Annotated in this window: 47 protein-coding genes and 2 pseudogenes (1 of these 49 running past the window's edge); 26 read left to right on the top strand and 23 right to left on the bottom strand. The window is 69.0% G+C overall.

The genetic code is table 11. The annotated features are described in order from the left end of the window. Both AC1DO7_RS04805 and AC1DO7_RS04800 read right to left on the bottom strand, forming a co-directional pair. A protein-coding gene (locus AC1DO7_RS04805) for a rhodanese-like domain-containing protein (protein ID WP_477115844.1) crosses the window boundary here: on the bottom strand, window positions 1-977 show its 5' portion. The gene continues 637 nt to the left of window position 1, outside the view; the window shows 977 of its 1614 coding nt (coding positions 1-977); its start codon is at window positions 975-977; the stop codon falls past the left edge of the window. 139 nt (window positions 978-1116) lie between these two features. After that, window positions 1117-1701: a cysteine dioxygenase family protein gene (locus tag AC1DO7_RS04800; protein WP_441620312.1), complete on the bottom strand. Its 585-nt coding sequence runs from the start codon at window positions 1699-1701 to the stop codon at window positions 1117-1119. Between the two features lie 137 nt (window positions 1702-1838). Between AC1DO7_RS04800 and AC1DO7_RS04795 the strand changes: the two genes are divergently transcribed. Beyond that, complete coding sequence (locus AC1DO7_RS04795) at window positions 1839-2702, top strand: LysR substrate-binding domain-containing protein (protein WP_441620310.1); 864 nt, start codon at window positions 1839-1841, stop codon at window positions 2700-2702. A gap of 51 nt (window positions 2703-2753) precedes the next feature. On the opposite strand, the gene AC1DO7_RS04790 is transcribed toward AC1DO7_RS04795, so the two are convergent. After that, window positions 2754-4310: a methyl-accepting chemotaxis protein gene (locus AC1DO7_RS04790; protein WP_477115843.1), complete on the bottom strand. Its 1557-nt coding sequence runs from the start codon at window positions 4308-4310 to the stop codon at window positions 2754-2756. A 771-nt stretch (window positions 4311-5081) separates the two neighbouring features. Here AC1DO7_RS04790 and AC1DO7_RS04785 point away from each other — a divergent pair. Continuing rightward, window positions 5082-5630 (top strand): annotated as a pseudogene (locus tag AC1DO7_RS04785) (transglycosylase domain-containing protein); the annotation flags it as partial. Window positions 5631-8224: 2594 nt separating this feature from the next. Here the strand turns inward: AC1DO7_RS04785 and AC1DO7_RS04780 are convergent. Further along, complete coding sequence (locus AC1DO7_RS04780; protein ID WP_441649946.1) at window positions 8225-9352, bottom strand: DUF1275 domain-containing transporter; 1128 nt, start codon at window positions 9350-9352, stop codon at window positions 8225-8227. A 222-nt stretch (window positions 9353-9574) separates the two neighbouring features. On the opposite strand from AC1DO7_RS04780, the gene AC1DO7_RS04775 reads away from it, so the two are divergent. After that, window positions 9575-10942, top strand: a complete 1368-nt coding sequence (locus AC1DO7_RS04775; protein ID WP_441620301.1) for a M20/M25/M40 family metallo-hydrolase — start codon at window positions 9575-9577, stop codon at window positions 10940-10942. Between the two features lie 52 nt (window positions 10943-10994). Here AC1DO7_RS04775 and AC1DO7_RS04770 read toward each other — a convergent pair whose 3' ends face one another. After that, window positions 10995-13583, bottom strand: a complete 2589-nt coding sequence (locus tag AC1DO7_RS04770) for an EAL domain-containing protein (RefSeq protein ID WP_441620299.1) — start codon at window positions 13581-13583, stop codon at window positions 10995-10997. A gap of 318 nt (window positions 13584-13901) precedes the next feature. On the opposite strand from AC1DO7_RS04770, the gene AC1DO7_RS04765 reads away from it, so the two are divergent. The 5 genes from AC1DO7_RS04765 to AC1DO7_RS04745 all read left to right on the top strand — a co-directional run bounded on the left by AC1DO7_RS04765 (window position 13902) and on the right by AC1DO7_RS04745 (window position 18212). Then, window positions 13902-14741 carry a universal stress protein gene (locus AC1DO7_RS04765; RefSeq protein ID WP_441620297.1) on the top strand — a complete coding sequence of 280 codons (840 nt, stop codon included), beginning with the start codon at window positions 13902-13904 and terminating at the stop codon, window positions 14739-14741. A gap of 21 nt (window positions 14742-14762) precedes the next feature. Continuing rightward, entirely contained in the window at window positions 14763-15197 is a 435-nt protein-coding gene (locus AC1DO7_RS04760) for a YeeE/YedE family protein (RefSeq protein WP_441620295.1), read from the top strand. A gap of 1 nt (window position 15198) precedes the next feature. Next, a complete protein-coding gene (locus tag AC1DO7_RS04755) occupies window positions 15199-15696 on the top strand; it encodes a DUF6691 family protein (protein WP_441620293.1) in 498 nt (165 codons plus the stop codon). 13 nt (window positions 15697-15709) lie between these two features. Then, window positions 15710-16630: a cation diffusion facilitator family transporter gene (locus AC1DO7_RS04750; RefSeq protein WP_441620344.1), complete on the top strand. Its 921-nt coding sequence runs from the start codon at window positions 15710-15712 to the stop codon at window positions 16628-16630. A gap of 154 nt (window positions 16631-16784) precedes the next feature. Then, the gene (locus tag AC1DO7_RS04745; RefSeq protein ID WP_441620291.1) at window positions 16785-18212 is read left to right on the top strand and encodes an MFS transporter; all 1428 of its coding nucleotides are present in this window, start codon (window positions 16785-16787) and stop codon (window positions 18210-18212) included. A 111-nt stretch (window positions 18213-18323) separates the two neighbouring features. Here the strand turns inward: AC1DO7_RS04745 and AC1DO7_RS04740 are convergent, their stop codons facing one another. After that, window positions 18324-18881, bottom strand: coding sequence for a hypothetical protein (locus AC1DO7_RS04740; RefSeq protein WP_441620290.1), 558 nt, complete (start codon window positions 18879-18881; stop codon window positions 18324-18326). Between the two features lie 241 nt (window positions 18882-19122). Beyond that, the gene (locus AC1DO7_RS04735) at window positions 19123-20073 is read right to left on the bottom strand and encodes a LysR substrate-binding domain-containing protein (protein ID WP_441620288.1); all 951 of its coding nucleotides are present in this window, start codon (window positions 20071-20073) and stop codon (window positions 19123-19125) included. Window positions 20074-20237: 164 nt separating this feature from the next. On the opposite strand from AC1DO7_RS04735, the gene gtdA reads away from it, so the two are divergent. The 13 genes from gtdA (at window position 20238) to AC1DO7_RS04670 (ending at window position 33998) form a co-directional block, all read left to right on the top strand. Next, complete coding sequence (gtdA, locus tag AC1DO7_RS04730; RefSeq protein WP_441620286.1) at window positions 20238-21284, top strand: gentisate 1,2-dioxygenase; 1047 nt, start codon at window positions 20238-20240, stop codon at window positions 21282-21284. A gap of 97 nt (window positions 21285-21381) precedes the next feature. Beyond that, window positions 21382-22080: a fumarylacetoacetate hydrolase family protein gene (locus AC1DO7_RS04725; protein ID WP_441620284.1), complete on the top strand. Its 699-nt coding sequence runs from the start codon at window positions 21382-21384 to the stop codon at window positions 22078-22080. Between the two features lie 33 nt (window positions 22081-22113). Continuing rightward, window positions 22114-22758: a maleylacetoacetate isomerase gene (gene maiA / locus AC1DO7_RS04720; RefSeq protein WP_441620282.1), complete on the top strand. Its 645-nt coding sequence runs from the start codon at window positions 22114-22116 to the stop codon at window positions 22756-22758. 54 nt (window positions 22759-22812) lie between these two features. Further along, on the top strand, window positions 22813-24021 hold the full coding sequence (locus tag AC1DO7_RS04715) for a 3-hydroxybenzoate 6-monooxygenase (protein ID WP_441620280.1): 1209 nt from the start codon (window positions 22813-22815) through the stop codon (window positions 24019-24021). 119 nt (window positions 24022-24140) lie between these two features. Further along, window positions 24141-25499 (top strand): MFS transporter, encoded by a 1359-nt coding sequence (locus AC1DO7_RS04710; RefSeq protein WP_441620278.1) that lies wholly within the window; start codon window positions 24141-24143, stop codon window positions 25497-25499. A gap of 435 nt (window positions 25500-25934) precedes the next feature. Continuing rightward, window positions 25935-27767, top strand: a complete 1833-nt coding sequence (locus AC1DO7_RS04705) for an OPT/YSL family transporter (protein WP_441620276.1) — start codon at window positions 25935-25937, stop codon at window positions 27765-27767. Window positions 27768-27962: 195 nt separating this feature from the next. Then, the gene (locus AC1DO7_RS04700; protein WP_441620346.1) at window positions 27963-28088 is read left to right on the top strand and encodes a hypothetical protein; all 126 of its coding nucleotides are present in this window, start codon (window positions 27963-27965) and stop codon (window positions 28086-28088) included. Between the two features lie 73 nt (window positions 28089-28161). Beyond that, the gene (locus AC1DO7_RS04695) at window positions 28162-30975 is read left to right on the top strand and encodes a monovalent cation/H+ antiporter subunit A (RefSeq protein WP_441620274.1); all 2814 of its coding nucleotides are present in this window, start codon (window positions 28162-28164) and stop codon (window positions 30973-30975) included. Further along, window positions 30975-31316 (top strand): Na+/H+ antiporter subunit C, encoded by a 342-nt coding sequence (locus AC1DO7_RS04690; protein ID WP_441620272.1) that lies wholly within the window; start codon window positions 30975-30977, stop codon window positions 31314-31316. The genes AC1DO7_RS04695 and AC1DO7_RS04690 overlap by 1 nt, the downstream gene beginning before the upstream one ends. Further along, entirely contained in the window at window positions 31313-32830 is a 1518-nt protein-coding gene (locus tag AC1DO7_RS04685; RefSeq protein ID WP_441620270.1) for a monovalent cation/H+ antiporter subunit D, read from the top strand. Before AC1DO7_RS04690 ends, AC1DO7_RS04685 begins: the two co-directional genes overlap by 4 nt. Before the next feature lie 13 nt (window positions 32831-32843). Continuing rightward, a complete protein-coding gene (locus tag AC1DO7_RS04680; RefSeq protein WP_441620342.1) occupies window positions 32844-33347 on the top strand; it encodes a Na+/H+ antiporter subunit E in 504 nt (167 codons plus the stop codon). Next, window positions 33332-33607, top strand: a complete 276-nt coding sequence (locus AC1DO7_RS04675; protein WP_441620268.1) for a K+/H+ antiporter subunit F — start codon at window positions 33332-33334, stop codon at window positions 33605-33607. Before AC1DO7_RS04680 ends, AC1DO7_RS04675 begins: the two co-directional genes overlap by 16 nt. Window positions 33608-33626: 19 nt before the next feature. Beyond that, entirely contained in the window at window positions 33627-33998 is a 372-nt protein-coding gene (locus AC1DO7_RS04670) for a Na+/H+ antiporter subunit G (RefSeq protein WP_441620266.1), read from the top strand. A 32-nt stretch (window positions 33999-34030) separates the two neighbouring features. Here the strand turns inward: AC1DO7_RS04670 and AC1DO7_RS04665 are convergent, their stop codons facing one another. Continuing rightward, a complete protein-coding gene (locus AC1DO7_RS04665; protein ID WP_441620264.1) occupies window positions 34031-34339 on the bottom strand; it encodes a high-potential iron-sulfur protein in 309 nt (102 codons plus the stop codon). A gap of 201 nt (window positions 34340-34540) precedes the next feature. On the opposite strand from AC1DO7_RS04665, the gene AC1DO7_RS04660 reads away from it, so the two are divergent. Further along, window positions 34541-35251 carry a hypothetical protein gene (locus tag AC1DO7_RS04660; RefSeq protein WP_441620262.1) on the top strand — a complete coding sequence of 237 codons (711 nt, stop codon included), beginning with the start codon at window positions 34541-34543 and terminating at the stop codon, window positions 35249-35251. Between the two features lie 121 nt (window positions 35252-35372). Here AC1DO7_RS04660 and AC1DO7_RS04655 read toward each other — a convergent pair whose 3' ends face one another. Continuing rightward, window positions 35373-36794 (bottom strand): aldehyde dehydrogenase family protein, encoded by a 1422-nt coding sequence (locus tag AC1DO7_RS04655; RefSeq protein ID WP_441620260.1) that lies wholly within the window; start codon window positions 36792-36794, stop codon window positions 35373-35375. A gap of 112 nt (window positions 36795-36906) precedes the next feature. On the opposite strand from AC1DO7_RS04655, the gene AC1DO7_RS04650 reads away from it, so the two are divergent. Then, entirely contained in the window at window positions 36907-37965 is a 1059-nt protein-coding gene (locus AC1DO7_RS04650; RefSeq protein ID WP_441620258.1) for a LysR family transcriptional regulator, read from the top strand. Window positions 37966-37986: 21 nt separating this feature from the next. Here AC1DO7_RS04650 and AC1DO7_RS04645 read toward each other — a convergent pair whose 3' ends face one another. The 10 genes and pseudogenes from AC1DO7_RS04645 to AC1DO7_RS04600 form a co-directional block, all read right to left on the bottom strand. Next, entirely contained in the window at window positions 37987-38211 is a 225-nt protein-coding gene (locus AC1DO7_RS04645) for a DUF2188 domain-containing protein (RefSeq protein WP_441620256.1), read from the bottom strand. A 187-nt stretch (window positions 38212-38398) separates the two neighbouring features. Then, window positions 38399-40426 (bottom strand): methylmalonyl-CoA mutase family protein, encoded by a 2028-nt coding sequence (locus tag AC1DO7_RS04640; RefSeq protein ID WP_477115848.1) that lies wholly within the window; start codon window positions 40424-40426, stop codon window positions 38399-38401. Then, window positions 40314-40910 (bottom strand): annotated as a pseudogene (locus tag AC1DO7_RS04635) (Pnap_2097 family protein); the annotation flags it as partial. The gene AC1DO7_RS04640 and the pseudogene AC1DO7_RS04635, both read right to left, overlap by 113 nt. A 34-nt stretch (window positions 40911-40944) precedes the next feature. Then, window positions 40945-42231, bottom strand: a complete 1287-nt coding sequence (locus AC1DO7_RS04630; RefSeq protein ID WP_441620251.1) for an MSMEG_0569 family flavin-dependent oxidoreductase — start codon at window positions 42229-42231, stop codon at window positions 40945-40947. Window positions 42232-42330: 99 nt separating this feature from the next. Beyond that, complete coding sequence (locus tag AC1DO7_RS04625; RefSeq protein WP_441620249.1) at window positions 42331-42618, bottom strand: MSMEG_0570 family nitrogen starvation response protein; 288 nt, start codon at window positions 42616-42618, stop codon at window positions 42331-42333. A 9-nt stretch (window positions 42619-42627) separates the two neighbouring features. Continuing rightward, window positions 42628-43620, bottom strand: coding sequence for a sll0787 family AIR synthase-like protein (locus AC1DO7_RS04620; protein WP_477115842.1), 993 nt, complete (start codon window positions 43618-43620; stop codon window positions 42628-42630). Further along, window positions 43617-44162, bottom strand: a complete 546-nt coding sequence (locus AC1DO7_RS04615; protein WP_477115841.1) for an MSMEG_0567/Sll0786 family nitrogen starvation N-acetyltransferase — start codon at window positions 44160-44162, stop codon at window positions 43617-43619. The genes AC1DO7_RS04620 and AC1DO7_RS04615 overlap by 4 nt, the downstream gene beginning before the upstream one ends. Next, window positions 44159-45238: an MSMEG_0568 family radical SAM protein gene (locus tag AC1DO7_RS04610; RefSeq protein WP_477115840.1), complete on the bottom strand. Its 1080-nt coding sequence runs from the start codon at window positions 45236-45238 to the stop codon at window positions 44159-44161. The genes AC1DO7_RS04615 and AC1DO7_RS04610 overlap by 4 nt, the downstream gene beginning before the upstream one ends. Further along, window positions 45231-46259, bottom strand: a complete 1029-nt coding sequence (locus tag AC1DO7_RS04605) for a Nit6803 family nitrilase (RefSeq protein WP_441620241.1) — start codon at window positions 46257-46259, stop codon at window positions 45231-45233. The genes AC1DO7_RS04610 and AC1DO7_RS04605 overlap by 8 nt, the downstream gene beginning before the upstream one ends. A gap of 22 nt (window positions 46260-46281) precedes the next feature. Further along, on the bottom strand, window positions 46282-46764 hold the full coding sequence (locus AC1DO7_RS04600; protein ID WP_441620239.1) for an MSMEG_0572/Sll0783 family nitrogen starvation response protein: 483 nt from the start codon (window positions 46762-46764) through the stop codon (window positions 46282-46284). Window positions 46765-47163: 399 nt separating this feature from the next. On the opposite strand from AC1DO7_RS04600, the gene AC1DO7_RS04595 reads away from it, so the two are divergent. Beyond that, entirely contained in the window at window positions 47164-48555 is a 1392-nt protein-coding gene (locus AC1DO7_RS04595) for an aminotransferase-like domain-containing protein (protein ID WP_441620237.1), read from the top strand. Between the two features lie 62 nt (window positions 48556-48617). Beyond that, window positions 48618-50993 carry a DNA polymerase II gene (locus tag AC1DO7_RS04590; protein WP_441620235.1) on the top strand — a complete coding sequence of 792 codons (2376 nt, stop codon included), beginning with the start codon at window positions 48618-48620 and terminating at the stop codon, window positions 50991-50993. Between the two features lie 110 nt (window positions 50994-51103). Here AC1DO7_RS04590 and AC1DO7_RS04585 read toward each other — a convergent pair whose 3' ends face one another. From AC1DO7_RS04585 to AC1DO7_RS04570, 4 genes are all read right to left on the bottom strand, one after another. Then, on the bottom strand, window positions 51104-52666 hold the full coding sequence (locus tag AC1DO7_RS04585; protein ID WP_477115839.1) for a DHA2 family efflux MFS transporter permease subunit: 1563 nt from the start codon (window positions 52664-52666) through the stop codon (window positions 51104-51106). A 145-nt stretch (window positions 52667-52811) separates the two neighbouring features. Further along, window positions 52812-54131 (bottom strand): HlyD family secretion protein, encoded by a 1320-nt coding sequence (locus AC1DO7_RS04580; RefSeq protein WP_441620232.1) that lies wholly within the window; start codon window positions 54129-54131, stop codon window positions 52812-52814. Window positions 54132-54190: 59 nt separating this feature from the next. Beyond that, window positions 54191-55681: an efflux transporter outer membrane subunit gene (locus tag AC1DO7_RS04575; RefSeq protein ID WP_441620230.1), complete on the bottom strand. Its 1491-nt coding sequence runs from the start codon at window positions 55679-55681 to the stop codon at window positions 54191-54193. 38 nt (window positions 55682-55719) lie between these two features. Next, a complete protein-coding gene (locus AC1DO7_RS04570; RefSeq protein WP_441649945.1) occupies window positions 55720-56157 on the bottom strand; it encodes a MarR family winged helix-turn-helix transcriptional regulator in 438 nt (145 codons plus the stop codon). Window positions 56158-56539: 382 nt separating this feature from the next. Between AC1DO7_RS04570 and AC1DO7_RS04565 the strand changes: the two genes are divergently transcribed. Beyond that, the coding region (locus AC1DO7_RS04565; RefSeq protein ID WP_477115838.1) for a TonB-dependent siderophore receptor at window positions 56540-57383 on the top strand (844 nt) is incomplete at its 3' end.

Genomic DNA, 57383 nt, shown 5'->3' with positions numbered 1-57383 from the left:
CGGCGCACGCCGACGTACTGGTCGGTGGCCTGGATCAGCTGGCCGCCGGGCGTGCTTTGCGCGCCGGGCACCGAGCCGGCGGCGAATTCCTCCGGCGTGCGCACATCGCACAGGAAGGTGGTGCGCGAGGCGTCGCGCAGCCAGGCAGCGGCTTCGGCGGCGCCGATGCGCGGCACGGCAAAGCGCGTGGCCATGGCTTGCGCGGCGTCGCGGGCATCGGCCAGCCCCGACGGCACGGCGTTGTCCGGGTAGCGCCGCGTGCCGCCATGCTCCAGCTTGAAATCGTTCAGGTACCAGCCCTGCGTTCCGTTCTCCAGCGCGAACACCGGGTTCGGCACGCCGAAGTTGATCAGCGTCTGCGCGCCGATGATGCTGCGGGTGCGCCCGGCGCAGTTGATCACGACGGGCGTGGCGGGGTCGGGCACGAGGTCGCGCAGGCGGTAGGCCAGTTCGCCGTTCGGGCAACAGATCGCGCCCGGAATATTCATCTTGCGGAATTCCGCCACGGGCCGTCCGTCGAGCACCACCGGCGGGCGCTCCCCGGCCTGCATGGCGGCCAGTTCCGCGGCCGATACGCGCGGCGTGCCGTAGTGATGCTCGGCCAGTTCGCCGAAGGTCTTGGAGGGCACGTTGACGCCGGCGAACAGCGCATGGCCGGCAGCCTGCCAGCCCGGCACGCCGCCCGCGAGCACGAATACCTGCGCATAGCCGAGGCCGGCCAGCGCCCGCGCGGCGCGCGCCGCCACGCCGTCGCCATCGTCGGCCAGCACGATGCGCGCAGCCGTATTCGGCGCCAGGCGGCCGATCTCGAGTTCCAGCCGGCTGTACGGCAGCGGCACCGCATGGAAGGGATGGCCTTCGCCATACTGGCCGTGCTCGCGGATATCGAACAGGGCGATTTCCCCTTCGCCGTGCAGCCAGGTCTTGAGCGTGGCGGGGTCGATGTGGCGGGGCAGGTCGTGAGCGTTGTCCGGCATGTGTGTTTGTCCAGGCAAGAAGGGGGCCTGACCTCCTGGCCGTGCTAAGGGCGGAAGGCAAGCGGTAATGCGTTCGAATGGGGATCCGGGGCGGCCCCGGAGGGTGCGGGGCTGGTGCGGTGCACCAGCCCGGTGCCGCTCAGCGCCGTGTCTTGACGCCCATGCTCATGACCTGGCAGCGCCCGGTCTCGAGGTCGAAGGACAGGCGCTCGGTCAGGGTTTCCAGCGCGCGGCCGTACATATGCAGGTGGCGGATCACGCTGTCGCCGCGGATCTCCACGGAGTGGATGTCGTCGGCCAGCAGCGCGATGCCGCCGCCGGGGCCGACTTCCACCGTGTGCGAGTGCGCGAGCGTGCCGACGCCCGGTTCGCTGCCGTCGTCGGTGCGCAGGTAGACGTCGTTGAACTCGGTGCCCACCACGCCGGCCACGCAGGCCCAGGTGGTGTGATTGTGCGGCGGGATGCGCTTGCCGGGCCGCATCACGTTCAGGTACAGCGCGAAGGTCTGGTCCGGGTCTTCGGCGATCAGGTAGCGGGCCTGGCGCTCGCCTTCCTCGGGCGGGGCGAACTCGCTCTCGGCCCACAACTGCGGGCGCGCCGCGAGCGCCTCGACCTGGCCCAGCACGGCCGCCAGCGAAGCGCGCGTAACGCCGCCGGCTACGATTTCCTTGATGGATCGGATGGTGTCCCCAACGGCTTCCTGGCGTTGTTGTACGATCGACATGTCTTTAGAATCCTTGCTGAATCTTGATGTTTCGGGGTTTGCGGGGCGCTGGCTATCGTTGCTGGGTTTCACTTTAATGAAGACAGCCGCCCGAAACCACTAAATCAGCCATGAAAACACTTAAGCAAGTCTAATGAATGCGTAATCTCGATCTGGACCTGCTGCGCACCCTGGTCGCCATTGCCGACCACGGCACCTTCGCCGCCGCCGCCGAGCGCCTGCACCGCACGCAGTCCGCCGTGACCCAGCAGATGCAGCGGCTCGAAGAACAGGTGGCGCTGGCGCTGTTCGAGCGGCAGGGGCGCGGCAAGCAGCTCACCCGGCACGGCAACAAGCTGGTGGAATATGCGCGGCAGCTGCTCGGCCTGAACGACGAAGCGCTGCGCGTGCTGCGCGAGGGCGACCTGACCGGCTCGCTGCGCATCGGCGCACCGCACGACGTGGCCGACACCATGCTGCCGCCGCTGCTGTCGCATATCGCGAAGGCGTCGCCGGCGCTGCGGCTGGAGATTCACGTGGGGCGCAGCCCCTTCCTGATGGAGTCGCTGCGGCGCGGCGAGATCGACCTGACGGTGTCCACGCGCGAAGACGCCAGCCTGGACGGCCTGGTGCTGCGCACTTCGCCCACCATCTGGGTATGCGCGGCGGATTTTGCCTACGAGCAAGGCAGCACCGTGCCGCTGATCCTGGCCGACGAGCCCAGCCTGTTCCGCAAGCTGGCGCTCGAGGCGCTCAAGGAGGCTGGCGTGCCGTGGCGCGCGGCATACCTGGCGCCCAGCCTGATCGGCATCAAGGCAGCGATCCGCGCGGGGCTGGGCATCACCGCCCGCAGCATCGATCTGCTCGGCGCGGACATGCGGGTGCTGGGCGACAAGGATGGCCTGCCGCGCCTGCCGGACGTGACGTATTACCTGTGGGCCCGGCCCAACGCGGCCAACCCGGTCGCGCGCCAGGTCTTCTCGATGCTCAAGACCACCTTGCAACGCGGGCTGGCGGGATGACGGACCCGGGGGCGGCGGCGTGGCGCCGGCGCCCCGGAGAACTGCCGCCGCTCAGGCCGCCGGCGCCAGCCGGAACGCGCCCACCGCCTCGGCCAGCTGCCGTGCCTGCGTCTCCAGCGAGCCGGCCGCGGCCGCGGCCTGTTCCACCAGCGCCGCGTTCTGCTGGGTGACGTCCTCCATCTGCGTCACCGCGCGGCTGACCTGGACGATGCCCGCGCTCTGCTCGAGCGAGGCCGCCGAGATGTCTTCCACGATCCTCGCCACGCGCTGCACGGCGTCCACGGTCTCGCTCATGGTCTGGCCGGCCTGGGCCACCAGCGCATTGCCGGCGGCGACCTTGCCGGCGGAATCGTCGATCAGGTTCTTGATCTCGCGCGCGGCTTGCGCGCTGCGTTGCGCCAGTGCGCGCACCTCGCCCGCCACCACGGCGAAGCCGCGGCCCGACTCGCCGGCGCGGGCGGCCTCCACGGCGGCGTTGAGCGCCAGGATATTGGTCTGGAAGGCGATGCCGTCGATCACGCCGATGATGTCGGCGATGCGCTGCGAACTGCTGCTGATATCGCCCATGGTCTGCACCACGCCGCGCACGTCGTCGCCGCCGCGCGTGGCCAGGCGGGCCGCTTCGGCGGCCAGCTCGCTGGCCTGGCGTGCGCTTTCGGTGTTGTTGCCGACGGTGGAGGTGAGCTGCTCCATGCTGGCGGCGGTCTGTTCGAGCGACGCGGACTGCTGTTCGGTGCGCGAGGAGAGGTCCGTATTGCCGGCGGCGATCTCGCGCGCGCCGATATTGACGGAGTCCGRGCTGGCGCGCACCTGGCTGACGGTGCGGGTGAGCGCCGCCTGCATGCGCGCCACGGCGCCCAGCACGCGGCCGACCTCGTTGCCGCTGGCGGCTTCGGCGCGCTGGGTCAGGTCGCCCTCGGCCACGCGGTCGAGATGCTCGGCGGCGGCGGCCAGCGGCGCCACCACGAAGGCGCGCAGGCCCAGGTGCACGGCCACGATCAAGGCCAGCGCGGCGGCGATGCCGACCGCCACCAGCTTGACCACCAGGCGGTAGCGCGCGCTGCTGGCCTCGGTTTCGTGCTGGGCGAGTTCGCTCGCCTGTTGCTGGAACCGTTCCACGCCGCCGGAGAAATCGGCGCCGGAGCTCGTGATCTCCTTGTCGTTGATCGCCGCATAGCCGGCAGGGTCGCCCGCGCGCAGCGCCGCGGCGGCGCGTTCGACCGCGCCGGCATGCCGCTGCGCGGCCTCGGCGAGCAGGCGGCGCTGGCCGTCGGCCTCGCCTTCCTGCGCGGGCTGCGCGGCGAAGCGCTGCATCTGCTGTGCCGAGCGGCCCAGCGATTTGGCGGCGGATTCCAGCGCGCTGGCATTCACGTCGCCGCCGCCTTCGCGCGCCGAGGCATAGGCGCGGGTCAGCGCGGAGCGGGCCCGCGTCATGTCCTTGTAGGCATCGTTGAGCAGCAGGGTGCTGGCCGAGAGCTGCTGCACGCGTCCGGTGGCCTGGTTGGCGGCGCCGAGGGCGAACACGCCGACCACCGCGCCGAACACGATCATCAATGCAAAGGTCACCAGAATCGCCAGCAAGGCTGTGCGTACGCTCAGGTTTTTCATGCTCGGGAACAGGCCGGGACAGGCCGGAAATTGGGATCCTTACGCTAACGGACGGCGCGGTCAGGACTTGATGGTCGCCGCGCGCGCGGGTGCCGGATTTTTGCGCCAGATCAAACCGGAGGCACCGTTGCCGGGGTGCGTCGGCGTTCACCCGCGCGGGCGCGGCGCGGCACTGGCCCCCGGCGGCGCCGCGTCGCGCCCGCGGGCGAAGGCGCCCGGTCCGGAGTCCGGTCCGGGCATTCGCCGGCGGTGGCTGCCGCCACGCGAGGCGCTTTCCGGCTTGTCCACGGCACGCCGCAGCTTCCGTGGTCAAGATGCAGCACGCGCACTTTGTGCGTTAGGCCCCATTGGACTAGGGTATACGCTGTGACGAGGGCGCCTGAATGGTGCCATCGTTGCCAGCAGGCGGCCAGCATGCCAGCATTGGCCGAAGCGCCGGGCATTCCCCGGTTTCCTCGCAAACGGACCTGAATCGTGCGACGACGTCTCTGGCCCAGGCTCGTGATACTGGCCCTGCTCGTGGGGGGCATCTACGTTTTGTGCGCGATCGTCGCGGAGGAACTTGCCACCTCGCGCCTGCAGGCACGCTACTTCAGCGGGCGCGTCAAGGGCGTGGCCTACGAAGAAGCGCCGGGGCCGAGCGAGCGCATCCGTTTCCCGGAAGACGGGCCCTATGACGTGCGTTTCGGCTATAGCCGCCTGCCGCAGTTCACCGAGCTGCTGGAAGCGCGCGGCTACAAGCGCGAGCGGCAGGCGCGCTGGTCCGACCGCATGCTGGAGCTGACCGATTCCGGGCTGTTTGCGCCGTACCGCGAGAAGACCTTCGCAGGGCTGGAGCTGCTCGACTGCAATGACGAGCCATTCAATGTCCGCAGCGTGCCGCGCCGCGCCTATGGCAGCTTCCATGACATTCCGGTGGTGCTGGTGAACGCCTTGCTCTATATCGAGAACCGCGACCTGCTCGATCCGGAGTTTCCCACTCGCAACCCCGCGCTGGACGTGCGCCGCTTTACGCGCGCCGCGATGGACCAGGGGCTGCGTTTCTTCAACGAGCGCCACGAGGCGCCCGGCGGCAGCACGCTGGCCACCCAGATCGAGAAATACCGTCATTCGCGCGCCGGGCGCACCGGCTCGCCGCGCGAGAAGCTCAAGCAGATGGCGAGCGCGTCCATGCGGGCCTATCTCGACGGCCCGGACACCATCGGCGCGCGCCAGCGCATCCTGCTGGATTACCTGAACACCGTGCCGCTGTCGGCGCGCCCCGGCCTCGGGGAGGTCAACGGGCTGGGCGACGGGCTGTGGGCCTGGTACGGGCAGGATTTCGACGAGACCAACCGGCTGCTGGCCGGCGCCGCCGGCGCGGGGCCGGGACCGGACAGCGGGCAGGCCGCCGGCGAGCAGGGCGAGAAGCAGGCCCGCGTGTTCAAGGAAGCGCTTTCGCTGATCATCGCGCAGCGCGGCCCGTCGCATTTCCTGCGGCGCGATACCGCCACGCTGTCCACGCTGACCGACAGCTATATCCGGCTGCTCTCGGCCGCCGGCGCCATCCCGCCCTGGCTGCGCGACGCCTCGCTGGCCCAGCCGCTGAAGCTGGCCGCCGGCGCGCAGGATCGCCCGGAGATCTCCTTTGTGTCGCGCAAGGCCATCAGCGGCGTGCGCACGGACCTGCTGCGCTACCTCAACCTGGACAGCAGCTACGAGCTGGACCGGCTCGACCTGACCGCGCACAGCACCATCAACACCACCTTGCAGGGCGTGGTGACCGATGCCCTGCTGAAGGCCGGCACGCGCGACGGCGCGCGCGCCACCGGGCTATACGGGCACAACCTCCTGCGCGAGGGCGACGACCCCGGCCGCCTGGCGATCAGTTTCACCCTGTACGAGCGCATCGGTGGCGCCAACCTGCTGCGCGTACAGGCCGACAACCTCGACCTGCCATTCGACCTCAACCGCGGCGCGCGGCTGAACCTGGGCTCGACCGCCAAGCTGCGCACCCTGGTGGCCTACCTGGAGATCATCTCGGAGCTGCACGAGAAGTTCTCCTCGATAACGCCCGAGCAACTCAAGGAGGTCAAGCCGGCCAAGCTCGACGCGCTCAGCCTGTGGGTGCAGAACTTCATGCTCACCGCGCCGGACAAGAGCCTGCGCGCCATACTGGATGCCGCCATGCTGCGCAAGTATTCCGGCGGCGCGGGCGAAGCCTTCTTCACCGGCGGCGGGCTGCAAACCTTCACCAATTTCGAGCGCTGGGAAAACCTGAAGATCATGCCGGTGCGCGAAGCCTTCGAGCATTCGGTCAACCTGGTCTTTGTCCGCCTGATGCGCGACATCGTGCGCTACGAGACCTACCGGCTGCATCCCGATGCCGACGAATGGCTCAACAACCCGGCCGCGCCGCAGCGCCGTGGCTACCTGGTGCGCTTTGCCGACAAGGAAGGCAGCGACTACCTGCGCGCCTTCTACGGCAAGTACCGCGGCAAGACCTGGCCGGAGCGGGTCCGGCGCGCGCTGGAGAACCGGCGCTTCAGCCAGGTCGGGCTGGCGGTCACGCTGCGCAGCATCGAGCCGGACGCCGACCTCGAGCAGTTCAGCAAGACCATGCGGGCCACGCTGCCGAAGATCGCGGGCGCGCCGCTGACCGACGAAGTCTTGGCCAAGATGTACAACAAGTACGGCCCGCGCAGCTTCAACCTGAACGATCGCGGCTACCTGGCGCGCGTGCATCCGCTCGAGCTATGGCTGCTGGACTACCTGCGCGAGCGCCCCGATGCCAGCCTGGATGAGGTCCTGCGCGACAGCACCGAGCAGCGCCAGGAGGTTTACGCCTGGCTGTTCAAGACCCGCAATCCGGGCGGCCAGACCCGGCGCATCCGCGGGCAGCTCGAGCGCCAGGCCTTCGCCGAGATCGCGCGCCGCTGGCAGCGGCTGGGCTATCCGTTCAGCGCCATCACGCCGTCCTATGCCTCGGCCATCGGCGCCGCCGGCGACCGCCCGGCGGCCCTGGCCGAGTTGGTCGGCATCATCCAGAACAACGGCGTGCGCCAGCAGGCCACCGCGCTGCGCAACCTGGACTTTGCGCAAGGCACGCCGTATGCCACCGATTTCGGACTGGGCATGGAGGGCAAGCGGCTGCTGAGCGAGGAACTGTCCACGGTGGTGCGCGCGGCGCTGGTGGGCGTGGTGCAGTCGGGCACGGCGGGGTCGCTGCGGACCGCGCTGGGCAGCAGCGGCATCGTGGCCGGCGGCAAGACCGGTACCGGCGACCACCGCTACGAGGTCTACGGGCCGGGCGGCAGGCTGATCTCGTCGCGCGTGGTCAGCCGCTCGGCCACCTTCGTGTTTTTCCTTGGCGAGCGCTACTTCGGCAATGTCACCGCCTACGTGCAGGAACCCTATGCGGCACGCTACAACTTCACGAGTGCCTTGTCGGTGGCGCTGCTGAGATCGCTGGCGCCGACCATCCTGCCGCTGGTGCGCGACGGTGGCGTGCGCTCGCCGCTGGCCTGCAAGCACTGRGCGGGGGAGCGGGGGCTGCCGCCTGCGCTGCCCTGTGTTGCCCTGTGTTGTCTGTGCCGCCCGTGCCGCCCGTGTTGCCTGAGCGACCTAGTCCCAGCAATGGCGCAGGGCGCAGTAGCGGTCTTCGGAGCTGCGCGCCTCGCGCTCGTACTCGGCGATGACCTGCAGGGTGGCGCGCTGGAGCAGGGATCCGGTGGTCAGCAGGGCCGCGAGATCGCGCAGGCCCTGCAGGCCGATCACGGTGGGGATATTGGCTTCTTGCTGCATGATGCGTTGCTGGCTCTGGATAGGCGGTTTGTGCCRCTCGATGATTCGAGTGTAGTGAGCCGGGGGCAGGGCAAATGCAAGGGAATGTGTCCGCGCGAACCCTTTGTGGCGCAAGGATTCGAAGCGCCACTTCAGATCCAGCCAAAGTGGCGGGCAAGCAGCCCCGCAGCCAGCAAGGTAGTGCAAATCCACAACACCACGATCACCACCGCCGCGGCCCGGCTGCGGGGGCGTTGCTGTGCAGCAACGGCTGCCGCGCGGTATTCGTGCATCAGCTCGGGCGGGATCATCCGTACGGCCAGCAGCACGCCGAGCGGGACCAGCACCACGTCATCCAGGTAGCCCAGCACGGGGATGAAATCCGGGATCAGGTCGATCGGGGACAGCGCGTAGCCCGCCACCAGCAGGGCCATTGCCTTCGCATACCAGGGCGTGCGCGCGTCGCGCGCGGCCAGCCACAGGGCATGCACATCGCGCAGCGCATCGCGGGCCCAGCCGCGCCAGCACGCGCCCAGGCGCAGCAGGTGGCCGCGCACGTCGTCGGCCACCGGCACCACGGCCAGCGCCAGCAGCAGCGCCGCCAGCCAGAGCGTGGCACTGAAGCCCAGATGCTTGAATCCCAGCGCCCCGGTCACGCCGCCGATGAAGAACAGCGCCACCAGCGTGGCCAGCGTGCGCAGCCTGGCGCGGTTGGCCAGCACCGGCGGCCGGCCGGCGCCGGCCGCGTTCCAGTAGAACAGCTTGCCGAGTTCGATGCCGATATCCGTGACCATGCCGGTGATGTGGGTGGTGCGGATCTCGGCATTGGAGACCTTGGTGATCATGGCGTTCTGCAGGCCCATGATGAAACACAGCAACATCACCGTGGCCGTGCCGAGGATCCATTTGTGGGTCCCGAGGTTGCCGCCGAGCAAGCCGAAGCACAACAGCAGCACGGCCTCCAGCAGCAGGGGCAGGGCATATTCGCTGTGGAGGTCTTCGCGCCGCGCCCAGTTGATCAGGATGGCCGAGGTCGCGGCGCCCGCCACGAACGACAGCAGCGCGCCAAGCCCTTCCAGGATCAGCGCCACCTGGCCGAGCGCGAGGTGGTCGGCCATGGCGGAGACGATGCCGCTCATATGCGAGGTGTACTGCTGGACCGCCAGGAAGCCGCCCGCGTTGGTGGCGCCGGCGACGAAGCTGAGGTAGCAGGCGAGCTGCCGGTTGGCCTGCGGGCTGCGCCGGCGTCCGGCAAGGCTGCGCAGGTAAGGGATCGGCATGATGGCGGGTTCCGTGGGCGGCCGTGGGGCCGTGGGCGTTTGCCTCAGATGGTAATCCACCCCGGGCCTTGCGCCGGCATGCCCGATACGCCACGCCGGAGGCCATCCGCTGGCAGAATGGCGGTTCGCCCGCACGCGGCGGCGCCTCGCCTGGCCCGCGTCGTGCGCGCGCGCCCCCATCTCAGCCCATCGACCCAACGTCACCGGAGCCATTGCCACAACATGCAAGCACGCCCCCAACCCGATGCCATCGCGTCCCGCCCGTTCTCGCTGACCCTCGCGGCGCTGGTGCTGGCCGCCACGCCGGCCTTCGCGCAGACCATTCCGGTGCCGGCGGTGTCGCCCGCGGTGGACCGCGCCTACGCCAGCCTGGAAGCCGATCCATTGTTCAAGAAGGTCCTGGCCGATGTGAAGGCGGACGATGCGCGCTCGCTGGGCGACCTCAAGGCCCTGACCGAGATCCCCGCGCCGCCTTTCAAGGAGCGCGCCCGCGCCGAATATTTCCTGGGCCGCCTCAAGGCGCTGGGGCTGGCCGACGCCCATCTCGACGCCGAAGGCAACGCCATCGGGACCCGCAAGGGCAGCGGCAACGGCCCCGTGCTGCTGATCTCCGCCCACCTCGACACCGTGTTCCCCGAGGGCACCGACGTCACCGTCAAGCCGCGCGGCGGCCGCCTGTACGCGCCCGGCATCTCGGACGACACGCGCGGCCTGACCGTGCTGCTGTCGTGGCTGAAGGTGCTCAACGACAACAATGTCCGCACCGTCGGCGACCTGGTCTTCGTGGGCAATGTGGGCGAGGAAGAGCTGGGCAACCTGCGTGGCATGAAGGCGGTGTTCCGCGATCATCCGGAGATCGACGGCATGGTCGGGATGGAGCCGGGCGAGGGCGACCGCGTGCTGGCGCTGGGCACCGGCAGCCACCGTTACGAAGTGACCTTCCGCGGCCCCGGTGGCCACAGCTTCGGCGCGTTCGGCCTGCCCAGCGCCATCCATGCGATGGGCCGCGCGATCGCCAAGGTGAGCGACGTACGTCCGCCCGAGGATCCCAAGACCACCTTCACCGTGGGCACCGTAGGCGGCGGCACGTCGGTCAACGCGATTGCCGGCGATGCGCGCATGGCCGTGGATATCCGCTCCAACGCCACGCCGTCGCTGCTCGAGACGGAAAAGCAGATCATGGCGGCGATCGATGCCGGCGTGGCCGAGGAAAACCGGCGCTGGCACCCGGCCCACGCCGGCAGCCAGATCACCTACCAGGTGCGCCAGATCGGTGACCGCCCGGCCGGCCGCACGCCGCCCGACGCGGTGATCGTGCAGGCCGCGGTGCGCGCCATCGACGGCTACGGCAAGGGCAAGCCCAGCCTGCGCGGCGGCAGCACCGACGCCAACGTGCCGATGGCGCTCGGCATTCCGGCCATCATCATCGGCAGCGGCGGCAAGACCGGCGGTTTCCACGCGCGCGACGAATGGTATGACCCGGCCAACGCCTGGGAAGGCGCCCAGGTCGGGCTCACCACCGTGCTTGGCCTGGTGGGCGTGCAGGGCGTGAGCCAGCCGCTGCTGGAAAAGCGCCCGGCGGCGAAGTAGGCCCCGCGCGCGCAGGCCCCGGCCCTCGGGCCGCCGCCGCCGGGTGCGGCGCCTATCGCAGCGAATGGCCGGGCGGTGGCGCGGGGCGCTCCAGCGGCCGCGGCGTGTTGATCCATTGCGCTACCGCGCCGGCGTCCAGCGGACGCGAGAACAGGTAGCCCTGGCCCATGTGGCAGCCCTGCGCGAGCAGGAACTGGCGCTGGGCCTCGTTCTCCACGCCTTCGGCGACCACCGCGAGCTTCAGGCTGTCGCCAATGCGGATCACGGCGCTGGCCAGCTCGCGCGCGGCGGCGTCGCTCTCCAGGTCGATCACGAAGCTCTTGTCGAGCTTGAGCTGGTGCACCGGTAGCTGGCGCAGGTAGCCCAGGCTCGAGTAGCCGGTGCCGAAGTCGTCCATCGACAGGCGCACGCCCTGCGCGTGGATGGCGGCCACGGTGGCGGCGATGCCGGCATCGTCTTCCATCAGCAGGCCTTCGGTCATCTCCAGCACCAGCGCTTGGGCGGGCAGGCCGTGCCGCGACAGCGTCTCGGCGACATGGCCGGCCAGCGCCGGGTCGCGGAAGCTGGCCGGGGAGATATTCACGGAGATGGTCGGCACCGGGATGCCGTCGCGGCGCCAGGCGGCCATCTGCGCGCAGGCGCGCTCGAGCACCCAGCGGTCCAGCGTGCCGATCAGGCCGCTGTCTTCGGCCAGCGGCACGAAGCGGTCGGGCGGGACCTTGCCGAAATGCGGGTGGTGCCATCGCACCAGCACTTCGAGCCCATACAGCCGGCCGTCGCTGAGGAATACCTGTGGCTGGAAATTCAGGTGCAGCTCGTTGCCCAGCAGCGCTTCGCGCAGGGCCGACTCCAGGGCCAGGCGCTCCTGCGCGGCCCAGTTCATCTCGATGCTGAAAAAGCGGAACAGATTGCGCCCGGCTGCCTTGGCGTCGTACATGGCCATCTCGGCGCAATGCAGCAGGTAGTCCAGCGTGTCGCCGTCCGACGGGAACAGGCTGATGCCGATGCTGGCCGAGGGGGCGATGCTGGCATGGTCGATGCGCAGCGGCAGGCGCAGCGCGGCCAGCAGGCGCTGGCCCGTGGCGATGGTCTTGGTGCGGTCGGATTCCGGCAGCACCAGGGCAAATTCGTCGCCCGACAGGCGCGCCACCAGCGCGCTCTCGCCGGCATGGGCGGTCAGGCGCTTGGCCACCTCGCGCAGCATCTTGTCGCCGCCGCTGTGGCCGAGCGAGTCGTTGATGTACTTGAAGCGGTCCAGGTCGACGAACAGCACGCTGAGCGCCGCGCCAGCCTGGCGCGTGGCCAGCAGCAGCTTGCCGGCCTGGCGCTGCAGCAGGCTGCGGTTGGGCAGGCCGGTGAGGGAGTCGTACTGGTCAAGCTGCTGGATCCGTTCGGCGGCGTCGTCGCGCTCGAAAGCCAGCTTGCACAGCGAAGCGCACACCTCCACCACCTGCTGGTGGAAGGCGTCGGGCGCGCGCACGCTGCGGAAATAGAAGGCCAGGGTAGCAAGCACGCGGCCGTCGCCGGCCTTGATCGGGTACGACCAGCAGGCCGCCAGGCCGAGCGGCAAGGCCAGGTGGCGATAATCCACCCAGCGCGGATCGGTGGAGATATCGCTGGCCACCACCGCCTCGCCCAGCCAGGCGGCGGTGCCGCAGGAGCCCACCTGCGGGCCGATGCGCAGCCCGTCGAGCACGGCCGCATACTCGGGCGGCAGTGCCGGCGCCGCCAGCGGGCGCAGGCGCCGTTCGCTATCCACGCGCAGCACCGTGGCGATCACCGAAGGCGCCACGCGCTGCACCTCCTGGCAGATCAGCTCCAGCACGGCCGGCAGGGGCTGTTCCATCACCATGGCGTGCAGCACCTTGCGCTGGAGCAGCTCGTAGGTCTTTTTCTGCGTGATGTCGGACAGGATGACGATGCCGTGGTGGTGCTGGCCCGCGGTGCTGACCAGATGCCGCACGGTGGCCGATACCCACAGCGGGCTGCCGCAGCTCGCGTAGATCAGGGCCTCGTGGCGTTCCACGCCCGGCGTGGGACGGTTGGCCTGCAGGCGCTGCATGGCGGCCATATTGGTGAATTCGCCGGCCAGGACCTCGCAGGGCATCCTGCCTACCATGTCGTGCGGCGCGTAGCCGAGCATGCGCGTCAGGCCGGCGTTGACATAGACGATGCGCCAGTCGGCATCCACCACCAGGACCGCGCTGTCGATCTCGTCGGCGATCACGGACAGCACCGGATGGTCTTCGCGGCGTGCGCCGGCGCCGCCGGCCACCTTGACCAGCAGCGTGCGCAGGGTGACATCGCCCAGCGTGGTGCTCGATTCCGCGACGAAGCCAAAGCGCACCTGGCCATCCGCGCGCAGGATCTGCACCGCCGGCAGGGGCTCGCCGTGCTCGCCGGCCGGCCCCGGGTGCGCGCCGGGCGCGGCGCCGGCGGGCAGCCGCTGCACCACCGTCGCGGCATCCATGCCAACGACCTGCTTGCGGCTCGCGCCATAGAGCGCTTCCGCCGCAGCGTTGAGGAAGAGCACATGGTTGTCTGCGTTCAGGACGAAGACAGCGTCGGTGGCCTGCTCGAGCGAGTTGCGGAACAGCTGATGTGGGTCGGCTATGCTGAGCGCTTTGTCTCTGTCTGACATGAGTGAGTATGCGTCGCTAACGACCGATAATGCCTGCCCGCCCCGGCTTGGCCTCGCGGGACAATGACTCGGCTCTGGGACAGCTATCGGCATCCGGGGCTGGAACCTGAAGTTATTTTTTCGGCGCTGGCCCGGCCCGGCCCGGCACGGTGCGGGCCGGTCTGGGCCGGCAGGTGGCGAATGGCCTGCCACGCGGCGCCTGGCCTTGGCATAATTGCGGCGAGTCCCGGCAGTGCACGCCGCGTTGCCCCTGGCCGCGGCGCGTTTCGCAGCCGTCAACCGTCAACCGCCAACCGTCTTCCGCCCGGAGCCACCGACATGATGGAATACAAGAGCCTGCTGGTCGAACTTGGCCCGGACCCCGGCTGCGCCGATCGCGTGCGGCTGGCGGCCGGGCTGGCGCAGCGCAGCGCGGCGCATGTGACCGGCCTGACCGCGACCGGCATGCGGCTCGAGCCGTTCCGCGGCGCCGGCGATGATGCTGGCCGCTATGCCGAGCTGGCGAGGCGCCAGTTGCTGGCGCAGGGTGCCGCCGCCGGTGCCGACTTCCACCGCGTCATGCAGGAGACGGCGCCCGCGGTGAGCTGCGCCCACCGCGTCGTCGAGGAAGACACGGGCTGGGCGCTGGCCAGGGAAGGCCGGCTGGCCGACCTGATCGTGCTGGCCCGGCTGGCGGGCCCGGAAGCGCTGCCCGTGCTGGTGGCGCAGACCGCCGAATACGTGATGCTGGAAGCGGGCAGGCCGGTGCTGCTGGTGCCGCCCGGCGTGCGCAGCCTGTCCTGCGGGCACATCGCGATCGCCTGGGATGGTGGCCGGGAAGCGGCCCGCGCGGTGGCCGACGCCATGCCGCTGCTGCGCGAGGCCGCGCGCGTGACCGTGGTATCGGCCACTGGCGCGGACGCCGGCGTGCTCCAGCCGCCCGCCACCGCCGAAGCATTGTGCGCGCACCTGGCGCGGCACGGCATCGCCGCCTCGGTGCATGCCGTGAGCGGCAGCCAGCGGCCCGGGCCGCTGTTGCTGGAGGCGGTGGGCACCCTGCAGGCCGACCTGCTGGTCGCAGGCGGCTACGGCCACGCGCGGCTGCGCGAGCTGGTCACCGGCGGCACGACGCGCACGCTGATGCGGCAGGCCGACATCCCCGTATTCATGTCGCACTGACTGGACCACCAAGGGCTCACCATGACTATCGACTGGGCGCATTTCACGCCGCTGCCCGCGCTGGCCGGCGGCTTGCTGATCGGGCTGGCCGCGGCCCTCCTTGTCCTGTGCAACGGACGCATCGCCGGCATCAGCGGCATCGTGGGCGGGCTGCTGCGCCCCGCGCGGCGGGAGGTGGCGTGGCGGCTGGCTTTCGTGGCGGGCCTGCTCGGCGCGCCCCTGGCCTGGCGCTTGTTCGCGGCCCTGCCCGGGATCCACGTCGAGGCGGGCACCGGGGTGCTGGTCGTGGCCGGCCTGCTGGTCGGCGTGGGCACCCGCTACGGCGCGGGCTGCACCAGCGGGCATGGCGTGTGCGGACTGTCCCGGCTGTCGCCGCGTTCACTGGTGGCCACGCTGGCGTTCATGGCGGCCGGCTTCGCCACTGTCTATGGCGTTCGCCACCTGTGGGGCGGCTGAGATGACAGTACGTGCTTCCCCATTCCCTCTGGTTCGCCGTGTCGCGCCCTTGCTGTCTGCGCTGCTGGCCGGCCTGGTGTTCGGCTTCGGGCTGATCCTGGCCGGCATGGCGAATCCGGCCAAGGTGCTTGGCTTTCTCGATCTGGCGGGGGCCTGGGATCCCTCGCTGGCACTGGTGATGGGCGGCGCCGTCGCGGTCGGCCTGGCGGCGTTCGCGCTGGCGCGGCGGCGCAGCGCGTCATGGCTTGGGCTGCCCATGCAGCTGCCCGCCACGCGCCAGATCGACCGGCGCCTGCTCGCCGGCAGCCTGCTGTTCGGCATCGGCTGGGGACTGGCGGGCATCTGCCCGGGCCCGGCGCTGGTGCTGCTGGGCTCCGGCGTGTGGCAGGGCATGGTTTTCGTGCTGGCCATGCTGGCGGGCATGGTCTTGTTCGAATGGCTGGAACGGCTCGGGCGGACCCGCGCGCCGGGGACGCAGGCAAACCGCGGCACGCACTGAAGACATGGAACGCATGAAGGCCGAAGCCCACGCAATCAACGAGAAAGACGCCCCCGACACGCCCGCCAAGTCGGCGGCGGCGCGCCGCAGCACCTGGGTCAGCGTCGGGGTGAATATCCTGCTGTCCTGCACCCAGATGGTGGCCGGGCTGGTCGCTGGCTCGCAGGCGCTGATCGCCGACGCCGTGCATTCCTTGTCGGACCTGGTCTCGGACTTCGTGGTGCTGTTCGCCAGCCACCATAGCCGCAAGGGCGCGGATGCCGATCACCAGTATGGCCACCAGCGTTTCGAAACGGCCGCCTCGCTGGCCATCGGCGTGCTGTTGCTGGCCGTGGGCGTCGGCATGCTGTGGACGGCGGTGCAGAAGCTCGAGCATCCCGAATTGCTGCAGGCGGTCAAGGGCATTGCCCTGTGGGTGGCGCTGGGCGCGCTGGTGGCCAAGGAACTGCTGTTCCGCTACATGCTGGCGGTGGCGCAGCGCGTGCGCTCGGGCATGCTGGTGGCCAATGCCTGGCACGCGCGCTCGGACGCGGCGTCTTCGCTGGTGGTGGCGCTGGGGGTCGGCGGCAATATGCTGGGCATGCACATGCTGGATCCGATCGCGGCGCTGGTGGTCGGCCTGATGGTGAGCAAGATGGGCTGGCGCTTCTCGTGGTCGGCGCTGCATGACCTGATGGACGGCGCCGTCGACGCGCAGACCGTGGAAGCCATCCGCCAGGCCATGGCCGCCACCCCCGGCGTGCAAGGCCTGCACGATCTGCGCACGCGCAAGATGGGCGACTTCATCCTGGCCGACGTGCATCTGGAGATCGACGGCGCGATCACGGTGGAGGCGGGCCACCGCATCGCGGTGGAAGCGCGCCGGCGCGCCATGCAGGTGACCGACGTGCTGGACGTGATGACGCACGTGGATCCGGTGCGCCCGCGGGGCTGAGCGCGCGGCAGGGCGGGGTGCCCGGGGCGCAACGGCAAATGGCGATGCCCGGTATGATGGCGCTTTTGCCCCGGCGCGCCGGCCCCGGTGCGCTTCCCGAGACTGCCAATCCTCCGCCCCGGACGGCATCGCGCCGCTCCACGCACGCCCGTCAATGGAAACCACGCAAAGCCAGTCCTCGATGAGATTCCTGCCGTATCTCGTCGCCGCTACCTTTTTCATGGAGTACCTGGACACCACCGTGCTGGCCACGGCCTTGCCACAGATGGCACACTCGTTCGGGGTCGGGCCGAACGACCTCAGCCTGGGCATGACTTCCTACATGCTGGCGCTGGCGGTGTTTATCCCGGTCAGCGGCTGGGTGGCCGACCGCTTTGGCTCCAGGACCGTGTTCGGCGCCGCGATCGTGGTGTTCACGGTGGCGTCGGTGCTGTGCGGCGCGTCCAGCGGGCTCGCCGAATTCACCGCGGCGCGCGTGCTGCAGGGCATCGGCGGGGCGATGATGGTACCGGTGGGGCGCCTGATCGTGGTGCGCAATACGGACAAGCGCCACCTTATCAAGGCCATCTCCACCATCACCTGGCCGGCCATCGTGGCGCCGGTGGTGGGGCCGCCCATCGGTGGCTTCATCACGACCTACGCGTCCTGGCGCTGGATCTTCCTGCTCAATGTGCCGTTCGGCATCGCGGCGCTGGTCGCCACGCTGATGATGATCCGCAACGTGCGCGAGACCGAGCCCAGGCCGCTCGATGTGGTCGGTTTCCTGCTCAGCGGCGCCACGCTGACCTTCGTCCTGTACGGCACCGAGCTGGCCAGCCAGCAAGGCTCCAGCCTGGCGACGGCAGGCGGCTTCGTGGCCGCGGGGCTGGTGCTGGGCGTGCTGGCCGTGCGCCACGCGGCGGGCCACCCGCATCCGCTGCTCGACTTCACCACGCTGCGCGTGCCGACGTTCTCGGTCACGGTGCTCACCGGTTCGGTCACGCGGGTGGGCATCGGCGCGGTGCCGTACCTGATGCCGCTGCTGTTCCAGATCGGCTTCGGGCTGTCGGCGTTCCGCTCGGGCCTGCTGCTGCTGGCCAGTGCGCTGGGCAACCTCGGCATGAAGGCGCTGACCACGCGCGTGCTGCACCGCTACGGTTTCCGCACCACGGCGATCGTGGACGTGGCTTTCGCCAGCCTGTTTATCGTCGCGTGCGGCCTGCTCACCCCCGCAACGCCGCTGGCCGTGGTCCTGCTGGTGGTGTTCGTCTACGGCGTGACGCGCTCGATGCAGTTTTCCACACTCGCCACGCTGGCCTATGCCGATATCCCGCAGCCGCAGATGAGCAGCGCCAACACGCTGTGGAACGCCGCCCAGCAGATGACGATCGGCCTGGGCATCGCGTTCGGCTCGCTGTCGCTGCGCGTGGCGGCGTCGATGCGCGGGGAGAGCGGCCAGGCCGATATGCCGCATTTCACCCTCGGCGATTTCCGCTGGGCCTTCCTGTTCGCGGGGGTCCTGACGCTGGTGTCGTTGATCGGCTATGTCCGCCTTGCGCCGGACGCGGGGCGTCACCTGGCGAGCCGGGGCAAGACGGCCTGAATGGCTTGAATGGCTTGAATGGCCCGGGCGCCGCTGCGGCAGTTCCGCGTCCGCGGCCGGAATCTCCTGCGCCATCGCCAGCGTGCTCGTCGGCTGGTGCCGCGGCCGTGCTCAATGCAGATCGTGTGCCGCGCCCCTGCGGGCCGCGACGCCCGGCACGCCCGGCGATGCGGCCGGCGCGGCGGCATCGCCGTGGCGCGCCGCCAGTTCATGCTCATGCAGGCTGGCGTCCTGCCACTGCTTGCCGTCCCAGGCCTGGAAATGCAGGTCGGCCAGCGGGATGGCGGACATCGTTCCCAGCCAGTCGGTCGGGTTCGCGCCGGCGCGCAGCCCCTTGGTCACCATGACCATGGCTTCGGGCACATCGATGCCTGCCACGCGGGTGATGGCCGGCCACGGCAGCAGGCGGGTGTCGTTGCGCGGCAGGCCGAAGCGGAACAGGGGAGCCTGCGCGCGCAGGCCGGCCTGCGGGCGGTGGCGGAACATGTCGCGGCGCTTCCATTCGGTCTTGGCCGCGGACGGATCCCATTGTTGCCGGCGCGAGAACCACAGCACCTTGGCGGCGCCGGCGGACACCGGCAAGGCGGTCGGGATCAGCCCTTGGGACTGGGCGATCGTCGGTAGATGGCTCCCCGTGGTGTAGTGCCAGGCGAGATTGGTGGCGTTCATGACGGACTCCTGCTGTACGCCCCATACACTGAGCCCGAAAGCTTGTCATGACAAGCAGGCGAAACGATATATTGCACTGCAAGAAATTATGACGCACTTGCCACCTTGGCTGGCGAGGCGTCCGCCAGGCCAGCACTGGGGCGGGCTGGCGGATGTGGCCGTTTTTCCGGCGCCGGTGCACCGCAGCAATGTGCGGAAAAAATGGAGGAAAACCGCTAATCGCGGCGCGGCGAAAAGCGACTCATACGCTTCTTTCCTCCTCGTCCGGAGCATCCAGGGCGGAGCGCGCCGCGACCCGGCGCAACGCGTCCAGGGCGGCACTGACGGCAATCCTGCCGAAGCCATCTTCACGCCAGTACATCGACACGGAGCCGAACCCGGCGAGGCGCAGCGGCAGGATGCGCAGCGCGCCCAGCTGTTCCAGCCGCCGCGCGGTGCGATGGGAGGCCACGCCGATCATATTGCTGTGGTTGAGCAGGGTCAGGTTCAGGATGACCGAGTTCGATTCCACGCAGTCGGCCGGCATGCTCTTGCCGGCGGCGTTCAGGGCGGATTCCAGCGTATTGCGGATTGGCGTGCCGCGCGGCCAGATGATCCAGCGGTAGGCCTGCACATCGCTCCAGCCGGGCTCCGCCAGTTCGAACAGCGGATGGCGCGGGCGCGTCACGAAGTGGATCGGCTCCATGTATAGCGCTTCGGTGCGCATATGGCCGTCCTGCAGTTCCGGCGCGGAACGCCCCACCACGATGTCGACCTCGCCGCGCGCGAGCTGCGCCATCAGCAGGTTCATGGTGCTTTCGACCAGCCGCACTCGTGCCCTGGGCARGCGTTGCAGCAGTGCGGTGACGGCCAGCGGCACGGTATCGGCGGCCGACGCGCCCGAGGTACCGAGCACCACCAGCCCGCTGCCGCCTTCGCGCATGGCCAGCATGTCGTCGCGGGCGGTGTCCAGGTGCGCTTCGATGCGCCGGGCATGCGCGATCATCGACTCGCCGTAGGGCGTTGGCCGCAGGCCCCGCGCATGGCGCTCGAACAATGGCAGCCCGATGTCGTCCTCCAGTTCCTTGAGCCACTTCGACAAGGCCGGCTGCGTGGTGCTGAGCGCCACGGCGGTCTGGCTCATATTGCCGGTCTGGGCCAGGCTGAGCAGCATCTGAAGGTTGCGCAGACGGAGGCGCTGGGTCCAATCCATAAGGGTTATCCCTTTGAGGTATATCCATTGGAATATGGATAAGAGGAATTGATTATTTTACAGGGTATATCTCCGGAAGTATAAATACGTCATCGCAGCCCGCATCCTTCCATTCACCCGCGGCTGCACCTCGCCGGACCACGGCGCAGGATCCGGAGACAACCATGTCAGACGCAAACAGGAATGCAGAGCGCGCGGCCTACTACGACCGCATCGGCCGCAACCAGATGACGCCGCTGTGGGAATCCCTGCACGCCCTGGTGCCGCCGCAGCCGCGCCCGCAGGCGCAGCCTGCCATCTGGAAGTACGCCGAGGTGCGCCCGCTGGTGATGCAGGCGGGCAATGTCATCAGCGCGGCCGAGGCGGTGCGCCGCGTGCTGGTGCTGGAAAACCCGGGCCTGCCAGGCAAGTCGAGCATCACTTCTACCCTCTATGCCGGCCTGCAGCTGATCCTGCCCGGCGAGATCGCGCCCAGCCACCGGCATACGCAGTCCGCGTTGCGCTTCATCGTGGAAGGCCGCGGCGCCTGGACCGCCGTCAACGGCGAGCGCACCACCATGCAACCCGGTGACTTCATCATCACGCCGTCGTGGACCTGGCACGACCATGGCAATCCTTCGCTGGAAGACGGCGGCGAGCCGGTGGTCTGGCTCGACGGACTGGACATCCCGCTGCTGGTGCACCTGGATGCCGGCTTTGCCGAGAACTACCCGGAGGCTTCGCAGCCCGTGCTGCGCCCCGAGGGCGACAGCTTCGCGCGCTTCGGCCACAACATGCTGCCGGTGCGCCACCGCGTGACCGATCCGACTTCGCCGATCTTCAGCTATCCCTATGCCCGCAGCCGCGAGGCGCTCGACCAGCTTTACCGCAATGGCGAGCTGGACGCCTGGGACGGCGTGAAGCTGCGTTATGTGAATCCCGCCACCGGCGGCTGGCCGATGCCAACCATGGCGACCTTCATGCAGTACCTGCCGGCGGGTTTCCAGGGCAAGACCTACCGCAGCACCGATGCCACCGTGTATTCCGTGGTGGAAGGGCGCGGCACCGTGCGCATCGGCGATGCGCAGTTCCAGTTCGAGCCGCGCGACACCTTCGTGGTGCCCTCATGGGCGCCGGTGCAACTGGCCTCGCTGGACGATACGGTGTTGTTCAGCTATTCGGACCGCCCGGTGCTGTCCGCGCTCAACCTGCTGCGCGAAGAGCGCAGCTGATCTCACGCTTTCCGGCAGGCAAGGCAAGGCGCCGCGCCTGAGCCGCGCGCGCCTGCCGGCACGCCCTCCCGTTTTCCATTTATCCATGAGGTTCCGCATGTCGTTCGTTGTCACCCCGCCCGCCACCGTCGCCATTCCGGTCGTCGGCAGCCAGGATCAGTTTCCCGTGCGCCGCGTCTACTGCGTCGGCCGCAACTACGCCGCCCATGCCCGTGAAATGGGTTTCGATCCGGACCGCGAGCCGCCGTTCTTCTTCTGCAAGCCGGCCGATGCCGTGGTGCCCGTGGCCTACGGCGAGACGCTGACGCTGCCGTACCCCGCCCAGACCGCCAACTTCCACTATGAGGCCGAGCTGGTGGTGGCGATCGGCAAGGGCGGCTCCGACATCGCGCTGGAACAGGCGCTGGAGCATGTGTGGGGCTACGCCGTGGGCCTGGACATGACCCGCCGCGACCTGCAGATGAAGATGCGCGAGATGGGCCGCCCGTGGGAAATCGGCAAGGCCTTCGACGTGTCCGCGCCGATCGGCCCGATCCACCCGGCCGGCGACGTGGGCCATTTCGAGCAGGGCGCGATCTGGCTGACCGTGAACGGCGCGGACAAGCAGCGCAGCGACGTGACCCACCTGATCTGGTCGGTGGCCGAAACCGTGGCGGACCTGTCGAAGTTCTTCCGCCTGGAACCGGGCGACCTGATCTACACCGGCACGCCCGAAGGCGTGGGCGCCGTCAAGCCGGGCGACCTGATGGCGGTGGGCGTGGAGCGCCTGGGCGAGTTGTCGGTGCGCGTGGCCTGATGTACCGGCGGCTTTCAGCAGGAGGGCTGCATCGTGCAGATCTATAGTTTCTTCAACAGCTCCACGTCCTACCGCGTGCGCATCGCGCTGGCGCTCAAGGGCCTGCCGTACGACTACCGGGGGGTCAATATCCGCACCGGCGAGCATCGCGCCGCGGACTATGTGAGCGCCATCAACCCGTCGGCCGCGGTACCGGCGCTGGCGGACGGCGATTTCCACCTCGGCCAGTCGCTGGCGATCATCGACTATCTGGATGCCCGCCACCCGCAGCCGCGCCTGATCCCGCTGGAGCCCGCGCTGCGCGCGCGGGTGCTGGAACTGAGCTATGCCGTTGCCTGCGACATCCATCCGGTCAACAACCTGCGCGTCCTGCGCTACCTGCAGGACAAGCTGGGCGCATCGCCGGAGCAGAAGGACGCGTGGTACCGGCACTGGGTCGAGGACGGCCTGGGCATGGTCGAGCGCCTGCTGGCCGGGGACGGCCGCGGCCCGTGGTGCTTCGGCGACCAGCCCACGCTGGCCGATTGCTGCCTGGTGCCGCAGATCGCCAACGCGCAGCGCATGGGTTGCGACACCACCGCCTTTGCGCGCGCCATGGCCGTCTACCGTCACGCCAGCGAACACCCTGCGTTCGTGCAGGCAGAACCCCAGCGCCAGCCGGACTACACGGCGCGCTAACCGGTAGCGCGGGCAGCCGGCGCCAAGGCCGGGGCCCGCAACCAGGAGACCAATATGAATGACATTCGCAGCACGGACCGCAAGGTGATCGTCGTGGGCGGCGGCATCGGCGGCCTGGCCGCAGCGCTGGCGCTGGCCCGGCAGGGCATCCGCGTGGAGTTGCTCGAACAGGCCGAGAAGATCGGCGAGATCGGCGCGGGCATCCAGCTCGGCGCCAACGCCTTTGCCGCGCTCGACGCGCTGGGCGTGGGCGAGGCGGCGCGCAGGCGCTCGGTCTTCACCGACCACCTGGTGATGATGGACGCCATCGACGCCACCGAAGTGGCCAGGGTGGATGTCGGCGAGCGTTACCGCCAGCGCTTCGGCAACCCCTACGCGGTCATCCACCGTGCCGACATCCATCTCTCCATCCTGGAAGCGGTGCAGGACCATGCGCTGATCCGCTTTCGCACCGCCACGCAGGTGCGCGCCCTGGAGCAGGACGAACGCGGCGTGACCGTGGTCGACCAGCATGGCGAACGTCACCGGGCCGATGCGGTGATCGGCTGCGACGGCGTGAAATCGGCCGTGCGCGAGGCCTTGCTGGGCGACGAACCCAGGGTGACCGGCCATGTGGTGTATCGCGCCGTGGTGGACGTGGCCGACATGCCCGCCGACCTGCAGATCAATGCGCCGGTGGTCTGGGCGGGCCCGCACTGCCATCTCGTGCACTACCCGCTGCGCGGCGGCGAACAGTACAACCTGGTGGTGACCTTCCACAGCCGCGAGCAGGAGGTATGGGGCGTGCGCGACGGTAGCAAGGAAGAAGTGCTGTCCTATTTCGAGGGCATCCACGCGCGTCCCCGCCAGATGCTGGACCGTCCGACCTCCTGGCGCCGCTGGGCCACCGCCGACCGCGACCCGGTCGAGCGCTGGAGCTTCGGTCGCGCCACCATCCTCGGCGATGCCGCGCACCCGATGACGCAGTACCTCGCGCAGGGCGCCTGCCAGGCGCTGGAGGATGCCGTCACGCTGGGCGCGGCCGTCGCGGCCAGGGACGGCGATTTCGAGGCTGCCTTCGCGCTGTACGAGAAGGTCCGCATCCCGCGTACCGCGCGCGTGCTGTATTCCGCCCGCGAGATGGGCCGGCTCTACCACGCCAAGGGCGTGGAGCGGCTGGTGCGCAACTCGCTCTGGGTGGGCCGCACGCAGGAGCAGTTCTACGACGCGCTGCAATGGCTGCATGGCTGGCGTGCCGAGGACTGCCTGGAGGGCGCGCGCTAAGCACCCTGGGTGCAGCAGACAACGACAGGCAGCAAAGCCGCGCCAGGGTCAGCGATACCCGGCCGGGCAGGGACGGGCCGGCTCCAGCCGGCCGCCTGAGAAAGACAAAGGAGACCGCAGTGCCCACCCCCAAGCCATCCATCGGCATCACCGAGTTCATCGACGGCCGGCCGCTATCGGCATACCAGGTCATGATCGTCGCGCTTTGTTTCCTGATCGTCGCCATCGACGGCTTCGACACCGCCGCGATCGGCTTCATCGCCCCGGCCATCCGCGCCGAATGGCAGCTCGGCCCGGCCCATCTGGCGCCCCTGTTCGGCGCCGGGCTGGCCGGCCTGATGGCCGGTGCCTTCCTGTTCGGCCCGCTGGCGGACCGCTTCGGCCGCAAGGGCGTGCTGGTCTTCTGCGTGCTGTTCTTCGGCATCGCCAGCCTGGCCAGTGCTTTTGCCGGCTCGCTGTGGGGACTGGTCGCGCTGCGCTTCCTGACCGGCCTCGGCCTCGGCGGCGCCATGCCCAACACGATCACCCTGACCTCGGAGTACTGCCCTGCGCGGCGCCGCTCCTTCCTGGTGACCACGATGTTCTGCGGTTTCACCGTTGGCTCCGCGCTGGGCGGCCTGGCCTCGGCCAGCCTGATCGAAGAGCACGGCTGGCGTTCGGTGCTGTTGCTGGGCGGTGTGCTGCCGCTGTTGCTGCTGCCCTTGCTGCTGTGGCAACTGCCGGAATCCGTGCGCTATCTCGTGATGCGCGGCAAGCATCCGCTGCGCGTGGCGGCGACCCTGCAGCGCATCGCACCGGGCGAGCAGGTCGTTGCCGGCAGCTTCAAAATCACCGACGCGCCCCGGCCCGGCTCGCCGGTGGCCCACCTGTTCAAGCCCGAACTGGTGCGCGGCACGCTGCTGTTGTGGCTCACCTTCTTCATGAGCCTGCTGGTGATCTACCTGCTGTCGAGCTGGCTGCCCACGCTGCTGCGCGCCACCGGCGCGTCGCTCAAGACCGCGGCGCTGGTGACCATGATGTTCCAGGTCGGCGGCACCGTCGGCGCCATCGTGCTTGGCTGGCTGATGGACCGCATCAACCCGCACTACGTGCTGGCCGTGACCTACGCCCTGGCGGGTTTGTTCATCGCCGCCATCGGCAGCCTGACGTCGGCGCCGTGGCTGGCAAGCGTGGCCGTATTCGCCGCCGGCTTCTGCATCTCAGGCTCGCAGGTCGGTGCCAACGCCTTGTCGGCCGCCTACTATCCCACCGACTGCCGCGCCACCGGCGTGAGCTGGGCCAACGCCGTAGGGCGCATGGGCTCGGTGGTGGGATCGGTCGGGGGCGGCGCCATGTTGTCGATGGGGCTGACCATGCCGGCGCTGTTCCTGATCGTGGGCGTGCCGGCGGTGATCGCGGGTGCCACCATGCTTCGGCTGGGGCGGTATCGGGCCGGGGTGGTCATTGCGGCGCGTCCTGCCGTGCCGGCGGCGCATTGAGGTGCGGTGGAGCAGACCCGGCGCCTGTCCGTGACGGCAATCTCCGGGCCCGGCGCGTTCCTTCCTTGACCAATCAAATGATAATCATTATTATTTGAGTCTCAGGTTTGTGACACGATCTGAGTCAGCAAATGGGTTTCCGGACACGCTTCGTGTCCGGACTTTTTTTCCAGGCAGCGGATTCACCGCGCCCGTCTCCCTCCGGCATCTCGTTCTCCCGACACCGCCCGGAATCGCCCGGCACCGCCCGGAATCGCCCGGCACCGCCAGAAATAGCCCGGCATCGCCCGGCATCGCCCGGTCGCGCGGCGTTGCGGTAGCATCTGTCCCTGTATCCCCCGCGTTCCCGTCGCCCGGCTTTCCCGGGTTTTTTCGTCGTCCTGGTCGTTCTCGTCGTCTCGTTCCAACCCGCAGATCCGATCCCCGCCAACGCGCATGGGCAAACCAATGACGGAAGCCGGCGGTCCACCGCCATACGACGCCCCGCCGGTCGCGGATGCCGCCAGCGGCCGCCGCTGGGCCTGGCTGCCCGCCCAGGGCGGGTGGGGCTACTACACGCTGCTGGGCGCCATCGGGGTGCTGGTGCTGGGCCCGCTGGGCGGGATCGCCGCGGCCTATATGAACTTCTCGCTCGGGTTCTTCGTGGGCGGGCAGGTGCTGGCCGGCATCCTCGGCTCGACCATCACCTACGGCTACGGCGCGGATGGCCGCCACGGCGCCAACTATATCCAGACCATCGCCGCGTCGGTCGCCGGCATGAGCGGCATGGCCGTGGTGATCCAGGCGATGACGTGGCTGGGCCTGCCGGAGCCGCCGCTGTGGCAGCTGATCCTGTACATGCTCTGCGTGGGCATGTTCGGCGTGGGCGTGGGCATGTTGTATACGCCGGTCCTGGTGGACCGCCTGCAACTGACGTTCCCGTCGGGGCTGGCGGTGGCCAATATCCTGCGCGCGCTGACCGATCCGGTGCTGCTGCGGCACTCGGTGTCGCGCCTGGCCGGCGGCACGCTGCTGGGCATCGCGTGCGGCGTCGGCGCGGCGCGCGTGGCGCGGCTGGCGGCCATCGATCTGTCTGCCTCCACCTTTGGCGCTGGCATGATCGTGGGGGCGCGGATCGGGCTGGCGGCGCTGGTGGCGGGTCTCGCGGGCCAGGCGCTGGTGCCTTACTTCGTCTCGATCGGCTGGCTGGCACCGGGCGATCCGTTCCGCAAGATCACCTTCCTGATCGCGCTCGGCATGATCATGGGCGCGGCGCTGGTCGATATCTCCCTGATCCTGCGCCGGGCCTTGCGCCAGGCCCGGGCCGCACCCGGCGCGCGGCTGGCTGCGCAAGGGCGCGGCGCCTCATGGCGGCTGCTGGCGTGGGTGGTGTTCTGGGGGGCGGCCATCGTCGCGGTGGGCTCGGGCCTGCTGCACCAGCCGGCGGGCTACCTGCTGCTGGCGGTGGTGCTGGTGTTCGTGTTCGCGATGGTCAATGGCATCTCGGTCGGCATGGTGGACCAGAACCCGATTTCCTCGGCCTTCGTGCTGTCGGTGATCCTGATGGCGGCGCTCGGCCTGAAGGATCCGCAGGTGGGGCTGATCGCGGCGACGGTGCTGCTGGTCTCCACCAGCCAGGCCTGCGACATGCAGCAGGACCGCTCCACCGGGTGGCGCCTGGGCACGGACCGTACCGTCCAGTTCCGTTTCCAGGTGGCCGGGATCGTGGCCGGCGCGGTGCTGGCGGTGCTGTTCGCGCGGCTGTTCATGCGCGCCTATCCCGAGCTGGCGCTGGACCAGACGGTGCTGGCGGCGGACGCGCAGCCGCACCGCTGGGCGTCCGCCATGACCTACAAGATCGTCGGCGCGCTGCGCGGGCTGGCGCAGGACCTGCCGCACCAGCGGCTGGCGGTGGCGATCGGCATGGGCATCGGCCTGGCCACGGCGGTACTGCGGCTGCTGGTCCGGTCGTGGCCGGCGTACCGGCGCTTCGTCGATGGGGGCGGGCGGGGCAGGGCGGTGGATTTCCTGGTGGATACGGTCTTGCTGCCTTCGCCCTATGCGTCGTCGTTCGGCGGCTTCGTGAACCTGCCGACTTCGGCCTGGTTCGCCGCCGGCGGCGTGGTGGCCAGCGTGGCCAACGGCCTGCCGGGACGCCGCGGCGCGGCGGATCCGTTGCCGCAGGACATGAGCACGACCTCGCTGCTGGGCGGCGGGCTGATCGCGGGCGACGCGCTGGCCGCGGTGGGGCTTGGCATCGCCGGCCTGCTGTTCACGGCGATGGCGTGAGCGCCGCCCGGTTCGCCGGGGCGCCGACTTTAGCGTTTTCGCAGCCGATCTGAATTTTTTCCCTGCCATGGCCCCGTGCGGGCGGGCCATGGCCGTTGTGGCGCAGAATGACCGCAGGCGCCCGCCGGGACCGCGCCGGACTGGAGGGTCTTGCACAATGACAGTGGACTCCCAGACTTCCAGGAGCCCAGCCGGATGAACAGCCATCAGAATGCCCGACTCACCTTCTGCCGACGACTGGAGATGGTCCAAGACATTACCGAACATGGCCTGAGCGTGCCCGAAGCGCGGCCGCCCACGGCGGGCGCCGACCACCATTGAGCATGCCCGGGACCGCGCGCATCTGCATTGCGCGCATGGCGGTGCCTGGCAAGCCGGTTCCTGGAGATGGGCGATGTTGATGGTTTGCCTGATCGCGCTACCGCTGCTGGCGGCGATGCTGGTACTGCCGGCGCGCCGCCATGCGCGCGTGCTGGCCGCACCCATCGTGGCAGGCGCGCCGCTGGCGGGCCTGGCGCTGCTGCTGGGCATGGGCGGGCAGGCGCTGGACGGCGGCGTGATCGCGTGGCGCCAGCCCTGGCTGGAAGAGATCGGCCTGAACCTCAGCCTGCGCCTGGATGGGCTGTCCTATCTGTTCGCCCTGCTGGTGCTCGGCATCGGGCTGCTGGTCATCCTGTACGCGCGCTACTACCTGCCGCGCGGCGAATCGAGCGCGCGTTTCTTTGCCTTGCTGCTGCTGTTCATGGCGGCCATGCTGGGCGTGGTGCTGTCCTCCAACCTGCTGTTGCTGGCCGTGTTCTGGGAAATGACCAGCATCGTGTCGTTCCTGCTGATCGGCTTCTGGTCCTATCGCGCCGACGCACGCAAGGGCGCGCGCATGGCGCTGACCGTGACCGGCGGGGGTGGCCTGGCGCTGCTGGCCGGCGTGCTGCTGCTGGGGCATATCTGCGGCAGCATGGAGCTGTCGGATGTGCTGGCCCAGGCCGGCACCGTGCAGCACCACCCGCTGTATGTGCCGATGCTGGTACTGATCCTGCTGGCGGCGTTCACCAAATCGGCGCAGTTTCCATTCAATTTCTGGCTGCCGCACGCCATGGCCGCGCCCACGCCGGTGTCGGCCTACCTGCATTCCGCCACCATGGTGAAGGCCGGCGTGTTCCTGCTGGCGCGGCTCTATCCGGTGCTCGACGGCAGCAACTGGTGGTTCTACCTGGTCAGCCTGACCGGGCTGGCCACGCTGGTGGCGGGCGCCGCCATGGCGCTGTTCCAGCGCGACCTGAAGGGCCTGCTGGCGTATTCGACCATCAGCCACCTCGGCCTGATCACGCTGCTGTTCGGGCTCGATACGCAGCTGAGCACGGTGGCCGCGTTGTTCCACATCATCAACCACGCGGTGTTCAAGGCTTCGCTGTTCATGGCCGCGGGCATCATCGACCACGAGACCGGCACGCGCGACCTGCAGCTGCTGCGCGGGCTGCGCCGCTACATGCCGCACACCGCGCTGCTTGCCATCGTGGCTTCGCTCTCGATGGCGGGCGTGCCGCTGTTCAACGGCTTCCTGAGCAAGGAGATGTTCTTCGGCGAGACCCTGGCGCAGGGCCTGCTCGGCGACTTCAACTGGGTYATCCCGGCGGCGGCGACGCTTGCCGGGGCATTGACGGTGGCGTATTCGCTGCGCTTCAGCTACGGGGTGTTCTTCGACGGCAAGCCGGACGCCTTGCCGCACTACCCGCCGCACGAGCCGCCCCGGTCCATGAAGATCCCGGTCGAGGTGCTGGTCGTGACCTGCCTGGTGGTGGGCCTGTTCCCCGCCTATACGGTCGGCCCGCTGCTGGCGGCAGCGGCGCTGGCCACACTGGCCGCGCCGCTGCCGGACTACAGCCTGAGCCTGTGGCACGGCGTGAACCTGCCGCTGCTCATGAGCCTGGTCTCGATGGCGGCCGGCACGGCCTTCTTCATCCTGCGGCGCGGCGCCTTCCACCGCTATCACGCGCGCATCGCGCATCTCAGCGCGCGCGATGTGTTCGAGGCCGGCATTGCCTGCATCGCGCGGGCCGCCGGGCGTCTCGCGGCCGTGTTCGAGAACGGTTCGCTGCAGGCATACCTTGCCTGGATGCTGGCCGCGATGCTCGGCATCCCCGCGCTCCTCTTGGCCGACCTCGACACGCTGGCCGGCCCGCTGCCGCCGACGCCGCCCGACAGCGTCACCCTCGGCGGCATGGGCCTGCTTGCCTTGTCGGCCATCGGCGTGGCGATCGCCCGCCGGCAGCGCCTGAACGCCCTGATCCTGCTGGGCGCCTGCGGGCTGCTGGTGACGCTGGCGTTCGCACGTTTCTCGGCGCCCGACCTGGCGCTGACCCAGGTGTCCGTGGAGGTGGTGACCATCCTCTTGCTGGTGCTGGCGCTGTACTTCCTGCCGGTAGACCGGCCCGAGGCCGCCAGGCCGCTGCGGCATGTCCGCGACGCCGTGCTCGCGCTGGGCGGCGGCGCGCTGGCCGCGGTGCTGGCTTACGCCGTCATGACGCGCCCCTACGATTCGATTGCCTCCTTCTTCGTCGACAACAGCGTGAGCGGCGGTGGCGGCCACAACGTGGTCAATGTGATCCTGGTGGATTTCCGCGGCTTCGATACCCTGGGCGAGATCTGCGTGCTGCTGGTCGCCGGCCTGGGCGTGCACGCCATGCTCAAGGGGCTGAGGCTGGCGGCGCCGCCGGCAGGGCCCAACGGGCTGCCATGGTCGGGCCAGAGCCATCCGCTGCTGCTCGCCATCCTGGCCAGGTTGATGCTGCCGCTGACCATGATGGTGGCGGTGTTCATGCTGCTGCGCGGGCATAACCTGCCGGGCGGCGGATTTGTCGCCGCGCTGGTCACGGTGGTGGCCTTGTTGCTGCAATACGTGGCGAGCGGCGTGCTGTGGACCGAAGCCCGCATCGCGCTGAACCACCGTGCGCTGGCGGGCGGCGGCATCCTGCTCGCGGGGCTGACCGGGCTGGGCAGCTGGGCCTTCGGCTATCCGTTCCTGACCACCGCCTTTGGGCATTTCCACGTGCCGCTGCTGGGCGAGGTCGAGCTTGCCACCGCCATGCTGTTCGACCTTGGGGTGTATTTCACGGTGGTCGGCACCACGCTGCTGATCGTGTCGCACCTGGGCGTGCGCGACAAGCGCGCCGGCCAGGCAAGCCAGGCAGGCGCCGGGGAGGGCACGTAATGGAGGCGGCCTACGCATGCACGATCGGCGTCCTGATGGCCAGCGGCCTCTACCTGCTGCTGCGCGCGCGCACGTTTACCGTGGTGCTGGGGCTGGCGCTGGTTTCCTACGCGGTGAGCCTGTTCCTGCTGGGCATGGGCCGGCTGGCGACCGGCAAGCCGGCGGTGATCGCCGCCGGCGCGCAGTATGCCGATCCGCTCCCGCAGGCCCTGGTGCTCACGGCGATCGTCATCGGCTTTGCGATGACCGCGTTCGCGGCGGTACTGGCGCTGCGCTCGCTCGGGATCTCGGGCAGCGATCATGTCGATGGCCAGGAGCCGGACGGGGAGCCCGACGCATGAGTGCCGCCCCGCCGCTGCCGATCCTGCTTGTGGTCCTGCTGCCGATGTTCGCCGGTGGCCTGCTGGCCGCCGGCCCGGCCCGCTGGAGCGGCGCGTGGCGGGCCCTGAACATCGTCGCCACCTTGCTCTTGCTGCCGCTGGCTTGTGCCCTGGTGTGGCACGCCGCCAGCGGCGCCATCGAGGTCTACAGCCCCGGCAACTGGCCCGCACCCTTCGGCATCGTGCTGCAGCTCGACCGCCTGGGCGCCATGATGCTGTTGCTCACCGCGGTGCTGGCTTCGGCGGCGGCGGTGTGCGCCGGGCGCGGCGACGCGCGCCTCGGCCGGCATTTCCACGCGCTGTTCCAGTTCCAGCTGATGGGCCTCAACGGCGCCTTCCTGGCAGGCGACCTGTTCAATCTCTTCGTCTTCTTCGAGATATTGCTGATCGCCTCGTATGCCTTGCTCGTGCATGGCGGCGGCCGCGCGCGCATCGGCGCCGGGCTGCACTATGTGCTGCTGAACCTGGCGGGGTCGGCGTTCTTCCTGATCGCGGTCGGCGTGCTGTACGGCCTGACCGGCACCCTGAACATGGCGCACATGGGCTTGCGCCTGGCTGGCCTCGAGCCCGGCGCCATGCCGCTGGCAACGGCCGCCGCGGCCATGCTGATGCTGGTGTTTGCGCTCAAGGCGGCGCTGTTTCCGATGGCCTTCTGGCTGCCCCGGGCCTACGCCAGCGCCACGGGCTCGGTGGCCGCGCTGTTCGCCATCATGAGCAAGGTCGGCCTCTACGCCATGCTGCGTTGCGCGGCGCTGGTGTTCGGTGCGCCGGACGGCATGCTGGCCGCGTTCATGCACGACTGGATCTGGTCGCTGGGGCTGGCGACCATGGCCTTCGGGGCGGCCGGGGCGCTGGCCGCGCAGGGCCTCAAGTCGCTGACCGGCTACCTCGTGCTCGCATCGGTGGGGTTGCTGGCCGCCGGCATATCGATGCAGACCGGGCCGGCGTGGAGCGGCGCGCTGTATTACCTGCTCAGCACCACGCTGTGCACGGCGGCCCTGTTCCTGCTGGCGGACGCGCTGGAGCCGGCGCCGGCGAAGGCGGCCCCGGCCGTGGTCCAGCCGTCGCGGCTGGCCGGGGTGCTGTTCCTGGTCGGCGCGGTGGCGGCGATCGGGCTGCCGCCGCTGTCCGGCTTCATCGGCAAGGTCATGGTGATGCGCAGCACGCCGCTGGCCAGCGCGGCCGTGCTATGGCCGGTCATCCTGCTGTCCAGCCTGGCGCTGCTGGTCGCGGTGAGCCGCACCGGTACGCGCCTGCTGTGGCGCCTGCCGCAGCAGGCGGCGGAGCGGCACGCCAGCGTCCACCGCCAGGCGCCGGACCGATGGAAGCTGGCTTGCTGCGCGTTCCTGCTGGGCTGCAGCGTGGCGCTGGTGGTGTTCGCGCTTCCGCTGCACCAGTACCTGGCCGCCACCGCCACCCAGCTGTTCGACCGTGCTGCCTACCTGCGCGCGGTGCTGCCTGCCGGGAAGGGCTAGGCGCATGCGCACGCTGGCCCGGCGCCTGTTCCCCCATCCCTGGCTCAGCCTGGTGCTGCTGGCCGCGTGGCTGCTGCTGTCCAACAGCGCGTCGCCCGCCAGCTGGGTGCTGGGCGCCTTGCTGGGCTGGGCCATCGCGCTGCGCGTCGGCCAGCGGCTGTGGCTGCGGCCGGTGCGGCTGGCCCGCCCGGGGCTGCTGCTGCGGCTGGCGGGACATGTACTGATCGATATCGTGGTGGCCAATGTGGAAGTAGCCATGCTGGTGCTGGGCCCGGTAGCGCGGCTGCGTCCGACGTTCATCGTGGTGCCGCTCGACGTCGAGCATGAACTGGCGCTGGCCATGCTGATCAGCATCGTCTCGCTCAGTCCCGGCACGCTGTGCGCCGAACTCAGCGACGACCGCCGCCGCCTGCTGGTCCATGTGCTCGACCTCGACGACGAGGCCGCGCTGGCAGCACTGATCAAATCGCGCTACGAAGCGCCCCTGCGGGAGATATTCGCATGCTTGCCATCGTGATACCGGTAGCCCTGGCCATCCTTGGCCTGGCCTTCGTGCTGACCTTCATCCGCCTGGTGCGCGGCCCCAGCTTGCCGGACCGCATCGTGGCGCTCGATACGCTCAATATCAATGCGATCGCCCTGATCATGGTGCTCGGTATCTGGCTGCATTCGGCGCTGTTCTTCGAAATCGCCCTGCTGATCGCCGTGATGGGCTTTATCGGCACGGTCGCGCTGACCAAGTACCTGCAGCGCGGCGACATCATCGAACTCAAGTGAGCGGAGCAAGGGAGACGTCATGAGCGCCGTTGCCGAGATCGCCACCTGCGTGCTGCTGCTGGTGGGCAGTGTCTTCACCCTGGTCGGGGCGTTCGGCCTGTTCCGGCTGCCCGATTTCTACATGCGCCTGCACGGGCCGACCAAATCGACCACGCTGGGCGTGGGGAGCATCGTGGTGGCGTCGGTGGTGTGCTTCAGCACCGGGGGCGACGGGCTGAGCCTGCACGAATTGCTGATCACGGCCTTCCTGTTCCTCACCGCGCCGATCAGCGCGCATATGCTGGCCAAGGCGGCCATGCAGCAGCGCCTGCCGGTGGACCCGCGCACGCGCGGGCGGCCATGGGAAGCGCAGGGCGGCGCATCGGCAGGGGACGCCGACGGGGCTTCCTAGTTGGCTCTCCGGTTGCGCCCGCGGGCGCTGACTCAGCCTTGTTCCCAGGCGCTGCACCAGCCGGCGGCCGCCACCTGCTTGTCGCCGAACAGCACGCAACTGCCGGCGGCAGGGCTGCTGCCTTCCTGGAACAGCTGGCAGTTGGCGCAAGTCTGGCTGGCCGCGTGCCTGGGGTACCTGGCCTGGTCCACCTTGCGGGTGTCCGCCTTGTACCCGAGGCTGACGGCCTGCGGGTCTTTCTCGTCGAGCACGGGGGATGCCGCGTGCGCGGCGGCGCTGGCGCCAAGGCCCGCCACCACGGCCAGCGGCACGGTCTTCAGGAACTGACGGCGGGTCGACATGCTGTTTCCTTTTCTGGCAAGAGGAACTGGTTGCGGCCGGTGCCCGGATCTGTGTCTTGCGGGGAAGGCAGCGGCGCGCGCTGTGGATTGTGGCACAGCGCACGCCGCCCGGCCCGCCGACGGTGCAATGGCTTGCGGCGCCACATCTGTGGCAAACTCGGCGCTACTTTTTCCGATCGTCATCCCGCCCCTTCCACACCCATGACTTCTGCCTCCAATACCAACACCCTGCGGCAAGCCCTGCAGGAGCCGTTGCCGCTGCAACTCGCGCCGCTGATGGGCACCGGGTTCATCGATCGCGGCGAGGGCAACCGCTTCGCGATCTATACCGAGCCGCCCGAGGCCCCGGGCCGTGACGAGGTGCTGGGGAGGCTGCGCGGCCTGCTGGCCGCGCAGAGCGACGCCGAGGCCAGCGGCGAGGTGCTCGACAGCGAAGACTGGGAGCCGGGCCAGGCCTTCGAGATGGACATGGAGAGCGACGACGTGTGCGGCCAGGTGCTGTTCTACCGCCTGATCCTCGCGCACGACCTGGATCCGGCGGGCTATTGCGCCTTCGAAATCAATGCCGACGAGACCGGCGTGGTCTTCGTCACCCTGGTGGAATCCTGGATCCGCCCGCAATACCAGTCCCTGGGCGCGCAGCGCGGCTTCGTGCTGCAGATGGCCAATGCCGTCCATGCGGTGCTCGCGGAACTCGACGCGCGCTTGCAGCAGGCCGGTGAACACAGCGTCTCGCTCGAAGTGCTGCTGGGCCTGGAGCAGGAATCCACCGATGGCAGCGCGGTGCTGCAGTCGCTCGGGCAGACCCTGCGCGCATGGACCGGCGCCTCGGCGGCAAGCGATGCCGAGCGCCAGCCGCTGGGCATCGCCGCGGTGAATGTCTCGGTCATTTCTGCCAGTTCGCAGGAATAGACGCGGAACTGTCGCGGAACCGTCGGGGAACTGTCGGGGAACGGCCAGGCTGGCACCGTGCAGGTGCGGCCCGGTCGCACGGAACCCGGCCTGATCCCCGTGCACCCGCTGGCCAGCCCGCTCAGGCCACGCCCAGCAGCGATTTCGGTTCCATGAAGGCTTCCAGGCCAAACGTGCCGTATTCGCGGCCGATGCCCGATTGCTTGAATCCCCCGAACGGTGCGGCGGGCTCGTGGGCCAGCGTGTTGACCAGCACGCGGCCGGCCTCGATGCGCTGCGCCACCGCGCGGGCGCGGGCGGCATCCGACGACAGCACATAGGCCTGCAGGCCGTAGCTGGTGTCATTGGCGATGGCGATGGCCTCCTCGGTGTCGCCGTAAGGCAGGATCGACAGGACCGGGCCGAAGATCTCCTCGCGCGCGATGGTCATGTCATTGCGCACGCCGCTGAACACTGTCGGGCGCACGAACCAGCCCTTGCCCGCGCCTTCGGGCCGGCCCTCGCCGCCGGCCAGCAGCCGCGCCCCTTCTTCGATGCCGATGCGGATGTAGCGCTGCACGCGCTGCCATTGCTTTTCGCTCACCATCGGGCCGATGGCGGTGCCGGGGTCGCGCGGGTCGCCGCTGCGGGTGCGGGCCACCTCCGCCACCACGGCCGCCTCGAACTCGTCCAGCCGCGCGCGCGGCACCAGGATGCGCGTGCCGGCAACGCAGGCCTGGCCGCTGTTCATGAAGCCGGCCTGGAGCGCCAGCGGCACGGCATGCGCCAGGTCGGCATCGTCGAGCACCAGCACGGGCGACTTGCCGCCAAGCTCCAGCGTGACGCGCTTGAGCGTGTCGGCGCCGACGCGCAGGATGGTCTTGCCGACAGCGGTGGAACCCGTGAACGATACCTTGGCCACATCGGGATGCGCGCTGATCTCGGCGCCCACGGTGTCCCCGCGCCCGGTCACGATGTTGAACACGCCGGGTGGAAGGCCCGCCTCATGCAGCGCCTCGGTGACGATGCGGGTCTGGATGGCGCTCATCTCGCTGGGCTTGATCACGGCGGTGCAGCCCGCCGCCACGGCTGCGGCCAGCTTGCCGCAGATAAAGCCGCCGTTGCTGTTCCATGGCGTGATCAGCCCGGCCACGCCAAGCGGCGTCATGACCACTTCCGCCGTGCCCATGGTGCGCCGGAACGCATAATCCTCCAGCACTTTGGCGGCTTCCAGCAGGACGCTGGAGGCGTGCTGCGCCATCCAGCGCCCGCGCGATACCGGCGCGCCATATTCTTCGACGATGGCCTCGAAGAGTTCGTCTTCGCGCGCCAGCATCGCGGCGTGCATGCGCCGCAGCCAGCCGATGCGCTCGGCCTTGGTGGTTTGCGAAAAGGCGGGAAAGGCCCGCCTGGCGGCGGCGATGGCGCGCCGGGCATCTTGCGCGTCGGCCAGCCGCACCTGGCCGATGACCTCGGCGGTGGCGGGATTGAAAAGGTCGAACCACTCTTCACCGTGCGGGGTGACGAAGGCGCCGTCGATGTAGATCTGATCGATGCGATGCATGAAGACTCCGGGAATGCGCAGGACGCGTAGCAACATGGGCTCAACGATAAGCCCTGCTAATTAGCCGGTCTAGCCATATAATTTCGCATGGACTGTTGAACAGATTGGGATAATGCAGACATCGGGACTCAGTGAACTCGAAGGCGTGATCGCCGTGGCGCGCCTGCGCAGTTTTCGTGCCGCGGCGACGGAGCTGGGCGTTTCCACCTCGGCGCTGAGCCACGCCATTGCCGCGCTGGAGGCGCGCATCGGCGTGCGGCTGTTTCATCGCACCACGCGCAGCGTCTCGCTGACCGAGGCCGGCGCGCAGTTCGTCGACGGCGTTGCGCCTGCGCTATCGACGATCCGCGGCGCGATGGAGCAGGCGGGCAGCTTTCGCGATACGCCCTCCGGCACCTTGCGTATCAATACCGCGGTGGGTGCCGCCCTGCAGGCGATGCCGTTGTTCATGGCCTTCCTGCGCCGTTATCCGGAGATGAAGCTGGATATCGTCACCGAAGGCCGCCTGGTCGATATCGTGGTGGCCGGCTTCGATGCCGGCATCCGCCTTGCCGAGAGCCTGCCGCTGGACATGGTCGCGGTGCCGCTGGGGTCGCCGCAGCGTTTTGCCGTGGTGGGCAGCCCGGCTTACTTCGCCGCCAATCCGGTGCCGCGCACGCCCGCCGACTTGCTCGCGCACAGCTGCATCCGCACGCGCATGCCAAGCGGCGCGCTCTACCGCTGGGAATTCGCGCGCCATGGCGAATCGATGAGCATCGATGTCCAGGGCGCGCTGACGCTGGACGATGCCTCGCTGATGCTCGAGGCGGTACGCACAGGCCTGGGGCTGGCCTATCTGACCGAATGGAATGTCGCCGCGGACCTCGCCGCGGGCACCTTGCAGCGGGTGCTGGAAGACTGGACGCCACCGTTTGGCGGCCTGTGCCTGTATTACCCCAGCCGCCGCCATGTGCCGGCGGGATTACGCGCACTGATCGAGATGATCCGGGAGGACGCAGGGTCCGCGCCAACGCAGCGCGCGATGCCGGCCTGGCGGGGAACGGTGGGAAGTCACACCAAGCCCTCCGAGCCTGAAGTGCCTGAGCAGGCTGGAGAGCCCGGAGACTCTGGCGACGCTGGAGAACCCGGCGAGGACGCGAAGGCGCGCAAGAAAAGCCAGAGACAAGGCTAAAGCCGGGCGAGGGCGGCAAACCTAGCCCTCCACCCCGCGCGGATCTCCGCCATAGCTGTTGCGCGAGCGGACCTGGCCGTCCTGCCCGTGGATCAGCAACTCGACGCGTTCGCGCTGTGCATCGCGCGTGCCAGCCTCGATGGCATCCTCTTGCGAGTCGTGATGCGAGTCGGCATACCTGGCCCCTTCGTGGATCACGTCCCATCCGTTGCCGTGGGGGACGACGTGGATATTGCGGACTGTCATCTCGATCTCCTGACTGTTTCTCCTGACTATTGCCTGGTTGCCGGCGTGGTACCTGGCCAGGGCATACCTGCATTCTGGGTCGCCCTGGCAGGCATGGCAATCGGGGACCGTCTGACACGTGGCGGTGCCGGGGCCACCCGTGTGCCCTGGAGCCGACCCGGGTCAGCGCGCCGGAAGGCGCAGCCTGTCAGGCAGTTGCATGCAGGGCACCCGGCCGCGCCGGATCTCTATGTGCGACGTCCTCCAGTACAACGGCGATCTGCCGGACGATGACGTCCATCGCGGTTCCCGGGCCGAACATGCGGCGCACGCCGAGTCCGAGCAGCATGCGCGCATCGCCGTCGGGCACGATGCCGCCGGCAAAAACGGGGGTTTGCAACTGCCTGGCCCGCAGCGCCTGCAGCAGGCGGGGCAGCAGCGCGAGATGCGCGCCGGCCAGCGTGGAAACGCCCACGGCGTCGAAGCTGCCGCGTGCCACTTCGGCGGCCACCTCTTCCGGCTGCTGGAAAAGCTGGCCGAGCGTGACCGAGAAGCCGGCGTCTGACAGCGCCGCGGCAACGGCCTTCGCGCCGCGGTCGTGCCCGTCCAGCCCCAGCTTGGCGACCAGGATGCGCGGCGCCCGGCCCAGCCGCGCGCCCAGCGCCCGCACCCGCGCGACGGCCTGCTCCCAGGCCGCATCCCCGGCGCGCGCGCCGCCATACTCGCCTTCGGCAAAGACGGGGCTGGCCCGGTGGCGCGGCCACGCCTGCTCCAGCGCGGCGGTGCATTCGCCCACCGTGGCGCGGCAGCGCATGGCGTCGACGCTGAGCGCGAGCAGGTTGCCGCCGCCGTCGCGGGCTGCCGCCGTGAGGGCGGACAAGGCGCGCTGCAGCGCCGCCGGATCGCGGCTTGCCCTCAGCGTGGCCAGGCGCTGCGCCTGCGCGCCCAGCACCGCGCGCCCGTCCACCGCGAAGCAGGCCGGCGCCTCATCCGGCGCCTCGAACTGGTTGACGCCGATGATGGCCTGATGGCCGGCATCGATGCGGGCCTGGGTGCGCGCGGCGCTGCGCGCGATCATGGCGTGCACCCAGCCGGATTCGAGCGCGGCGAGCACGCCGCCGCGCGCCCGGATCTGCGCCATCAGCGCGCGTGCCTGGTCGGCCACGTCGCGGGTCAGCGACTCCATCATGTAGGAGCCGGCCCACGGGTCGGCCACCTCGCACAGGCCCATCTCGCGCTGCAGGATGAGCTGGGTGTCGCGCGCCAGGCGCGCGGCGTCGGCGCCGGGCAGCGCCAGCGCTTCGTCATAGGCATTGGTATGCAGCGACTGCGTGCCGCCGAATACCGCCGCCATCGCCTCCACCGTGGTGCGCACCACATTGTTCTGCGGCTGGCGCGCGGTGAGCGACCAGCCCGAGGTCTGGCAGTGCATGCGCAGCGCGCCGGCGCGCGCACTGGTGCCGCCGGCGGCCTGGATGATCTCCCACCACAGCAGGCGCGCGGCGCGCAGCTTGGCGATCTCCAGGTAGAAGTCCTTGCCGACGCCGAAGAAGAAGCTCAGCGTGCCGCAGAATGCGTCCACGCCGATGCCGCGCTCGCGGATGGCCTCGACATAGGCCTGGCCATTGGCCAGCGTCAGCGCCAGTTCCAGCACCGGGTCGGCGCCGGCCTCCTGGAAGTGGTAGCCGGAGATCGACATGCCGTTGAAGCGCGGCACGTGCCGGGCCAGCCAGGCCACCACGTCACCGGCGATGCGCATGGACGGCGCCGGCCCGAAGATCCAGGCGTTGCGGACCATGTACTCCTTGAGGATGTCGTTCTGGATGGTGCCGCTCAGGCGCGCCAGCGGCACGCCGCTTTCTTCTCCGGCCACCAGGAAGGCAGCCAGCACGGGCAGCACCGCGCCGCTCATGGTCATCGAGACCGAGACGCGGTCCAGCGCAATGCCCTCGAACAGCCGCTTCATGTCTTCGACCGAATCGATCGCCACGCCGGCCATGCCGACATCGGCCTGCGCCAGCGGGTGGTCCGAGTCGTAGCCGCGGTGGGTGGGCAGGTCGAAGGCCACGGTTGACGTTGCCGTGGAAGAACAGGTCGCGCTGCGATACCGCCGGCGGCTCGTCGAATCGTTGCCATTGCCATTCGGCGCGGTCGACGATGGCCTGGAAGCTGGCGAAGTAAAGCAGGTCGGCGCCGTTGAAGTCGGTGTACGGGCAGGGCAGGTACTCGGCCGTATGGCGCGCGGGCGCCGTGTCCTGCGCCAGCCCAAGGTGCGCGCCCCAGTCGGCGGCGCGGAAGCGTTTGGCCAGGCTTGCCATCTCGGTGGCCTGCGCCAGCGGCGCCTCGGCCGCGGGGCCGAAGGCGGCGCGCACCACCGAGCGGTTGTCGCGCTCGCGCTCGCGGCGGATGAAGGTGGACATCATCGATACCTCGGCGCGGCGCGCGTCGCCCGCCATGACGCGGTGCGTGCTGTGGTGGCGCGCGCCGGTCACGCGCTGGAGCCCGGTGTCGATGGCGAACGCCGCATGCTCGCCCATCGTCTCCAGCGCGGCCTCGCGCACGCGGATCGCCAGGAAGGCGGCGTAGGACTTGTGGCCGCCGGCGTCGCGGAACTCGGGCACGGGCTGCCCGGCCAGCGCCGCGAGGCCCTGCCAGTGCAGGTCCCCGCAGGTCTTCAGCAGCCAGTTTTCCGACAGGCCCGTGTACGACAGTTGCGGCATGCCCGCCACGTAGCGGGTGCGAGCGCGGTGCATGTCAGGCGGCCAGGGCTTCGCTGGCCAGCGAGGCGCGCACCTGGCCAGCCAGGTGCTCGGCATCGCGCGCGATGCCCGAGAAGCGGCCCGATCCCCAGGTATGGAGCCAGGGCAGGCCCAGGAAGTACAGGCCGGGCTGGGCGGTGACGCCGCGCACGTGGCCGGGGTAGCCGCGGCCGTTGAAGACCGGCGCTTCCAGCCAGCTGAAATCCGGGCGGAAGCCGATGCACCAGATGATGGTGCCGATGCCCGCGCTGGCCAGATCCAGCGCGGTACGCTCCGCGGCGGGCTGCCATACGGGCTCGTAGATGCTGGCCGGCGGCGCAGCGATGCCATGCTTCTCGATGTACTTGTCGATGCCGGCGTTGATGCGGTTGTAGGTGTCGTCGGCGTCCTGCAGGTTGGCCGCCAGGTCGGGCGCGAAGTGCAGCCTGCCGTCGCGGTAGTCCTGCAGCAGCCCGTACAGCTCCATGCCCTCGGTGGCGAACTTGCGCAGGTCGATGTCGCGGCCGCCGTCGCGCCCGGTCACATAGTGGTTGGTGTTGTCGCGCACGCCTTCGCGCAGCGGATGTTCCTGCACCGGCATGTCGTAGTACTGCATGTCGGCGAGCCAGTCCACTACGTCGCGGCCGCGGTAGAAGCGCGCGCAACGCGGTGCCTCGCCCACGGCCAGGTAAACATCGCGCCCCGCCAGGTGAAGGTCTTCGGCGATCTGCGCGCCCGACTGGCCCGAGCCCACCACCAGTACGCCGCCCGCGGGCAGCGCCTGCGGGCTGCGGTACTCGGACGACTGGATCTGGCGGATGCCGGCCGGCAGGCGCTCGGCCATGCGCGGCACGATGGGCGAGTGATAGCCGCCCGAGGCCACCACCACCTGGTCGGCGGTGAAGTCACCCTGCGAAGTCGAGACCTCGTAGCCGCCGCGCTCGCGCGGCCGGACGCGGCGCACCTCGGTGTGCTCCAGCACGGGGGCGTTCACCATGGCGATGAAGCCATCCAGGTAGGCGGTGATCTCGTCCTTCCTCATGAAGCCGTGGGGATCGTCGCCCTGGTAGGGGTAGCCGGGCAGGGCGCACTGCCAGTTGGGCGTGACCAGGCAGAAGGCGTCCCAGCGCTGCTTGCGCCAGGTGTGCGTGATGGTATTTTTTTCGATCACCAGGTGGTCGATGGCTGCCTGCTGCAGGTAGTAGCTCATGGACAGGCCCGCCTGGCCGCCCCCGACCACGATCACGCTGTAATGCTTTGCGGCGGCCCCGCTGGCCTGGCTTTGGCTGTGTGTGCTGGACATGATGGTTTTCCTTCTTGGCGTTCGGTGAGACGAAATCGGTGAGACGAAATCGATGAAATGAAATCGATGAAACGAAACTGCGGGTGCCGTATGTGGGGGCTATCGCCCGAAGCCGAGCACGCGCACGGTGGCGCCGGGCTGGGCCTGCCATCTGGCCGCGGTGGTCTCGATCTGGCCGAGCTGGTCCATGGCCGAGGAGCAGGCGTAGCCGTACCTGGCCATGACCCGCTCGGAGGCGCTGCCCAGGGCCTGCCGCGCGCGCGCCAGGAAGTCTTCCAGCGGATAGTCCTGCCCGGCGGCGAAGTACTCGGTGACGACGGAGGACGGCGAATAACAGGTAGCCTGGCTGTGGTCCGGCCATTGCACCCGGAAATGCGTGACTGGCATGGGTACTCCTTATGCGGTGAGCGGTTCCGCGTCGCGCGGAACGATGAAGGCGTCGCGGGCGAAGTCCCACAGCAAGGCGCGCTCGCCATGCCGCTTGACCTGCACCGTGCGCGAGGCGTCGATGGCGCCGATGTCCGCGCAGGCGATGCCGCGCGCGCCGAAGCGCGCGCTGACGGCCTGCACGTCCTGTTCGTCCACCGCCAGCAGGAAGCCATAGCTGGGGAAGGCCGTCAGCCAGCGCTGCATGTCCACGCCGGGCGGCATGGGAATGCGCGCCAGGTYGATGCTGGCGCCCACGCCGGAGCACTCCAGCAGCATCAGCGCCGTGCCGAGCGTGCCGGCCATGCTGATGTCCTTGGCGGCACCGCACAGGCCGTCCTCGGCCAGCGCGGGGAGGATCTCGAGATCGCCGCGCAGGCGTTGGGCCGGCGCCTCGGTGGAAGCGTTCCAGTAGGGATACGGCTCGACGAAGGCGCCGCGCAGGTCCACCGCCATCAGCAGGCGCTGGCCGGGACGCGCGGCGAAGCTCGACAGCAGGCGCGTGGCGCGGCCAAGGATGGCCACCGCGAGCTGGGCCTGGTCGCTGCGGGCATTGCTGTGTCCGCCGACGATCGGCACGCCATAGCGCGACGCCGCCGCGGCCATGCCCTTGAACACCTCGGCGGCGTCGGCCACGCCCTGGCTCCAGATCGCGTCGACCACGGCCAGCGGGCGCCCGCCCATGGCATAGACATCGCTGATATTGACCATGACCGCGCTGTAGCCGGCGAACCACGGCATGGTGCGGATAAAGTCGCTGACCATGCCTTCGATGGCGAACAGCAGATAGTCGTCGCCGTCGGCAATGGCGGCGCAGTCGTCGCCCACCGCCACGGCCTGTGCGAGGTCGCGCGCGCCGTTGGGCAGCGCGCTGCCCAGCGAGGAGAGCATGCCGGCGATATCGGTCTTGTGGCCGAAGCCGCGGCTGGCGCGCTGCGCCTGGACGAGTTCGTCGAGGGTCATCGTGCGGCCCTGCCTTCGGCGACGAAGCCTATGCGCGGCGTATGGCAGGGCGGATACATATTGAGGTMCGCCTRCATCAGGTGGTGCGGATGGCCCAGCAGCGTTTCCTCCGACAGCACGCTCCAGTGCAGGCGCCGGAACAGCGGCACGTTCTGGCTCTGCACGTGGGCCAGGAAGCGCTGGCAGCCCAGCGCGTTGGCACTGCTGACGGCCAGGCGGATCAGCGTGGCGCCGATCTTGCCGTGGCGGCGGAAGGCGGCGTCCACGGCCAGGCGCGAGCCGAACCACACGCCGGGCTCGCTCTCGTGGATGCGCACCGTGCCGACCACCTGGTCCGCCTGCCCGGGCCGGGACGCCACCGCTACCAGCAACTGGGCCACGTCATCGACGGCGTCGCGGTCGTCGCCGGCGAAGATGCCCTGCTCGTCGCAGAACACCGCCTGCCGCAGGCGGTAGGCCTGCTCGGCTTCCCAGGCTGCATCGGCCCAGCGCACGCGCAAGACGTCGGCGGCCGGCACTTCCACGCAGAGATCGGCTTTCATGCTGGCAATCCTTCGTAGGACGACAGCGACGAGCAGGCGCCGCACTTGCCGCAGCCGGCCTTGATGTCGGCCGAGCGCATGCCGGCCGCGCCGACCATCGCGCCCAGCGGCTGCAGCACCGACTTCATGAACTCGGGCGTGGGCGCGGGATGGTCTTCCAGCGGCGTGCCGGAGATCGGCACGAAGGGCACCACGAACGGGTAGACGCCGATGTCGAGCAGTTCGCGCGAGATCGACAGGATGGCCTCGGCGGTGTCGCCCAGGCCGGCCAGGATATAGGTGCTGACCTGGCCGCGCCCGAACACCGCTACCRCCGCCTTGAACGACTCCATGTAGCGGCTGATGGGCACCGAGGCCTTGCCCGGCATGATGCGCTCGCGCACGGCGGGCGTGACCACTTCGAGGTGCATGCCCAACGTGTCGATGCCGGCGGCGCGCATGCGGCCGAACCAGCGGTCGTCGTCGGGCGGCTCGCACTGCGCCTGGATCGGCAGGTCGACCGCGGCGCGGATGGCGAACGCGCTGTCGCACAGGATGCTGGCGCCGCGGTCCGGCGTGGGCGGCGTGCCGGTGGTCAGCACCATATGCTTGACGCCGTCGAGCAGCACGGCCGCGCGGGCCACCTCGGCCAGCTGCTCGGGGGTCTTGCGGGCGATGGTGCGCCCGGCCGCCAGCGATTGGCCGATCGAGCAGAACTTGCAGGTCTTGCGCCGGCTTTCATAGCGGATGCAGGTCTGCAGCACGGTGGTGGCCAGCACGTCGGCGCCGTGCAGCGTGGCGATGTGGGAGTAGGGGATGCCTTCCATGGTCTGCATCGCATAGAAGCGCGGCGCCTTCGGGAAGCTGATGCTGGCGATGGGGATGGTGCCGCGCGAGAGCTTCACCTCGCCCCGGGCATCCGGGGCGGAGGCCACGAACGGGGAGTCCCAGGCCGTGCTGGTATGCACCGGCACCATGATGGTCACGCCGTCGATGGTCACTGCCTTGTGGTCCGAAGGGCCCGCCCCGCCGCGGCGGCTGGCCGCGCCGGCACGGGGGTCTTCCAGGCGCATCCCGACAGATTGAAGCTCAGTCATCAACTGCCGGCTCGAGGCCGGCGTCGTCTCGCTGGAGTGCATGTTGGGTGCTCCCGTTGAAGTTGGCGAATGCGGTGCTCATGGCCGAAGCCATGGCCGAGGACGTGGCGGCCGGCCGGTCGTTGATGGCTAGGCTCAGCAGTTCGGGGCGCGCGTAGTGCCCCACCGAGTCCATCATGCGTTTGCGCTTGGTGATGAGCGACATGTCCAGGTCGGCGATCACCAGGCCTTCGCCTTCGCGCAGCGGCGTGGCGAGGTGCTGGCCTTCGGGCGAGATGATCGCGGTGTTGCAGCCGCCGCGCAGGGCCTTCTGCAGGCCCGGGTCGGTGGTCACCGAGGCAATCTGCTGCTCGGTCAGCCAGCCGGTGGCGTTGACCACGAAGCAGCCCGATTCCAGCGCGTGGTGGCGGATGGTGACCTCGATCTGCTCGGCGAAGACCGGGCCCACCAGCGAGCCGGGAAACTGGCTGCAATGGATTTCCTCGTGCTGGGTCATCAGCGCGTAGCGCGCCAGCGGGTTGTAGTGCTCCCAGCAGGCCAGCGCGCCCACGCGGCCGACGGCGGTGTCGGCGACCTTGAGACCGGCAGCGTCGCCCTGGCCCCAGATCATGCGTTCGTGGAAGGTTGGCGTGATCTTGCGGCGCTTGAGCACCAGGCGGCCATCGGCGTCGAAGATCAGCTGGGTGTTGTAGATGCTGCCGTGGTCGCGCTCGTTGACGCCGAGCACCACCACCATGCCGTGCCGGCGCGCGCGCTCGGCGACGGCGTGCGTGACCGGGCCGGGTACCACCACGGCTTGCTCGTACAGGCGCATGTGGTCGCTGCCGGACTGCACCGGCGGCCGCACGAAGGAGAAATACGGGTAATACGGCACGAAGGTCTCGGGGAAGACGATCAGTTGCACGCCTTCCAGGGCGGCCTTGTCGATCGCTTCGCAGACCTTGCCGAGCGTACCCTCGCCGTTCTCGAGGTCCGGGGAGATCTGGACCGCGGCCGCGCGCACGATGCGTTTCTGTGACATGGTGATACCCGCCTCTCTTTACTTAAACAGTCCAGGTGTCGACGATCAGTGCGTTCTCCTTGCGATGCAGGAGCCGGAGGTCGAGCACGTCGAGCGGGTTGATCGGGCGGATGCCTTCGATCAGCGAGGCTTCGCCGTGGCCGTACAGCGCTTGCAGCGCGAAGCGGCAGGCGTAGACCTTGCCGCCTTCGTCCATGAACTTGGTGAGCTGCTTGTTGAAGTTCAGGTGACCGGCGAAGGCTTCGTCGCCCAGCGTGGGGAAGCCGCGCTGCAGGCCGAGCGTGACGCCCGGGCCATACAGCAGGATCGAGGTCTCGAAGCCCTTGCGCTGCAGGCGGGTGGCCTGCAGCATGTTGACGAAGCCGATCGAGCCTTCGAAGGCCACGGTGTGGAAGGTGACCAGCGCCTTCTCGCCCCGCTCGGCTTTTACGTCCTCGAAGACCTTCTCTTCGTAGTCGACCAGGAAATCGCCCTTCTGGTGGGCCGGTTTGTTCACTGCGGGCATGTTTTGCTCCAATTCGTTGGTGGTTCAGTCGATCAAGCGATCCGTCGATCGATCGATCGGCCGGGGGGCCGACGTGGAGACTTGTGCAACCGGTATGCCATCCGCGCGGTCCAGCCATGCGATCAATCCGCGATCTGGCAGGCGCCGCCGGATTGATCGCATCGGTGATCGGCAACGCGGCGGCCGCGCAAGGTACTGCCGGCACCACTCGGGGCCGGGCGCGCGGCGCCGCAGGGATGCACCGGGTGGCGGCTTTGCGGCAATCGCGTGCGCTCAATCGGTGCAATCAGGCTCATTCGCGCACCATCATGTTGCGTATCCGGGTGCAATCAATATTGCATGGTGAATGCGATCACTTGTGCTAGCCTGAATGGCTGAATCCATATCGCGGAGTCCGTCTTGTCTGGCCTGACGAACCATTGGGAAAAGCGCATCGCGGAGAGCGCGAAGCCGGCCTATCTGATGATCCCGGAGCTGATCGAGGAGGCGCTTGCCAGCGGCCGCCTGCAGGCGCGGGACCGGTTGCCGGCCTTGCGCGACCTGGCCGACGCGCTGAAGCTCAACTACACCACCGTGGCGCGCGGCTACAACGAGGCGCGCAAGCGCGGCCTGATCGACACCAAGGCCGGCAGCGGCACCTATGTGCGCGGGCGCGCGCCGGCGCTGCCGCTGCGCGCGGGCACGGGCGCCGAGATGACGATGAACATGCCGCCGGAGCCGGCGGCGCTGGCCGCGCGGCTGCGCGAATCGATGACGCGCCTGATGGGGGCCACCGATCCCTATGCGCTGCTGCGCTACCAGGACTTCGGCGGCACGCCGGCCGACCGTGCGGTGGCGACCGGCTGGCTGCGCCGGCTGGTGCCGGCATGCAGCGCGGAGACCGTGCTGATCGCCCCCGGCATCCATAGCGCGCTGGTGGCGTTGCTGTCGCAGTTGTCGCGCCCCGGCCAGGCCATCTGCCTGGACACGCTGGCCTATCCCGGCATCAAGGCCATCGCCGCGCAACTCGGGGTGCAGCTGCTGGCCTTGCCCGGCGACGAAGAGGGGCCGCTCGCGCCGGCCTTCGAGGCGCTGTGCAAGGCGCAGAAACCCGCCGCGTTCTACTGCAATCCCACCTTGCAGAATCCGAGCACGAGGACGATCCCGCAGGGCCGGCGCGAGATCCTGGCCGATATCGCGCTGCGCTACAGCGTGCCGATCATCGAGGACGATGCCTACGGCATGCTGCCGCAGAGCGTGCCCGATGCATTCGCCACCCTGGCACCGGAGCTCACCTACTACGTGACCGGGCTGTCGAAATGCTTCGGCGCGGGCCTGCGCATCGCCTTCATCCACGGCCCCAGCGCCCGCCAGACCCAGCGGCTGGCCGGCACCTTGCGCGCCACCACGGTGATGGCCAGTCCGTTCAATACCCTGCTGGCCACGGCCTGGATCAAGGACGGCACGGTGGACGACATGCTCAAGGCGATCCGCGCCGAGAGCGTGGCGCGCCAGGCGATCGCGCAGCGGGTGCTGGCGGGCCGCCCCTTCGACGCCGATCCGAGCGGCTTTCACCTGTGGCTGCCGATTCCCGGCGAAAGCGTATGGAGCCCGTCGGAGCTGGCACTGCACTTGCGCTCCCGGAGCATTGGCGCGGTGTCCAGCGCCGCGTTCTCGACCGACGGCAATCCGCCGGAAGCCGTGCGCATCTGCCTCGGCGGGCCGAGCGACCGCGACGAAGTGGAAGAGTCGCTGCAGATCGTCGCCGAGACGCTGGACGATCCCCATCACCTGCATTCGGCCATGCTCTAGGCCGGCGGGCCGGTAGAATAGCCGGTGGCCGCAAAGGCAGGGCTTTCCAAGGCAGCAGCAGGGTGGATCAACTACATCAGGGTTTTCTTCTGACCCGGCACTGGCGCGACACCGCGGCGGGCACCGAGGTCGAGTTCTGGCTCGCGACGGACGACGGGCCGCGCCATATCCGTCTCGCCCCGCAGCAGTCCGTGGCCTTCATCCCGGCCGAGCACGGCGAGCGCGCAGCACTGGTCCTGCGCGGCGAGCGCGGCGCCGAACTGAAACCCCTGCCGCTGACCGACTTCCACCAGCGCCCGGTGCTGGGCCTGTATTGCCCGCAATACCGCCAGCTCGGCAAGCTGGAAAAGCAGCTGCGCGAATACGGCATCGATGTCTACGAAGCCGATATCCGCCCCCCCGACCGCTACCTGATGGAGCGCTTCATCAATGCGCCGGTGTGGTTCGGCGGCGAAGCCAACGCGGCCGATCCGCGCGGGCCGCTGCTCAACGCCCAGATGAAGCCCGCGCCGGCTTACCGCCCGCGCCTGAAGCTGGTTTCGCTCGATATCGAGACCACCGCCCACGGCGAGCTGTATTCGATTGCGCTCGAAGGCTGCGGCCAGCGCCAGGTCTACATGCTCGGGCCGCCCAACGGCGATGCAAGCGGCATCGACTTCGACCTCGACTACTGCGCCAGCCATGCCGACATGCTGGAGAAGCTCAACCAGTGGCTGGAACGGCACGATCCCGATGCCATCATCGGCTGGAACGTGGTGCAGTTCGACCTGCGCGTGCTGCAAAAGCATGCGGAGCGCTACCGCATACCGCTGCGCTTCGGCCGCGGCGGCGGCCTGCTGGAATGGCGCGAGCACGGCTTCAAGCAGGAGCATTTCTTTGCCTCCGCCGCCGGCCGGCTGATCATCGACGGCATCGAATCGCTGCGCTCGGCTACCTGGAACTTCCCCTCGTTCAGCCTCGAGAACGTGGCGCAGACGCTGCTCGGCGAGGGCAAGTCCATCGACAACCCATACCAGCGCATGGCCGAGATCGACCGCCGCTTTGCCGAGGACAAGCCCGCACTGGCGCGCTACAACCTGAAGGACTGCGAACTGGTCACGCGCATCTTCGCCAAGACCGAGTTGCTGCATTTCCTGCTGGAGCGCGCCGCGGTCACGGGGCTGGCCGCGGACCGCAGCGGCGGCTCGGTGGCGGCATTCTGCCACCTGTACATGCCGCTGATGCACCGGCAGGGCTATGTCGCGCCGAACCTGGGGGACGTGCCGGAGGCGGCCAGCCCCGGTGGTTTTGTCATGGACTCGCGGCCGGGGCTCTATGACTCGGTGGTGGTGCTGGACTACAAGAGCCTGTATCCGTCCATCATCCGCACCTTCCTGATCGATCCCGTAGGGCTGGTGGAAGGCATGCTGCATCCCGATGATGCCGATTCGGTGCCGGGCTTCCGCGGCGGGCGCTTCTCGCGCAGCAAGCACAGCCTGCCGGCCATCGTCAGCCAGATCTGGCAGGAGCGCGAAGCGGCCAAGCGCCAGCGCAACCAGCCGCTGTCGCAGGCGCTCAAGATCATCATGAATGCCTTCTACGGCGTGCTGGGCTCGAGCGTCTGCCGCTTCTTCGACCCGCGCCTGGCCTCGTCGATCACCATGCGCGGCCACGAGATCATGCACCGCACGCGCGAGCTGATCGAGGCCAGGGGCTATGAGGTCATCTACGGCGATACCGACTCCACCTTCGTCTGGCTGAAGCACCCGCACTCGGAGCAGGATGCCCGCCGGCTCGGGCTCGCGCTGGTGGAATACGTGAACCAATGGTGGCGCGATCACCTGCGGCAGTCCTATGGACTGGAAAGCGCGCTGGAGCTGGAGTTCGATACCCACTACCTGCGTTTCCTGATGCCCACCGTGCGCGGCGCGGAGCAAGGCAGCAAGAAGCGCTATGCGGGGCTCGTCGCCGGCGCGGATGGCAAAGACGAAATGGTCTTCAAGGGCCTGGAAACCGTGCGCACCGACTGGACGCCGCTGGCCCAGCAGTTCCAGCAGGAGCTATACCAGCGCGTGTTCAAGAAGCAACCCTTTCGCGAGTACGTGCGGGACTACGTGGCGCGCACGCTCGGCGGCGAGTTCGACGATCTGCTGGTCTACCGCAAGCGCCTGCGGCGCCCGCTGGAGGAGTACCAGCGCAACGTGCCGCCGCACGTGCGCGCCGCGCGCATCGCCGACGAATTCAATCAGCGCGAGGGGCGCCCGCTGCAATACCAGAACGGCGGCTGGATCAGCTACGTGATGACCACCACGGGGCCCGAGCCGCTGGAAACGCGGCGCGGCGCGCTCGACTACGCGCACTACCTGGAGCGCCAGCTGCAGCCGGTGGCGGATGCCATCCTGCCGTTCCTGGAAGAGGATTTCTCCAGGCTGGTGACGGGGCAACGGGATTTGTTCTGACGTTCTGACGAGGGGTTGCGCAGGGAAAGCGGGAAAGCGGGAACGCCTCCCGGCGGGAGGCGCAAGCTTGCTGGCCACGGCGCGACCGCGCCGTGGCGCGCTCGGGTGCTTCAGTGCGCGGCRGCCGCCGCTTCCGACACCGCGCCCTTCACCGGCTTGGTCAGCCAGATCAGCGGCACGATCAGCACGAAGATCACGCCCGAGATCCAGAAGATGTCGTTCAGGCCGAGCATGATCGCTTGCGTGTTGAGGCTGCGCTCGAAGTAGGCCACCGCCTGCGCCGGGCTGAAATGCAGCGTGGCCTGGATCGATTCGAGCGCGGCGTTGTAGAGCGGGTTGGTCGGGCTGGCCTGCTCGGCAAGCTGGCTGTGGTGCAGGATGCTGCGGCTGTTCCATGCGGTGCTGGCAATCGACGTGCCTGCCGCGCCGGCAAACACGCGGGCGAAGTTGGACAGGCCTGCCGCGGCGGGAATCTTCTCCGGGGCCAGCCCCGAGAGGATGATCGCGGTCAGTGGCACGAAGAACAGCCCGGTCGGTATGCCTTGCAGCAAGGTCGGCAGGACCAGCGTCCAGGTATCCACGCCAGTGGTGTATTGCGAACGCATGAAGAACACCCCGGCAAAGCCAAGGAATGCCATGGTGCCCAGCACGCGCAGGTCGATCTTGGGCAAGAGCTTGCCGAGCACGGGCGTGAGCAGCACGGCGAAGATACCGAGCGGCGCGGTCACCATGCCGGCGTTCACGGCCGGATAGTTCAGGTATTGCTGCATCCATTGCGGCAGCAGCACCAGGTTGGCGAAGAACAGGGCGTAGGCCACCGAGATGGCGACCGTGCCGCCGAGGAAGTTGCGGCCCTTGAACAGGCGCAGGTCGATGATGGGGTTCTTCTCGGTCAGCTCCCAGATCACGAAGAAGGCGAAGCCAAGCGCCGCCACCACGGCCAGGATGACGATCACCGGCGAGCTGAACCAGTCCAGGTCCTTGCCCTTGTCGAGCATGATCTGCAGCGCGGCCACCCACACGATCAGCGAGCCCAGGCCGACCACGTCGATGGGCAGCTTGCGCGGGGGGGTCTCGCGCTCGCGGTAGATGGCCCATGTCACGGCGGCTGCGAACAGGCCGACCGGGATGTTGATGTAGAAGATCCACGACCACGAGTAGCTGTCCGTCATCCAGCCGCCCAGCGCGGGGCCGGCGATCGGGCCCACGGTGGCGGTCATGGCCCACAGCGCGAGCGCGGTCGCGCTCTTTTCCTTCGGATACGAGCCGAGCAGGATGGCCTGCGAGAGCGGGATCAGCGGACCGGCCACGGCGCCCTGGAGAATACGCGCGGCCAGCAGCACAGGCAGGTTGGGGGCGATGCCGCACAGCCACGACGACAGCACGAACAACRGGATGGCGCCGACGAACAGGCGGATCTGGCCGATGCGCTGCGTCAGCCAGCCGGTCAGCGGAATCGACACCGCGTTGGCGGCGGCGAACAGCGTGATGACCCAGGTGCCCTCGTCGATCGAGACGCCCAGGTTGCCGGAGATGGTCGGGATGGCCACGTTGGCGATCGACGAATCGAGCACGTTCATGAAGGTGGCCAGCGCCACGGCGAAGGTTGCCAGCGCGAGCTTGCCGCCGGTGAGCGGCGGTGGCGGGGCGAGTGGTCGGGATTGGGCTTGCATGGTGCGCTCCGGCGAGGTTTCGCTTGTTTGGTCGCGTATTCAGGTCGCTTGGGATGCCGGCCGGGGAGGGCCGCGGGAAGGGTCGCTGTCCCGCGCCCTGCCGGCATCGCCTGATAAGTCAGATATTTGGACGAAAAAGAACGCTTCAGGCGCCCGCGCCTTGCTTTCCCGCGCGCGCTGCCTGCACCGGTGCGCTGGCCTGCGGCTTGGGCGCTTGCGCGGCCCGGGCGACCTGCGCGCCCTGGCCCTGGCTATTGCTGTTGTGCGCGACGATGCGTGCGATCTCGTCGTCGGCTTCCGCGCCGTAGCGCTCGAACACATTGGTCTTGTAGGTGGTGCGGTAGGCGTTGGCGGCGTCGGCCACCGGCGCCAGGTGCGAGCCGCCGGCGTTGCGCGTGTTCACGTCCACCTGCATCGACAGGCCGATCTGCAGGGGGTGCGCGCGCAGCTCAGCCGCATCGAGCTGGACGCGTACCGGCAGGCGCTGCACGACCTTGATCCAGTTGCCGGTGGCGTTCTGCGCGGGCAGGGCGGAGAACGCGCTGCCGGTGCCGGCGGAGAAGCCCACCACGCGGCCGTGATAGGTCACGCTGCTGCCGTAGAGATCGGCATGCAGCTCCACCGGCTGCCCGATGCGGATGTTCTTGAGCTGCACTTCCTTGAAGTTGGCGTCGATCCACACGCCGTCCAGCGGCACGATGGCCATCAGCGGGTTGCCCGGGGCCACGCGCTGGCCGACCTGCACCGAGCGGCGCGCCACGTAGCCGGTCACGGGCGCCGGCAGGCTGTTGCGGGCATTGGCGAGGTAGGCGTCGCGCACCTTGGCGGCGGCGGCCTGCACGCTGGGGTGGTCGGGCACGGTGGCCTGGTCGGTCAGCGCGTGGTTCGATGCCAGTTGCTGGCGCGCAGTCTCGAGCGCGGCCTCGGCGGTCTTGACGGCATCGCGGGCGTGCGCCACGTCTTCGGCGGCGACGGCGCCGGTCTCGCTGACTTCGGTGCGGCGGCGCAGGTCGTCGCGGGCGCGCGCCAGGTCGGCCTGGCGCTGGGCGATGGTGGCTTCGAGCACGCTGTTGTTGACATAGAGCGCGCTGACCTGGCGCACGGTCTGCCCGAGCATGGCTTCGGCATTGGCCAGCGCCACCCTGGCATCGGCCGCGTCGAGGTTCACCAGCGGCTCGCCCGCCTTGACGATCTGCGTGTCGTCGGCGTTGACCGCGATCACCGTGCCGGTCACCTGCGGCGTGATCTGCACCAGGTTGCCGTTGACGTAGGCGTCGTCGGTGTCTTCATGGAAACGGGCTTCGGTGTAGTAGTACGTGCCCCAGCCGGCGGCGGCCAGCGCGGTGACCAGGCCCAGCAGGGCGAGGGCGCGCTTGCGCTTGCCTGGTGCCGGGCTGGCGGCCTGCGCAACGGCTTGCGGGTTGTTCGGTTGAGCAGCTTGTTCGGTTTGGTTCTGGGTAGTCATGGCAGTACCTGTATGCGGGAAACTGGCGATTGGCGGTTAGCGTTATTGCGATGGCTGGCTCAGCGGATCAGGGCCGCCTGCTTGATGGAATCCGAGGTGTCGGTGTAGCCGCCGCCGAGCGCCGCGGCCAGCGCGATCTGGCGGTCGCGGCGGGTCATGCGCAGGTTGGCGACTGCCTGGGCACTGGCCAGCGCGTTGGTCTGGGCGTTCAGTACGGTCAGTTGCGTGGTCAGGCCGGCCTTGTACTGGGCCATGGCCAGGGTCAGCGCGCGGCGGGCGGCTTCGTCGCTGCGCACGGCGCCCGCGATCTGTACGTCGATGGCGCGGATGTCCGACAGCTGCGTGGCCACGTCGGACAGCGCGTTGATCAGCGTCTCGTTGTAGTTGGCGACAGCGAAGTCGAACTCCGCATAGCGGCCCTTGAGCTGGGCGCGCAGCGCGCCGCCGTCGAAGATCGGCAGGTGGATGGCCGGGCCGGCCGAAGCGGTGCGGCTGGCGGCGCGCAGGAAGTGGCCGAAGCCGAAGGCGTCCAGGCCGATGGCGGCCGACAGGTTGATGTCGGGGTAGAACTCGGCCTTGGCCACCTTCACGTCATGCGTGGTGGCGTCCACGCGCCAGCGCGCGGCCACGATGTCCGGGCGGCGCGAGACCAGGTCGGCGGGCAGGTTGTCGGGCAGGCGCACTTCCTCGCCGGTGCCCAGGCTGGGGCGGGCGATGGCCAGGCCGCGGTCCGGGCCCTTGCCGAGCAGCGCGCCGAGCTGGTAGCGGGTGCGCTGGATATTGCCTTCGAGCGCGGAGACGGCGACTTCGCTGGTGGCCAGGTTGGCTTCGGCGGTGCGCTTCTCCACTTCGGTTTCCAGGCCCATCGTCACGCGGCCGCTGGTCACGCGCAGCACGGCGGCGCGCTGGGTGACTTCGTCGCGGGCAATATCGGCCAGCGCATAGAGGCGGGCCAGCTCGTTGTAGGCGCGCGCGATAGCCGAGCTGAGCGTCAGCTTGACCTGCTCGGATTCGGCCTCGGTGGCATGTACGGCGGAGACCGACGACTTCAGCGCTTCGCGGTTCTTGCCCCACAGGTCCAGCTCGAACGTGGCGCCCAGCATGGCCTTGTTTTCCGATTGCCAGGAGCCGGCGAAGGGGGGCGGCGTCATGGCGTTTTCCGAGAAGCGCTGGCGGGTCCACGAATATCCGGCGCCCACCTGCGGCAGCGTATTGGCGTTGGCGCCTTCGCTGGCCGCCACGGCGGCGGCCAGGCGGGCCCTGGCCTTCTCGAGCGACGGGCTGCCTTCCAGCGCTTCGGCCACCAGGGCCTTGAGCTGCGCGTCGCCGAACTGGTCGGCCCAGTCGGCCGACGGCCAGCGGCCTTGCTCGGCAGGGATGCTCTGGGTGCTGGCGTAGGCCTTGGTATCGGCGATCTGCTTGTCGCTATGAATGCCCGCGTAGTTGGCGCACCCGGCAAGAACGGCCACCATCAGCGCGGAGAGGGCAAGGCCGGCGGGGCGAACGAAGCGGCTGACGCTGCGAGCCGGCTGCATCTTCTGATTGTTCATTTTCTGACCTATCAGTTAATTAAGCGAAAAAAAAAGGTTCAGGCGCTCGCGAATTTCACAAGCAGCCGGCTGAATTCGGCGAATTCATCCGGGGAAAAGGCGGTGAGCCGTGCATTGAGCACTTGCGGCGCGATTTCGGAAACCTGCTCGGTGATCGCGCGACCCTTGTCGGTCAGCACCAGGTTGACCACGCGACGGTCGCTCACGCTGCGGCTGCGTTTCAGCAGGCCCTCGTTCTCCAGCTTGTCCAGCATGCGCGTCATCAGGCCGGTGTCCACGCCGAGCCGCTTGCACAGTTCGAACGGGGTGGACGCACTGCCGCGGAGCATCGACAGCAGGATGCCCATGTGCTGGCTGCTGATGCCCAGTTCCTTCAGCGCTGCATCCAGTTCTTCCATCAGGCTGTTGCGGGCACGATTGAGGAAGAACCCGACGCTGTAGGTCAGCGGGAAGTTTTCCTTCGAGTAGTGGTCCACGATGTGCTCCTCGTCTTGGTTGATGCAACAGTAGCTGACAGGTCAGATAAATACAAGCGGAATTTGTGGAAAGTCAGCGAATACCGGTGGCGGGCTCGCCGGGACGACCATTTTATGCCTGTTACGCCACTCTGATGGTGGCTTGCCTGCACCTGTCTGCTTCGTATTCACCGCGCCTGTTGCGATAGCCAGCAATTTTGGGCATTATCCGAGACCTCTAAAACGAAATGCAAATCAATCGCATTTGCGTTTGCGTTGTATCCAATTGTTCACTTCGCTTGTTCACTTCGCTTTCCAGGACCCAATGACCGTTCACCTCGGCCCCGCTGCGCGCCGGAACCCTGCTGCGCCTCAAGCCCGCCAACTTGCCTCACTGGCCAGGATGGCGGTCCTGTTCGGATTCCCGCTCTGTGGCGCGGCGCTGGCGCAGCAGGCCGCGCCAGCCACCGAGCAGGCACTACCCGCCGTGACCGTCAGCGCGGGCGCCATGGCGGACGCCGGCCAGCAGCTCGAGAAGAAGGTTGGCAGCGGCGCGCTGGGTAACCGCGCGCAGATCGATACGCCGTACTCCACCACCATCGTCAGCGGCGAAGACCTGGCCGACCGCCAGGTCACCAAGCTTGGCGACGTGTTCGCCGTGGATGCGTCGGTCTCCGACAACAGCAACGCCAACAATAGCTGGGCCAGCTACCTGACCGTGCGCGGGCTGCAGCTCGACTGGCAGAACGGCTACAAGATCAACGGCATGCCGTATGTGGGATACGGCATCACGCTGCCATACGAGCAACTGGAGCAGGTCGAACTGCTCAAGGGTTTGTCCGGCTTCATGTACGGCTTCGCCAATCCGGGCGGCACGGTCAACTACGTGACCAAGCGCCCGACCGACACCTTCACCGGCAGCCTGGAGCTGGGCTACCGCAGCGCCCACGTCTGGACCGAGCACCTGGACCTCGGCGGGCGTGCGGGGCCGGACCAGATGTTCGGCTACCGCCTGAATGTCACGCACGAGGAGGGCAAGCCATCCAACGCGGTCGGCCTCAAGCGCGATTCCGTCTCGCTGGGGCTGGATGCCCGCCTGACGCGGGACCTGACCTGGACCTTCGACGGCATCTACCAGGACCGCCGCACCTTCGGCCAGACGCCGACCTTCGCCACGTATTCGTACACCGGCACTTCGCTGCCGGGCGTGGTGAGCGGCCGCGGCGGCCTGTTCGCCGGCCCGGACC

Source organism: Cupriavidus sp. 05N40 (genome assembly GCF_056397305.1).
Note: the sequence above shows the minus strand (reverse complement) of the source record. Positions and strands in the feature narration are given on the sequence as shown.

Bases quoted from the DNA above. Each gene is read 5' to 3' on its own strand.
- AC1DO7_RS04800 (WP_441620312.1), bottom strand. From the start codon at position 1,701: ATGTCGATCGTACAACAACGCCAGGAAGCCGTTGGGGACACCATCCGA.
- AC1DO7_RS04795 (WP_441620310.1), top strand. From the start codon at position 1,839: ATGCGTAATCTCGATCTGGACCTGCTGCGCACCCTGGTCGCCATTGCC.
- AC1DO7_RS04780 (WP_441649946.1), bottom strand. From the start codon at position 9,352: ATGCCGATCCCTTACCTGCGCAGCCTTGCCGGACGCCGGCGCAGCCCG.
- AC1DO7_RS04775 (WP_441620301.1), top strand. From the start codon at position 9,575: ATGCAAGCACGCCCCCAACCCGATGCCATCGCGTCCCGCCCGTTCTCG.
- AC1DO7_RS04770 (WP_441620299.1), bottom strand. From the start codon at position 13,583: ATGTCAGACAGAGACAAAGCGCTCAGCATAGCCGACCCACATCAGCTG.
- AC1DO7_RS04765 (WP_441620297.1), top strand. From the start codon at position 13,902: ATGATGGAATACAAGAGCCTGCTGGTCGAACTTGGCCCGGACCCCGGC.
- AC1DO7_RS04760 (WP_441620295.1), top strand. From the start codon at position 14,763: ATGACTATCGACTGGGCGCATTTCACGCCGCTGCCCGCGCTGGCCGGC.
- AC1DO7_RS04755 (WP_441620293.1), top strand. From the start codon at position 15,199: ATGACAGTACGTGCTTCCCCATTCCCTCTGGTTCGCCGTGTCGCGCCC.
- AC1DO7_RS04750 (WP_441620344.1), top strand. From the start codon at position 15,710: ATGAAGGCCGAAGCCCACGCAATCAACGAGAAAGACGCCCCCGACACG.
- AC1DO7_RS04745 (WP_441620291.1), top strand. From the start codon at position 16,785: ATGGAAACCACGCAAAGCCAGTCCTCGATGAGATTCCTGCCGTATCTC.
- AC1DO7_RS04740 (WP_441620290.1), bottom strand. From the start codon at position 18,881: ATGAACGCCACCAATCTCGCCTGGCACTACACCACGGGGAGCCATCTA.
- gtdA (WP_441620286.1), top strand. From the start codon at position 20,238: ATGTCAGACGCAAACAGGAATGCAGAGCGCGCGGCCTACTACGACCGC.
- AC1DO7_RS04725 (WP_441620284.1), top strand. From the start codon at position 21,382: ATGTCGTTCGTTGTCACCCCGCCCGCCACCGTCGCCATTCCGGTCGTC.
- AC1DO7_RS04715 (WP_441620280.1), top strand. From the start codon at position 22,813: ATGAATGACATTCGCAGCACGGACCGCAAGGTGATCGTCGTGGGCGGC.
- AC1DO7_RS04705 (WP_441620276.1), top strand. From the start codon at position 25,935: ATGGGCAAACCAATGACGGAAGCCGGCGGTCCACCGCCATACGACGCC.
- AC1DO7_RS04700 (WP_441620346.1), top strand. From the start codon at position 27,963: ATGAACAGCCATCAGAATGCCCGACTCACCTTCTGCCGACGACTGGAG.
- AC1DO7_RS04690 (WP_441620272.1), top strand. From the start codon at position 30,975: ATGGAGGCGGCCTACGCATGCACGATCGGCGTCCTGATGGCCAGCGGC.
- AC1DO7_RS04685 (WP_441620270.1), top strand. From the start codon at position 31,313: ATGAGTGCCGCCCCGCCGCTGCCGATCCTGCTTGTGGTCCTGCTGCCG.
- AC1DO7_RS04675 (WP_441620268.1), top strand. From the start codon at position 33,332: ATGCTTGCCATCGTGATACCGGTAGCCCTGGCCATCCTTGGCCTGGCC.
- AC1DO7_RS04670 (WP_441620266.1), top strand. From the start codon at position 33,627: ATGAGCGCCGTTGCCGAGATCGCCACCTGCGTGCTGCTGCTGGTGGGC.
- AC1DO7_RS04665 (WP_441620264.1), bottom strand. From the start codon at position 34,339: ATGTCGACCCGCCGTCAGTTCCTGAAGACCGTGCCGCTGGCCGTGGTG.
- AC1DO7_RS04660 (WP_441620262.1), top strand. From the start codon at position 34,541: ATGACTTCTGCCTCCAATACCAACACCCTGCGGCAAGCCCTGCAGGAG.
- AC1DO7_RS04655 (WP_441620260.1), bottom strand. From the start codon at position 36,794: ATGCATCGCATCGATCAGATCTACATCGACGGCGCCTTCGTCACCCCG.
- AC1DO7_RS04650 (WP_441620258.1), top strand. From the start codon at position 36,907: ATGCAGACATCGGGACTCAGTGAACTCGAAGGCGTGATCGCCGTGGCG.
- AC1DO7_RS04645 (WP_441620256.1), bottom strand. From the start codon at position 38,211: ATGACAGTCCGCAATATCCACGTCGTCCCCCACGGCAACGGATGGGAC.
- AC1DO7_RS04630 (WP_441620251.1), bottom strand. From the start codon at position 42,231: ATGTCCAGCACACACAGCCAAAGCCAGGCCAGCGGGGCCGCCGCAAAG.
- AC1DO7_RS04625 (WP_441620249.1), bottom strand. From the start codon at position 42,618: ATGCCAGTCACGCATTTCCGGGTGCAATGGCCGGACCACAGCCAGGCT.
- AC1DO7_RS04605 (WP_441620241.1), bottom strand. From the start codon at position 46,259: ATGTCACAGAAACGCATCGTGCGCGCGGCCGCGGTCCAGATCTCCCCG.
- AC1DO7_RS04600 (WP_441620239.1), bottom strand. From the start codon at position 46,764: ATGCCCGCAGTGAACAAACCGGCCCACCAGAAGGGCGATTTCCTGGTC.
- AC1DO7_RS04580 (WP_441620232.1), bottom strand. From the start codon at position 54,131: ATGACTACCCAGAACCAAACCGAACAAGCTGCTCAACCGAACAACCCG.
- AC1DO7_RS04575 (WP_441620230.1), bottom strand. From the start codon at position 55,681: ATGAACAATCAGAAGATGCAGCCGGCTCGCAGCGTCAGCCGCTTCGTT.